Raw genomic sequence first — 57,671 nt, 5'->3', positions numbered from 1 at the left:
TGTTCTCTTATCTTAGGCTTTCCAACTATCAGAATGTGGAACTTGATGTTCCGGCAGATGTGCCTGAGGTGATTATAAATGTAAACGATGCTATAGCCTATGCGCTTACAAATTCCTCACACAGCCAGAACCAGAATCTAATACAGCTCGAGGCAAGGAAATCGCTTGCTCAGGCCAAATCCCAGAAAGGCATACAGCTACAATTGCGTAGTGAGATTGGATTCACCAAGACTGCGGATAATCTGCATGACGCATACGGCAGATTGAAGGACAATGAGAAGGTTGGGCTTACGTTGTCGCTGCCCATATTCGACTGGGGAGTGAGCAAAGGACGTGTGCGTGTGGCTGAAGCCAATCTCGAACTTGCGAGGTTGCAGGTGGAACAGCAGCGCGAGGAATATGTGCAGGACGTGAGAAAGCAGGTTGTGCAGTTTGCCTGTCAGTCAGAACAATGCCGTACCGCACAGCGTGCCCGTGACATTTCTTCCGAGAGATACGAGATGACGAAACGAAGGTTTGAGGAAGGGACGGTTAGCGTTACCGAACTTAACACTGCACTGCAAGAGGCCGAGACTGCCAAGTCGCAATATGTCAGTCAGTTGCAGAGATATTGGTTGGATTACTATACTTTGCGCCGTACAACGCTTTATGATTGGCAGTTCCAATGTAAGCTGTCGACTGACTATGATAAACTGTTAAACGAAAGAAACTATGAATAGATTCCGTTTTTTATATTTATATAAGAACAGCTGTATTTTGTATATGATAATTACAATGTTGCTTGCATCTTGCAGCAGCAATGAAACCAAGCGTGAAATGGACAAACCGGCAGTCGCAACCGCTGTTACGACAGTGGATACGATGATGCTTAGGCGCATGCCTTTCAATGTGCAGTTAGTGTGCAACGGCAGGCTGCAGGCAAAAGCTCGTAGCGAGATAACATTTCGTGGACAGGGGGTAGTTACAGAAATATATGTACACAACGGCAGCCGTGTGGGTAAAGGGCAGTTGCTCGCTGTAACCGATAAGGACGATAAACGGCTTCAGGTAATGAAATACGAGAAAGAACTGGAGCGTGCTGGCGTATCGTTGGCCGATAAGCTTATAAGTATGGGATACGACGGTATAGGAAGCAACGTTCCCGATGATGTGATGAGACGTGCCAAGATAACATCGGGATATTTCTCTGCCGAGTACCAACTTGCCGAGGCCCGCAAGGCTCTTGAATATTGTGAGTTGCGTGCACCGTTTGCAGGGCGTGTAGCCGATATCGAGTGCCAGCCCTATCAGGCGGCAGGAAAATTCGGCAAGCTTATAGATGACTTATATTTTAATGTGGAGTTTTCCGTGCTTGAGGCCGAACTGCCGTCGTTGGCCATGGGACAGAGGGTGAAGGTGATACCGTTTATTGACGACAACAAAGTGTTTGAAGGAAAGATAACCCAGATAAATCCTACGGTAGATGAAAAAGGCATGGTTAAGGTGCGTGCCGGAATACGCAATACAGATCCTCTGCTGATAGACGGATTGAATGTGAGGGTGATAGTGGAAAAAAGCGTTCCGGGAAGATTTGTCGTACCTAAGCAGGCTGTGGTGGAGCGCGACGGCTATTATGTGATATTCGAGGTGGAGGACTCGCAGGCGGTATGGACATACGTTGATATAGAGTATTCAAATCTTACGCACTATGCTATAACAGGCTGCAAGGCAAAGGAAACGAAGCTAAGCGACGGTGAGGCCGTGATAATTTCCGAGAACCAAAATCTGGCTGATGGTACGGTCGTGAGGATAAAAAACAGAAACGGCAATCGTTGATATATGGCTATAAGATATATAATAAAACGGCCGGTGGCGGTGGGAATGATTGTCGTTGCCATTGCGGTGCTCGGCATGCTGGCGGTAACGAAGATTCCTGTTTCTTTGCTCCCTGATGTGGATGTTCCTGGAATAACGGTGCAGATAAGTTGCAGAGGGGCTTCGGCAAAGCAGATAGACAGGGATGCCATGCGTCTGCTTAGGTCGAGGCTCTCGCAGGTGACGGGATTGAAAGATATCCAGACGGAAGCGCGTATGGATGCCGGTATGATAAAGCTGGCGTTCGTTCCTGGAAGCAACATTGACCTGATTCTTATCGAAGTGAATGAGAAAATAGACATGGCTATGGGGGCCTTGCCCAAGGATTTCGAACGTCCGAAGGTAATGAAGTCCAGTGTGTTAGACATTCCAGCGTTCTTTCTCGAGATAACGCTTAAGGATGGTGCGACAGATATGCGGCGCTTTATGGAACTCAGTGATTTCGCTGCCAATGTGGTGCGTAAGCGCATAGAGCAACTGCCGCAGGTTGCTATGGTGGATATAAGTGGTACAGTGGGACGTGAGATAGTAATCATTCCCGATTACGATAAGATGCATTCTATGGGTATTACCACAGACAATATAGAGAAAGTTCTCAGTGACAATAACATAACTGTGGGTGCGCTGTCTGTGATAGACGGCCGGTACAGATATAATATACATTTTGACTCGCAGTTGCTTGTACGTGATGACATTGCCGGCATTTGTATCACCCACGAGGGACGCCTGATGAAACTTTCGGATATCTGCCGCATAGAGCAGAAGGATGGGGTGAGAAATGGATGGGTTCGCCACAATGGCAATAATGCCATTACTATGGCAGTGATAAAGCATAGTGATGCCAGGATGTCGGAGTTGAAAGAGGCCGTTGATGCTACTGTTGATGATCTGAAGAAGAATTACCCCGATACCGAGTTTTCCATCACCCGCGACCAGACCCGGTTGCTTTCCTATTCCTTTTCAAATCTTGAAAGCAATCTTCTGGTTGCGTGTATTCTCACTTGCATAGTGTTGTTTGTTTTTCTGCGCAACGGCCGTCTGTCGCTCATCGTTGCGCTCACAATTCCTCTGTCTCTTATCATCACGCTGTTGATGTTTTATGTGATGGGAGTATCGCTGAATGTCATTTCTATATCAGGGCTTATACTCGGTGTGGGAATGATTGTGGACAATGCCATAATCGTGACTGATAATATCATACAGAAACTTCAGCGCGGCAACGGTCTTGAAGATGCCGTATGCCATGGGGCGGGAGAAGTATTCACACCGATGTTGTGCTCGGTGCTTACCACGTGTTCGGTGTTTGTCCCGTTGATATTCATCAGTGGAATAGCCGGAGAATTGTTCTTCGACATGTCTGTTGGCATCAGCGTGTCTCTGTTCGCTTCACTGGCTGTGGCTGTGATTGTGGTGCCTGTGACATTCTATGGATTGTTCCGTGTTCGCCACAGAAGGTGGAGGATGTCCTGTGTAGAAAGTAATCTTATGGACCGTATCATGTGGATGTGGTATGAGAAAGCCTTCTTTTTCGTGATGCGTCATACGCGTCTTTTCCTTGTGTTTTTTGCGCTTTCCATTCCCGGCAGCGTGCTGTTCTATATGCTTATAGACAAGCAGAGGATGCCCGAGCTGTCATATACAGACACCCAGGTGGTTGTGATCTGGAACGAAGGTATAAGTGAGCAGGAGAGCGACAAGAGGATAAGCGAGTTGATGGCGGCTGTGAAAGAATATAGCGAGACCTCGTCTACAATGACCGGAACACAAAGCTTCGTGCTGTCACATACGCGAAACATCACCGGCGCCGAGGCACTTGGTTATATGTATTGCGGAAGCGTAGACAAGCTTGCTGCCGCCAAGCGTAGGATTGTCAGTTATTGTGATTCTGCCTTCGGACGTGCCACAGTGGCTTTTGAGCCGGTTGGCAATCCGTTTGATATGATTCTCAACACATCCGAACACGATCTTGAGCTGCGCATGAGAAGTGATGACGGGGGGCGGCCGGAGGTTTCCTGTGCAGTGGCGTTTACCGACAGTCTTCAACAGAGATTCCCCGGGATTCATATCCCCAAGCCCGAACTCGACAACAATATTCTTTGCCGTGCAGATGTGGTGAGGATGGCTTTTTATGGAGTTTCATATCGTTCGTTGTTTTCGCATTTGCAGGAGCTGACAGGTGTCAACAGGCGTATGGAAATAAGCTATGGTGAGAAATCCATGCCGGTAATAATCGGTGTCGGCAAGGCCGACCGGAGTCGCATAATGCAGTCGGTTGTGAGAAGTGCAAAAGGTGTTGACGTGCCGGTGAGTTATCTTGTCACAGACTCTGTGGTGAAAGACTATAAGCGTCTTTATGCCTCATCATCCGGTGAGTATTATCCCGTTTGTATGAATGGAAGCCATGCCGACATTGAGCGGGTAATGAAATATACCGACAGTCTCCAGCATGCCGGCATTGCACTCAGGGCCGATTATGGCGGAGGATATTTTACGGGCCGTGAGCTTATAGGCGAGCTGTCTGTTGTGCTTGCCGTGGCTTTGGCATTATTGTTCTTTATTCTTGCCGCACAGTTTGAAAGTCTGGTACAGCCGTTGATAATTCTTTCCGAAATGGTTGTCAACTGCTTTTTCGTATTGGCTTTGTTGTGGTGTTTCGGTATTTCGCTCAATCTTATGTCGATGATAGGCATTGTGGTGATGAGCGGTATTGTGATCAATGATTCCATTCTTAAGATAGACACGGTGAACCGTCATGTGGGCGAAGGCATGGGTGTGCTTCGTGCCGTGGTTGCAGCGGGCAAGGAACGTCTGCGTCCTATAGTGATGACATCTGCCACAACCGTGTTTGGTGTTATGCCGTTTCTCTCCCGCGGAGACATGGGCTCCGACCTTCAGTATCCGCTGTCGTTTACTATCATCATTGGAATGATTGTGGGTACGATGGTCTCGCTGTTTTTCGTGCCGATGCTTTATTATGTCATTTACGGGCGACACGGAATCAAGTCTGAGAGCCGTGGCGATATGGAGTCATGGCAGTATGAAACCAAGTAATGGGAAAAATCATGAAGTCTCTCTCTAATTTCACGGTGTGTATGACCATGGTGGTAATCATGATCATTGGCATTGCGCTCATACCGCGTCTCGATGTGGGAGTGAAGCCGCCGCCTGAGCAGGGGAAGACGCTTACTGTGACATGCAGTCGTAAAGGCGCGTCGGCAAAAGTTATGGAAAACAGTGTCACATCAGTTATTGAGGGTATTCTCTCCGGTGTCAAAGGGGTGGAGAGTGTCACTTCCGAATCTTTTTTCGGCCGATGCCGGATACGGGTGCAGATGAAGAAGACGGCCGATGTGACTGCGGCACGTTTTGAGATGTCGTCGCTTTTGCGTCGGATATATTCACGTCTGCCCGAAGGAACAGACTATCCGTCGTTGTCGGGCGGTGAGGTGGTGAATGGTAGTGACGGACGCAATGAGCGTCTGACACTTCTTACATATTATGTGAATGCAGACATGCCGGAAGAAGAGATTTCCGAATGTCTTGAGAATGGTTTTATAGGGCGTGTGAGGCAGATAGGCGGTGTGGAGAATGTATCGTTGTCGGGCGGCTCACGTCACTACATGGAACTTTCTTACGATCCGTTGGTGCTTGCCGGTTATGGTATCACTTCAGCGGATATTGCGGATGCCGTTAGAAACTTCACCGGGCGTGAGGATATTGTGGGTGATGTGACTACAGGCGACGATACTCGTCATACGCTTATTGTCACTTCTGGTGGTGTGAGTATAGCCGATATACCCGTGACTACTCCAGGTGGCGATGTGATATACCTAAACAGTCTTGTGACACAGACGGAGAAAAAACGCGCCCCCGACAGATATTACCGCATAAACGGCCTTAATACTGTGAATATTAGTGTTGATGTTGCTGGTGATGCCAATGCCATAAGCCTGTCGTCATACATACAGCGTGAGGTGGACCGCATATCCACGATACTGCCTGCCGGCATGTATCTCACTTTGGCCCATGATGCGGCAGAGGAAGAACGTGTTGAGGTGGGAAAACTTGTGAACCGCTCGTTGCTGTCTCTTGCCGTATTGCTGCTATTTGTGTGGATTACACGTCGCGAATGGAAATATCTTTTCATCATAGTCTCCACACTGGCATTGAATATCCTGTTTGCAATAATAATATACTGGTTTTTAGGACTTAAGCTTCATGTGTTTTCCATGGCCGGCATGGCTGTGTCGATGAGCCTGATAATAGACTCCACGATAGTGATGACTGACCACTATTCCTACTATCGCGATAGAAAAGCCTTTCTTGCCATTCTCGCCGCGATGCTCACCACTGTGGGTTCGCTCGTTTCTGTGTGGTTTCTCCCCGAGGAATGGCAACGCGATCTTTACGACTTTGCCCGCATTATAAGTATCAATCTGGCTGTGTCGCTGATAGTCGCCCTGATATTCGTGCCTGCTCTCATTGGGGCACTGCATTATGACAGCACGTCACACTGTAGAATACATCGCGTGCGGTGCATAGCCGTGCTCAGCCGTATGTACTTTTGGTATGTAAGGATGACACAGCGACGTAAATGGATAGCGTTTGCGCTGATGGCGGTGATGTTCGGTGTGGCATTGGACTGGTTTGCAGATAATATCAATGGACGAACAAACGAGGTGGACGAACAAGAACTGAGTCTTGTCATACGCGGTGAGCTTCCGTTGGGCGGAACGGCTCTCGAGCTTAACCGCAAGGTGGTGATGGTTGAGGATTATCTGAAGAGTTGCGAGGGGATAAAATGCTTTACCACACGTATCGATGGACGCGGTGCATACATTAACGTGGATTTTACAGATAGTTGTCTTGCCACATCGCTTCCATATATTATAGAGCAGAAGGTGATAGGAAAACTTATAGGTATAGGCGGTTCGGACTGGAGTACCTATGGTGTAAGCCGCATGGGATTTAGTAATTCGCTGAATTTGCAGCACCGCAGCAACTGTATTTGGATAACGGGATACAACTATGATTGTGTGAACAGATATGCCGAAGAAATTGCCAGATATATAGGGGCGAATCCGAGGACGCGCGATGTGGTGGTGCGTGTGCCCGACAGAAATCATGAGGCTGATGAGCTGTATATGCGCTATGACCATGAACGGATGGCGCTTTACGGTATAGGTGCTACGGATTTACACTCATCGCTGGCAAATCTGATAACCACGCTCGAAGTGGGAGTGTATGACAATGGTGCCGGCAAGACAGATGTGGTGTTGAAATCCGTACAGACTGACATGTTTGACAAATGGCAGATAGACAATTCATATATAAGAACTGGCGGACATCTTTCCGTTTCGGCCGACAGAACCTCGGTCGATGACCGTGATATAAAAGTGTCCGACATTGCTGATGTGAGTCGCAGGGAAGCAAAGAACTGTATTCCGAAGCGCAACCAAGAGTATATCCTGTCAGTAGAGTTTAATGTGCTCGGTTCGTATGTCTACGTGTCTGATTTCATGAAAGATGTTGTTGACCATTTCAACGGAATGCTTCCTATGGGCTATCGTTGTGTCAATCCTGTATACAAAGGTAAGAGCGACAAGGAAGCCCCATACTGGGTGATCGGCATTGTGGTTGTGGTGGTATTCTTTATCTGTGCCATATTGTTTGAGTCACTGTGCATGCCGCTGACAATAATCTTCACCATTCCGGTGTCGTTCATCGGGCTGTTCCTTACATTCGCCATTTCCGGGGTGCCTTTCGGCACGGGAGGTCTTGCTTCAATGGTGATGCTTGCCGGAATAGTAGTAAACTCAGCCATATACATACTTAACGAATACAGCATATTCAAGACGCGTATGTCTGGCAGACGCGTTTCGGATGCGAGGATATACGTGAAGGCATATAATCACAAAATCATTCCCGTGCTGCTTACGATCTCGTCTACTGTAATTGGGCTTGTTCCGTTTTTCTTCGATGGCGGCAAGGAACCGTTTTGGTTATCGTTTGCAACCGGTGTGACAGGAGGCCTTCTTTTTTCCGTCATCGTCATACAGTTTGCTTTGCCGATATTCGTGCGCCTGAGAAAGTGATAAGAAGTCCGCAACCCCTCTGGTACACCGTAAAATGGCTGTTTCCAACTTTCAAACAGGTTGTTTATTGTAAAGTCGACTTAACAACCATAAAGACAATGCCAGATGTAGCTTGACGGTCTTCTCCAGTACCCGCCATATAGGCATCCGGTAGATGCCTGTGCTCTCCATGGCGCATTCCTCAATGCCTTCCGACTCCATCAAATCGCGGAGCGTGACCGGTTCTTCGGTCAAAACACCGAATTTGTGTTGAATTTTTCGTCCGTCAGCGCATAAAATACAGCAAAAAACACTATCTTTGTGCACGTCAAGACCGCAGACTGTTCTTTTCATGGGTTTTTTATTGGGACACAAAGCCCGTTATTAACTCTATTCGAGGCAGGGGGAAACCCACAGACCTCTTTTTACCCACAAAGATAGTCACGGTCTTGACTTTCTTATTCTCCGGGCGTATAAAATCGCGATTTTTTATATACCTTTGCAGGATAGATTGGAAAACAAAAACAATATAAATAACAGATAATGAAAAAGCTACTTACTACTATCTCGATTCTGGGAGCATCGGCAACCTTTACTTTCGGACAAGGCTTGAAACCGGTCGAAGATGTTAACAAGGTTGTGGACAACACTCCGGACAGTATAAACAAGGCCTTGATGGCAAGGCCAAAGCCCGGCTCGAGCCGTAAGGGAAACAACCCTGTGTTGTTCCTTATAGGCAACTCTACAATGAGAAACGGGACTCTCGGTAACGGCAACAACGGACAGTGGGGATGGGGATTCTTCGAGCACAAATATTTCGACAGCAACAAGATAACGGTTGAAAACCAGGCTCTTGGAGGAATGAGCAGCCGCACGTTCTATAATGTACTGTGGCCGGATATCCGTAAGGCCATCCGCAAGGGCGACTGGGTGATAGTGTCAATAGGCCACAACGATAACGGTCCGTATGACAGCGGACGTGCAAGGGCAACGATTCCCGGAGCCGGGCGCGACAGCATGAACGTGACTATAAAGGAGACCGGAGTGAAGGAGACTGTGTACACATACGGAGGATACATGCGCAAATATATAGAGGACATACGTAAGGCCGGAGGCAATCCTATACTGATGTCGCTCACTCCGCGCGACGCATACGGTGACGATGGAAAGATTGTGCGCAAGCCTCACGGCAAATGGCTCGAGCAGGTGGCTGCTGAGGAAAATGTGCCATACGTGGACCTCAACGAGATATCTGGCGCAAAGCTCGACATGTATGGCAAATGGAAGGAAAGCTACCATTTCTATAAAGACCATATACACACAAGCCGTTTCGGTGCGGAAATGAATGCCCGCTCGGCGGCTGAGGGGATAGCGGCAAGCAACGATCCGAAGCTGGCACAGCTTAAGGCGATGATGAACGACATGACGCTGCCTACGGTGGACGTGAATCGCGAGGAAGGCAAGCCGGTGGTGTTTATCACGGGCGACTCCACGGTGAAGAACGAGGATAAGGACAAAGATGGAATGTGGGGATGGGGCTCACAGGCGTATACCGTGTTTGACAAGAAAAAGATAACATGCGTGAATTGTGCGAAAGCCGGACGCTCTACACGCACATATTTTAACGAGGGACGATGGGATCAGGTGTACAACAGTCTGAAGCCGGGCGACTTCGTGTTGATACAGTTCGGACATAACGATATAGGTCCTATAGATAAAGACCGTATGCGCGGAACAATTCGGGGAACATCGGACTCCACCCATGTATACAAGATGGAAAAGGGCGGAACATACGAACTTGTATATACCTTTGGATGGTATCTGAAAAAGTTCATACAGGACGTAAGGGAAAAGGGTGCAACACCGATACTTGTGTCGCTCACTCCGCGCAACGAATGGCCTAAGGGAAAAATAGAGCGTCGCAACGACTCATACGGAAAGTGGTATCGTGAGGTGGCCGAGCAGACCGGTGTGGAATTTCTCGACCTGCATAATATTACAGCCGACTATCTCGACAAGAAGTGTGGCAGCAAGGAGAAAGCCATGAAGTATTACAATCGCGATCATACCCATACATCGCTGCTCGGTGCGAAGACGAATGCCCGGAGTATAGCAAAGGGACTGAAAGCCAACAAGTCGCCGCTGGCCGAATATCTGAAGTAGATGTTCATGACGTTTGCGGACGGGATGCCGCAAACGGACATAAGTGAAAAAACGTACTTTCTTGGATGTTTTATAATATGTAAAGAATACATACGTTATAGCATAAACCCAAATGAGCCGGTAGCGGTGGGAATATAACCGCCTCTATGCGGCTCTTTGTTTTCAGACAGTATATGATAGATAGAGCTACTGTAGACAGAATAATGGATGCCGTCAACATTGTCGATGTGGTGTCGGAATTTGTCCATCTCCGCAAGGCGGGGGTGAACTATAAGGGATTGTGTCCTTTCCACGATGACAAGACACCGTCGTTCATGGTGTCACCGGCCAAGGGTATATGTCATTGTTTCGCATGCGGCAAGGGAGGCAATGCCGTGAATTTCGTGATGGAACATGAGCAGATGACCTATCCCGAGGCTCTGAGATGGCTTGCCGCAAAATATAATATAGAGATAAAGGAAAAGGAACTTACCGACGAGGAGAAGAAAGAGGCGGGTGAGAGGGAGAGCATGTTCATTGTGAATGAGTGGGCAAAAGACTATTTCATGAACATAATGGATAACGACCCCGATGGTGTGGCCATAGGAAAACAGTATTTCAGGAGCCGTGGGTTTCGCGATGACATAATAAAGAAATTCCAGCTTGGTTTTGCTCTCTCGCAGCGCGACTCCATGTCTAAGGCTGCGCTGGCAAAAGGTTACAAGGAGGAGTTTCTTGTGAAAACAGGACTGTGCTACAGAAAAGATAACGGAGAACTTGTTGACCGATACTCAGGAAGAGTAATCTTTCCGTGGCTCAACGTGAGTGGAAAGGTGAGTGCGTTCGGAGGCCGGTTGCTCGACTCACGTACAAAAGGTGTACAGCAGAAGTATGTAAATTCACCGGAATCGGAAATATATCATAAGGACCGTGAACTTTACGGGCTTTATCAGGCAAAGAAAGCCATAGTGAAGGAAGACCGTGTGTTTATGGTGGAAGGCTATACCGATGTGGTGTCGATGCACCAGTGCGGGATAGAAAACGTGGTGGCCAATTCGGGCACGGCCCTGAGCATGCATCAGGTGAGACTGCTGCACAGGTTTACTTCCAATATCGTGTTACTCTACGACGGTGATGAGGCAGGTATCCATGCCGCCATGCGGGGTACGGATATGCTGCTTTCCGAGGGAATGAACATAAAGGTGCTTGTGCTGCCCGACGGTGATGATCCCGACAGCTTTTCAAGAAAGCACACCGCGGTGGAGTTCAGGCAATATATCGAGGATAATCAGACCGACTTCATTGAGTTTAAGACGGCCCGGCTGCTACGCGGGGTTACAGATCCCATAAAACGCTCCGAGGCAATAGGAAGTATAGTAAGGAGCGTGTCTGTAATTCCTAACCAGATAATCCGCGACACTTATCTGCGAGAATGTTCCATAAGGTTACAGATGAGTGAGCAGACGCTCGTGTCCACCATGAACAAGTTTATCCGTGGCGACAAGGAAGAGCGGGAAAAGGAACAGGAGCGCGAAGCTCGCCGGCGCGAGCGCGACAACCAGAATACTGCGCAGCCCCAACAGGTATCCTCTGCTGCTCCATCCTCTGTGTCGTCGGTATTGTCTTCGGCAGATATGGTGTTGTCTGCCGCGGATGTCCATGGACAGGAAGTGGAGCGGTTGCTCATCACTATGGTCATAAGGCATGGCGAAGAGATAATATACAAAGGGCTTGAGGCGGAAGACGGCAGCATGATAGACCTCTCTGTATCGCAATATATCGACTATGATCTGTCGCAGGACGGCATTATATTCCACAATGTTCTCTATAACAGGATTCTTGAAGAAGCAGTGGCACATAACAATGAGCCAGGGTTCAGGGCCGAGGCTTATTTCATGCATCATCCGGACATTGAGATAAGCCGTATAGCCGGACAGCTTGGCATAAACCGCTATCAGCTCAGTGCCAGTCTTAGCGTCGAGCCTACGCCTGATTCTATACGCCAGAAGGTTACCCACCTCGTGCTCGACTATCGGCTTGGTATCATGGAACGCAGACTGAAAGACATACAGATGCAGTTGCGGACTGTGGGAAGCGACATGGAGAGAATACGTGCCCTCATGGAAAAATATCGAGATACACAGGTTGTTAGAGACGCGCTTGCCAGGCAGATAGGCAGCGATATAATCGTAACAAAATAATAATAAGTACAATGTATTATATACAAAAAACATTCGAGGTGTCGGCAGCGCACAGCCTGATGCTTGACTATGAAAGCAAATGCGCGGGGCTGCACGGCCACAACTGGATAATCACTGTCTATTGTAAGGCACGTGAACTGAACAGCAATGGTATGGTATGTGATTTCACAGAGATAAAGCAGCTCATACAAGGAAAGCTCGACCATAGGAATCTTAATGAAGTGCTCGACTTCAATCCCACGGCCGAAAATATCGCACGGTGGTGTGCAGGGCAGATACCGCAGTGCTATAAGGTATCTGTTCAGGAAAGTGAGGGAAACATAGCCATATACGAGGAGGATAATCTTTGATGGTAAAGAAGATAAACGAGATATTTTATTCGCTTCAGGGAGAGGGCCGCAACACCGGGTGTGCGGCTGTGTTTATCCGTTTTGCAGGATGTAATCTGCAATGTCCTTTCTGCGATACAGACTTCACGGGATATCAGGAAATGACAGATGAGCAGATTGTCGCTCGTGCTTCCGAATTCCCCGCACGCTTTGCCGTGTTGACGGGAGGGGAGCCTGCCCTGCATATTGATGCCCGTCTCATAGGGCTTCTTCATGATGCCGGTTTCAGGATAGCGATAGAGACAAACGGAACACGTACATTGCCTGACGGCATAGACTGGGTAACGGTGTCTCCGAAGGTCGAGTTTGTTGGGGAAAAGGCAGAACTGGCACTGAAACGGTGTGATGAGCTTAAATGTGTCTACAACGGCCAGACGGATGTTAGCGATTACGGTGTGGAGGCAAGTTATTACTATCTGCAACCTTGTGATGTGGCCGATGAGCAGCGGAATATAGAGATACGCGGCAAATGTATAGAGTATATCCTCGGGCATCCGCAGTGGAGGCTGTCGTTGCAGATCCATAAGATATGCTCTTTTAAATAGGCGTTATATGACAGGCCGATGACAATAAAATAGAAAAGGAGGAAAGATATGCATGGAATATATATGACGTTTGTCATAATATACGAGATAATCGTAATCATAGCCGTTCTTCATGTGGTGATGAGCAACCGCCAGCCGGTGAAGACAATGGCGTGGGCACTCGTGATTTATTTCGTGCCCGTAGCAGGAATTGTCTTGTATCTTTTCTTCGGGCTTGACACTCGCAAGGAGCGGCTCATCGGTGAGCGCAGCCTGAACCAGCTCACCAAACGGTCGATGCTCGGATTTGTCGGACAGCAGAATCTTCGTGTGCCGGACGGTGTGAAGCCTTTGGTGGATTTGTTTGTGAACCAGAGTTTCTCTCTTCCGTTCAAGGATAATGCCGTGGAGATATTCACCGAAGGCAGTTCCTTTTTCCTTGACCTTTTAAAGTCTATAGGTGCGGCAAAGAGCAGCATCCACATCGATATGTATATTTTTGCCGACGACGCCTTGGGATATCTTGTTGCTGATGCGCTGATAGACAAGGCCCGTAGTGGTGTTGAGGTACGTGTGATATATGATGATGTGGGATGCTGGAATGTAAGTCATTCTTTTTTTGAGCGTATGCGTGAGGAAGGGATAGAGGTAAGTCCGTTTCTGCCGGTGCGTTTCCCTTCATTCACAAGCAAGGTGAACTATCGCAATCATAGGAAAATAATTGTCATAGACGGCCGTGTGGCGTATATCGGTGGTATGAACATTGCCCTGAGGTACGTAAAAGGTATTGACGGCCAGGAATGGCGTGACACAATGGTTAGAATTACCGGTGGGGTGGTCTACAGTGTTCAGAAAGCCTTTCTCGTTGACTGGTATTTTGTAGACCGTACGTTAATATCGAGCACAAAGTATTATCCTTCTATGGATGACGCTGTTAGGAATGACGGTATAGCGCAGATTGTAACGAGCGGTCCGGTGTCGGAATATCCCGATATCATGCAGGGGTATGTGCGCGTGATTCTTGGTGCAAGGAAATATGTCTATATTGAAAGTCCGTATTTTCTTCCTACAGAACCTGTGCTTTTCGCTCTTGTCACTGCCGCCCTCGGAGGTATCGATGTGCGCGTGCTTGTGCCGTGGCGCAGTGATTCGCGGTTTGTGGAGTGGGCGGGGCGTTCATATATGCGTGATGTAATGAATGCCGGTGTAAAGATTTACAGATACAATTCCGGTTTTCTGCACAGCAAGTTTATGCTTGCCGATGATAGTGTTGCCACTGTCGGTTCCACAAACGTTGATTTCCGTAGCTTTGAGAATAACTTCGAGGCCAATGTCTTCTTTTTCGATACAGATGTTGTCAGGCGTTTCAAGTCCGTGTTTATGTCCGACATTTCCGTATCGGAGCTTCTTAATGACAAGCCCCCCGTAGTTCGCGGCCGTTTCCGCTCTTTCTTCGTCCGTCTGTGGGAGAGTCTCATCCGTCTTCTCTCACCGCTGCTGTAATATAAACAGCGTTTAGGGGCCTATTTGAATATTGAGAAGTTCACGCTACCGTAGGCCCTGTGTTCGATAAAATGCGGATGTTGGCTGAAATCCTGCTCCTTGCCGTGTTCAAGTACGAAGATTCCTCCTTCTTTCAAGAGGTCTTTAGTGAATATTATGTCAGGAATGTCTGCCAGTTCTTTCAGAGCGTATGGAGGGTCGGCAAAGATGAAGTCGAACTGCATGCGGCATGACTTCAGGAATCTGAATACATCACCGCGTATAGGCGTGCATGCGTCTGTATCGAGTTTCTTAAGACACTGGCATATAAAGGCGTGATGGTCGCGGTCCTTTTCTATTCCAATCACGTTTGAGCATCCGCGTGATACGAGTTCCAGCGATATGCTGCCTGTTCCGGAAAACAAGTCAAGGGCTGTGGCATCCTCAAAACAGATATATGCGTTAAGAACGTTGAATATGTTTTCTTTTGCGAAGTCGGTTGTCGGTCTTGCTTTGAATGAACGCGGAACATCGAAATGACGTCCTTTATATATACCGGTTATTATGCGCATTTTCTTGTAGAGTATATTTCTGGTATTATGATGAACGGCTATCTGCCTTTGACGTATAGAGTCATCAGGTCGTAAGGCATATCCTTTATTTGTGTTGCGGGAGCACGGTTGAAGTCACCGGCAGGATTTATTATGTACGCACGTTGAAGATATCTTTTCAGTTCTTCCAGAATCCATTCCCGGTCGGGAATATTGCCTACAATGTGCATTTCGTCATATTCCGGTTTCAGCATCATCTGCTTCCATACGTAAAGCAGGAAATATATTGCATCCTGCGGACGTGCGGTGTTGAATGTGTTGCAGAATTTGAATCTGTTTTGTGTAAAGCAGAACACCTCAACCTTGTTGTCATGGAAATATCCGTAAAGTTTGTTCCTCGTGCCGGTGAAGCTCCTTTGGTGCAGGTATTTCCATACAGGAGACATGGCTGCCACAAATGTGGCAAATCCGAAATTGTCGTCAATGACGAGCTTCAGGTCTTTGTTTACCGAAAAGGCGGCCACGGAATTAAGATATGGCAGCACGGTATACATAATTTCATCGTTCTCGTTTTTAGGAAAGGAGTGTGTATAGAGAGATTTATAGCTCCCTTCCCTGAACAGGTCTATGGGGATAATAAGAACATTCGAGTCAATCATCACCAGTGCGCGTCTGAAATGTTCTTTAGGCAGACTTGCGGATTTCAGAGCCTCTCTGAGGTTGGCGGCCATTGATATTCCGTTTTTTATTTCGTATGGCTCATATTGTATTTTGGCCTCAGCCGTGGAAGTATCTATTGCAGAGAATGACAGCGAGTTGTTGCTTATGCGTATTGTCAGCCGCCGTCCGTTTGTCTGTGTGATATTATTGGGTGATGTCATTTCTTAATATGTATGAGAATATTTGCCTTTTTATTAGGGTGCTTGTGGAATTGGGATGATGTCCGGTGATTCTATACGATACTCATCACACAGATGTACAACATCAGTGCCGCCACCAATCCAAGACCGATGTTCATTATTATTTCCTTTTTGTCCATACGATACGTCTGTATTGTCGTAAGCAAAGGTAAAATCCTTTTCTAAATCCGCAAATTTATAAATAAATTGCGAGTTGAGCAAATTATTGATTAATTTTGTAGCGGTGTTGCCGTTTATACCGGATTTAGAAACAAACTGTTACATTCATATTATGTATATAAAAGTTTTCGAAAGAAGAAAAATGTGTCATATTTGTCCCTATGCGGGCATTTCACGAAAAAGAGACCGAAGATACCATTCTGTTATCCGCCTCATGGCTGTTGTTATGACGCTTTTGGTTGTGTACAGCGTTGCCGCAAGGCGCAAATCGTGGAGTCTCGACCCTCTGTATCCTGTTTATGTTAAGAAAGGCATCGTTGTTTGTCCTGATGGGAAATTCAGACTTGACGAGAATACTTTTTATGTTGACAGCAGGCTTGGGCCAGGGGATATGAAGTATCCATATATGTTTCGCACCATTGCCGATGCCGTGAGACATCTGAAAGACGGAACGGATGAGAAGCCAATGAGGATCCTTTTTGCTCCAGGGGTATATTGGGCGGATAATCCCGATGATACCGTTGTTGCCGTTGGAATTAACGGTCGGGAACCTTTCGGCATGGTGATAAAATGTGAGAATCTCAGGTTTACGGGGCTAACAAATGACGCTCGTAATGTTATCATTGCATCACGGAGAGGGCAGACGCAGGGAGCAATAGGCAATTTCACAATGCTTGATATTTGGGGCAACGGTCTTGTGGTTGAGAATATGACGTTGGGCAATTATTGTAATGTAGACCTTGTTTTTCCTCTTGATACGGCAGAAAACCGTTGCAAACGTTCCGACGCCATAACCCAGGCTCATGTGGGATATGTGCATGGCGACAGGATGACAGCCCGCAATGTGCGTTTTATTTCCAGGTTGAATCTTAATCCGCTCAGTGGGGCCCGCCGTTCGTTTTATGACAAATGTCATTTCGAATGCACAGATGATGCCCTTACAGGCAATGGAGTATATCTTAATTCCACTTTTGATTTTTACGGACAGAAACCGTTTTATACCACTGATTTGGCTGGTGCCGTATTTCTTGGGTGCAGTTTCCGTGCTATGGGGGCAAACAGGGAAATGGTGTTCTGTAAGTCACCGGGTCAGGTCACTCTTGTAAATTGTAAGTATGAGGCTCGTTTGGGTAGTGATGTGGGATGGGCCAACTACCCGACAGAGCAACTTAGGTGCTATCAATATGGAGTGACTCTTAACGGAGAACAGTATGTCGTCGGCAAGAGAAAGCCGCAGAACACAGTAAGGATGGATTCGCTTCCGTTACTGAGGGCTTATTTGGTGAACGACAGCATATATAACATAGCGAACCTGCTTGGCGGAAATGACGGTTGGACGCCTGACGGAAGTTTTGGTACCAGCGGAGCAAACAACATACCGACAAGTCTGCATCTTTCCAGAAAGAATGCAATATTGACGACAGGCCGTGATACGCTTGTACTGTCTGCACGTCAGTTGCGTCACGGTAATTATCCTTTATCATATCCAGATACCGCTGAGATATTCTGGCGTGTCGCTCCCGGGTATGAGAAATATGTGAGCCTGTCGACAGACAAGGGAGGAACGACAGTCGTAACTCCTTTGAATATTGGCGATGATGCCGTGCGTTTCTGTGTCGTGTCGCGGACAGAAGACGGACTTGAAGCGGCATGCGAGTTAGAGATACGGCCGGAGATATTGCCACCTCCGGATTTCTTGTCTGCTCCGAAGATTATTATAGAAGGTGATTCTGTCGCACGTCTTTACTATTCTCTTTTTCTTGACGGAAGGCGTGACAATTCGTCCGTCACATGGTTGAGGTCGGCTGACGGGAGTATGGCAAGTGCGGTTGCCGTGGCTGTGAGCAGAATGGACGTTCCTGAGAAAGAATATCCGTTGACGGAAGAAGATGCGGGTTGTTTCCTTATCGCAGATATTGTTCCACGTCATCACCGCAGTTTGCCTGGTGATACGGTGAGAGTGGTGAGCAAGAGAAAAGTAGGAAGTAACAATGTCAGTCGTGGCGGTAATTCATCTTTACGCAGTATGCGTCTTGTTTCCGATTTCCATTCTTTTCCTACTGCATGGCAGCCGCGTGTGCTTCCCGGATACTGGACAGTGGACGGCTATAAGCCTAAAGATACGGAACAATATCAATGGGCTTTCGACCAAAGCCGCGATATGTGGACATACGGCAAAGGATATAACGGTGCCAAAGGCTATGGGCTTCTTCAGGCACAGCGTGGTGCGCGTCTGATGTTCACGCCTCTTGATGCTGTTTACAAGGATATGAAACTCACTCTGAGAGTTGACCCGACAAAGACGGCCGGACAGGGCTTTGGCAGTGCTACGGGACAATACATGGATGTTGGAATAAAGATGGACACACGGACGTTGAGCGGATATGCCTTACGTATAATAAGGACAGTGAAGAGTGCCAAGTCTGTAGACTTCCTGCTGGTGAGATACGACAATGGAACTGTTGTTCCGATTACTCCTTCCGTCACTTCGGACTGCTACCGTACGGGATGCGTAATCAATGTTTCGCTCTCGGGAGACGTCTTGTCTGCAGAGGTCTCGACATCATCACAGCCATCGTCTGCTCCTGTCGCACATTCGGTTATGCTTAATGCCAATGTGGAAATGACGGATAAAGGTGGTGTGATGATACAGCATACCGGAACTTGCGGAGAGAGTACCACCATGCTTCATGGTATAGATGTGGCATGGGAATGAGAAATGGAAAATACTTTTGGGCTTTCTTGTGCTCAATGAGAATAATGCTTATCTTTACATTATGGTTTCATCAGAATTGTTATTGCGTATAAGGCAGGCTTTCGGCTTTGTTCCTACTGATGACCAGGAACGGGCTATGGAAATATTCTGCTCTTTTCTTACTGTCCGCAACAGTCATTCGGCTATGATTCTCAGAGGCTCTGCAGGAACGGGAAAGACTTCTCTTGCAGGAGCCATAGTTAAGATGATGCTGTCGCTGGGACAGAAGATGGTTCTTCTGGCTCCGACAGGTCGGGCAGCCAAGGTTTTTTCTCTGAATGCCGGACAACCGGCTTATACCATTCACCGGCGCATATATCGTCAGAAGTCAATGACGGCAGATATGAGCGGATTCAATCTCAACGACAACCTGTATGTCGATACTCTGTTCATTGTGGATGAGGCTTCGATGGTTTCCAACATGGGATATGGCGATGCCGCGTTCGGAAGCGGGCGTCTGCTTGATGACCTTGTAAGTTTTGTATATGGCGGGCGTAATTGTCGGATGATGCTTATCGGCGACCGTGCCCAGCTTCCTCCGGTAGGTGAGGATGAGAGTCCTGCGCTTATGGATGATGTGGTGGCCGGCTATGGCCTTGAGGTGTTTTCGGCAGATTTGACGGAAGTGCAGCGTCAAAGTGCGGTATCCGGCATATTATATAATGCCACGGTGATACGGCAGATGATAACACACGATGAGATTACCCGGTTGCCGATGATACGCTTGAAAGGATTTGCCGATATCGCGTATGTAGGCGGTAGCGAACTTATAGAACAGCTTTCGGCAAGCTATAGCGAGATAGGGCAGGATGAGACAATGGTGATAACACGTTCCAACAAGCGTGCGAATATTTATAACCGCGGGATACGGAACATGGTGTTATACCGCGAGGAGGAACTGACAACGGGAGATATGATAATGATAGTCAAAAACAACTATCACTGGGCTGACGGCAAGGAACTGCCTTTTATTGCCAACGGTGACCGTGCGAGGGTGTGGCGTGTGAGGAATGTACGTGAGATTTACGGATTCCGTTTTGCCGATGTCACCATGCAGTTTCCTGACTATGATGATTATGAAGTCACGGCAACGGTAATCCTTGACACCCTGTCCTCAGAGGCTCCGGCACTTACCCGTGAACAGAACGGAATGCTGTTTGATGCTGTTATGGAGGATTATGGCGACATTCCCCTGAAATCCGACAGGATAAAGAAACTGAAAGAGGACGGATATTATAATGCCATACAGATAAAGTTCGCATACGCGGTAACATGTCATAAGGCTCAGGGCGGACAATGGGCTCATGTATATCTTGATCAGGGATACATGACAGACGATATGCTCACTCCCGATTATATACATTGGCTTTATACTGCCTTTACACGTGCTTCGGAAAAACTTTATCTGGTGAACTGGCCCATGACACAGACAAAAGATTAAAATAGATTATGATAGTGGTATATATTTTTATAGGAATCTTAATAGGTGCGGCTCTTGCATATATGTACATGCTGTCGAAGACGGCCGCTCTCCGTAAAGAGATAGAAATGATTATGCGTCAGCAGGCCGATGTGGCACAGTTGCGTGAGAAACAGTTTGCGACACAGCTTGATGCGGCAAAGGAACAGATGGCAAATATGGCCCGGCAGGTGATGGAGCAAAGTGCGAGAAAGCTCAAAGAGCAGAATACGGAGAATATCGGAAGTATCACACAGCCGTTGAAAGATGCCATAAGTGACATGCGAAAGGCAATAAATGAGAATATTAAGGACTCGGCACAGCATTCGGCATCTTTTCGTGAGCAGATACGGATGATGATGGAGAGCAACCGCAATATAGCGGATAAGGCGGAGGGACTGGCAAATGTACTCAGACGCGACAATAAGGCTGCCGGCAACATGGGCGAGATAATCCTTGGAGACCTGTTGGCTTCACAGGGACTTACCGAGGGTACGCATTATGAGGTGCAGGCACGTCTTCGTGACGAGAACGGACGGGCTGTAAGGAATGATGATACAGGACGTGAGATGCAACCGGATGTAATACTCCATTATCCTCAGGGACAGGATGCCATAATAGATTCGAAGGTTTCGCTCACGGCTTATCAAAGATATGTGAATGCGGAAACACCGGAAGAAAAGGAACGCAGTTTGCAGGAGCATATAAAGAGTGTGCGCGCTCATGTGACGGAACTGGCACGGAAGGATTACAGCAAATATGTGAGGTCTCCGCGCGAGGCTGTGGATTTTGTTATAATGTTTGTCCCTTTTGAGTCTTCGCTTCAGCTGGCACTTGCCAATGATCCCACTCTTTGGCGTGATGCTTTTGAGCGTAAGGTGTTCATTACCGGTGAGCAGAATCTGCTTGGCATTCTTCACATGATACATGTAGCCTGGGTACAGAACCGGCAGGCGGAGAACCAGGAAAAGGTATTCGGTGTGGCAGAGCAGTTGCTCGACCGTCTTGGTGATTTCATAAGGCGCTACCGCGAACTTGGCGATGTTCTGGATAAGGCAAAAAAGGCATACGATTTTGCCGACAATAAGCTGATAGCCGGTAATCAGAGTGTGGTGAAGAAAGGCCGCGAGTTGGTCGATCTTGGTGCAAAGGAGAATGCAAACAGAAAGATTCCAAAGCCGGAAGACAGGTTCATCGGTTGATGGAATAACCGTTTCTTGAAATGAGTTTATATGCCGATGATTTATATTGACGACAAATTTGACTTTGATCTTGATGTGGCGTTGCGAGAAATATCAGTGCAACGCCGGCAGAGTGCGTTGCGTTTCAAAAAAGCCGAAGGCCGCATACTGTCTGTAGCCGCATACTTGTTGCTGAAACGTTCGCTGAGAGATTTGTATGGTTTTGATTGTAATCCTGATTTAGGATATGAGCAAAATGGAAAGCCTTTTATTGTCGGTCATCCTGAAGTATGTTTCAATATTAGTCACTGCCGTAAGGCAGCGGCATGTGCGGTTGACGGCTGTCCGGTGGGTGTTGATGTCGAGACGCTGCGTCCTTTCAGGGAAGAGCTTGCCTGTCATGTGTTGAGTGGCAGTGAATACGCCGCGGTGGTTGGGTCAGAGAATCCCGAAACAGAGTTTATAAGGTTATGGACAATGAAAGAAAGTTTTTTGAAACTTACCGGTGAGGGAATCCGTACAGACTTGAAGACACTGTTCGGGAATGGTAATGGCTGTGCTGATGAATATTCTGAGACATACATTGTATATAATAAAGAGAAGATAACAGTAGGAAGAACGACACGTAGGTTTTCAGATGTCATGTTCTCTACTGTTTTTTTTCCACAATATATTGTCACATGGTGCAGTCGCGTAAGATAATACATATAGACATGGACGCTTTTTTTGCGTCTGTCGAGCAACGGGATAATCCGGAGTTGCGGGGTAAGCCTGTTGCCGTGGGACATGACGGAGGGCGTGGTGTCGTGTCTACGGCAAGTTATGAGGCGCGCCGTTATGGTGTGCGTTCGGCAATGCCTATGGCACGTGCCCACAAGTTGTGTCCGGATCTGATTGTAGTGCCGGGGCGGCATGACGTTTATAAGTCCGTGTCCCGACAAGTGCATGCCATATTTCATGACTATACTGATATAATAGAGCCGCTTTCCATCGATGAGGCCTTTCTCGATGTGACGGAGAATAAAAAGGGAATGGCACTGGCAGTGGACATTGCGGGGGAAATACGTTGCCGGATACGTGAGGAATTGCATCTTACGGCATCCGCAGGTGTGTCGTATAATAAGTTCCTGGCGAAGATCGCGTCTGATTTCCGTAAACCGGACGGTATTACGGTCATACATCCTGATTGTGCGCTTGATTTTATTTCCGGTTTGAAAATCAGTGATTTCTGGGGTGTCGGTCCTAAAACGGCGGACAGGATGCATTATATGGGCATATTTACCGGACGTGATTTGCAGAAATGCTCGCTCCGTCATCTTACTGAAGTTTTTGGAAAGATGGGGCGTATGTATTATGATTTTGCCCGTGGGATAGATATGCGGCCGGTTGAAACTGAATATGTTCGTAAGTCTGTAGGCTGTGAGCATACTTTTTCCTGCGATATACATAAATCATCTGCCATTATCATTGAACTTTATCATACAGTGCTTGAACTGGTTCAAAGGATAGATAAGGCACGGTTTGAGGGGCGTACGCTGACCCTGAAAGTTAAGTTCGCTGATTTTACACAGATAACGCGCAGTATCACACTGAATAAAATGTTGCATTCCAAGGATGATATATTGCCTGCGGCGAAACGTCTGTTGCACGAGGTTGAATACTCGCCGGCACGCCCTATAAGACTCATAGGGCTGTCTGTTTCAAATCCGTCTGTCGAGGCAGAGATGCACAAGGCTGATTGGGTGGAAGGATTTTTGGAATTTGACGGATATTTATAATTCATAGTCATTATTTTATTGTATAATCATATAATTATTAAGTTAAATGAAAAGACTGTTTTTTGTGTCGGTATTTTTTTTGAGCCTGTTCTCTGCACATTCTGCAGGGAGTGATACCGATGTGACTCTACAGGGAGCCATAGGAAAACTTGCGGCCACGGTGCATAAACCGGAATTGAAGTCGGGTGAAAAATGTCCTATAGTGATAATGTGTCACGGATTCGGCGGTGATAGAAAGTCGGGATTGTTCACTTCCATAGCCGATACGTTGAAGGCTCATGGCATAGCAAGTATTCTGTTTGACTTCAATGCCCATGGCGAAAGTGAGGGGCGTTTCCGTGACATGACTGTTCCCAATGAAATTGAGGATGCAAAGTGCATATACAACTATGTTGCTTCGTTGCCGTATGTAAGTAAGGTGGCTGTTGTCGGTCATTCACAGGGTGGTGTCGTATCTGCAATGCTTGCCGGTGAATTGGGCGGCCGTAAAATAAAGGCTGTCGTACTGATGGCTCCCGCAGCCGTGCTTCGCGATGATGCCATACGCGGAAATACGTTCGGAGCGCAGTATAATCCTCTTGATCCTCCGGAAGTTGTAAGGCTTTTCGGCAACAGAGAGCTGGGGCGTGATTATATAAAGACAGCCTTTTCGTTGCCTATATATGAGACATCGGAAAAATATGACGGACCGGCATGCATAATTCATGGCACCGGTGACCGTATTGTCCCTTATACTTATGGTGAGCGTTTCCATCATATATGGAAAGACAGTGAGCTTCATCTTCTTGAGGCTTATGGTCATGGTTTTGAGCCTGATTGGCATAAGGCCTCTATGATGGCGGCTGCGTATTTAATCAAGAAGTTGAAAAGATAAAGAGTAGGATAATGATACAGCAAGTAGAGTTTCGGTTAAAAGAGCGGCATCGTGGCTGCCATATCGTGACACGTGAGATTCTTGAGCATCTACCGCATCCGCTTCCAGAGACCGGTCTTCTTAATCTTTTTGTGCGTCATACCTCATGCGCTCTAAGTATTAATGAAAATGCCGATCCGGATGTTCGTGGAGATATGGAAAAGATTCTAAACCATATAGTGAGGGAGAACGAACCGTATTATGACCATACCTTTGAAGGGGCGGACGACATGCCCGCGCATGCCAAAAGTTCGTTGTTCGGAGTGAGCCTAACCATTCCCATTACCCGCAGACAACTGAATCTTGGCACCTGGCAGGGCATATATCTCTGTGAGTTCCGTGATTATGGCGGTCCGAGAAGTATTGTGGCCACTGTTTACGGTTAGTAGTATTCCGGAATAATAAAAACAAACTTAATAATCATAAAATGAATCAGAATTTCAAAAAGAACAAATTACGGGACGTTTTTTTTAATAATCATTTTGCCGTACTTGCTATATTGTGCTTTGCGGCTGTGCGGATTCATGCACAGGATGCCCGTGAGCGTTATTACTATTACGAGGTGCTTGAGCCAAAACACGAGCATAAGCCTAAAGTCGACGGATATGCTGCCGAGAGGGTCACGGAGAGGCTCAACCGTGGCCTTACAGCCGTTCCTGCCGCTGATGGTGAAGGTGTGTATCTTAGTTGGAGGATGCTTTCTTCTGACGGAAACGATGCCGCATTCCACGTTTATCGCGAGACTGGAGGAAAGAGGAAGAGGCTTACACGTAAGCCCGTGATATCTACTTGCGACTTCATAGACAAGTCACCGGTGCCGAAAGCAGTGTATAGCGTGATGCCCGTCAGAGGAATGTCCGTCAGCGGAAGTGTTGAAGTGGAGCTTGCATCATTGAAGCCTTATACTTCGATTAAGCTGAAGGACAGCGACCGTGCAGGCAAGTTAGCCATAGCCGATCTCAACGGTGATGGCACTTACGACTATATAGTTCGTACTCCTTCCAGCAATGTTGACCCCGGAATGCCCGGAGACAATAAAGGAGTGACATATAAAATATCGGCATATCTCAGTGACGGTACATATCTTTGGACATACGACCTCGGGCCGGGGATAGAGCCAGGAGTATGGTATTCGCCTTTCGTCGCATACGATTTCGATGGCGACGGGCGTGCCGAGGTGGCACTTAAGACATCCGGTCCCGACTTTGTGAAAGATAAGAACGGACGTGTATGTGGCGGCAGCGAGTTTATGACAGTCCTCGACGGTATGACGGGAAAGGAGATTGCATCTGTGCCATGGCCTGAACGTAACGGCCGTTATGGTAATATCGTGCGCCAGAACCGTAATCAGATGGGAGTGGCATTCCTTGACGGCAAAACTCCTTATATCCTTGCTGCACGTGGCACTTACAAACTGATGGTGGTTGACGCCTGGATGCTTAATGATGGAAAACTCACCCGTGCCTGGCGTTGGGACGGTGATGAGGAGAACCCTGTGATACGTAGTATGGGTGCGCACAGCATGGTGACGGGTGATGTCGATAAAGACGGTCGCGATGAGATTCTTCTCGGTTCATGTATGCTTGACGACAATGGCACTGCACTTTGGTCATCAGGCATAGGTCATAGTGACAAGGCATATCTGTGCAAGTTGCGTCCTGATTTGGAAGGCCTGCAGGTATTTATGGTGAGCGAACCGAAGAACGATGACGGACGTGGCGTGTCGGTGGTTGATGCCGGAACAGGCAAACTAATATGGGGCATAGGCCATACTACATATCATGTAGGTAGCGGCATGGTGGCCGACTTTAATCCGGAATGGCCGGGATTGGAATGTTTCGCCAGTGAAGACCGTAAGGGCGGAAGCACAGATAAGTATCTGTTGACAGCCGATGGAAAGAAAGTGGAGACGAAGCAAGGCGGGGTTCCCGGAACATATCCTTGGCTGTGGTGGGATGCCGACCTTTTGAGAGAGACAACCACGCGTGACGGTGGGCGTGGTGTAGGCCGGTCGGTGCAAAGCGTATGGAAATGGAAGGACAAGGTATTGACAGAGGGCATAGAGGGTAGCATACTCATGACTGCCGACATTGACGGTGACTGGCGTGAGGAGATTGTTACGGCATTGCCCGGTGAGCTGAGAGTTTACCGTACTTCCATCCATGCTCGTGACAGACGTGTCACGCTGATGCAGGATCCGCTCTACCGCAGTTATATAATGAATGGCAGTATGGGGTATCCGCAGTCTCCTGTCACATCGTATTATTTAGGAGAGTGAATGGATGATAGAGAACTGGCGTGATGCCGGTTCTCTATCCAAATAGGACACATTATAAATAAATGTATTAAATGAAAATAAGCACACATTATTGTGTGCTTATTTTCGTTGTTGGGATACTCGGACTCGAACCAAGAATGACAGGACCAGAATCTGTAGTGTTACCATTACACCATATCCCAATGCCGTTTTTGTTTGCAATTCATGTTGTTCCTGATTTGCGGTTGCAAAGGTATGGCTTTTTTTATTTACCGCAAAATTTTTTGAGATGTTTTTTTTCACAAACATATTCTTTTTCTTTTTTTAAGACAGAATGGCCGGCTAATATGCTAATATTTCTCAATTTATTTTGAAGTTATACCAAATTGCACTACCTTTGCGGAGATTAACCGTGCATGGATATAATGTAATATGGAAGAGTGTCCGGTGAAATTATTTTTACTGTTGTTTTGTAGCAGTACATTTAAATATACGAGTTAAATTCAAAACATACAATTACAATTCAAAAACAAGTAATGGAGCAAATAAAACAATTGGTTGAGACTGTTATTAAGGGTATACAAGAGAAGAAAGGACATGATATCGTGATAGCAAATCTGGAGCATATTGAGGGTGCTATATGCAAATATTTCATTATGTGCCAAGGTGCGTCACCGTCACAAGTAGAGGCCATTACCGATTCTATAGAAGAAACTGTCCGTATAGAGTTGAAAGAGAAGCCGGTTAAGATAGCTGGTCTTAATAATGCACAGTGGGTGGCTATGGACTATACCGATGTTATGGTTCATATCTTTTTGCCGGAAACGCGTGAGTATTATGATTTGGAGCATTTGTGGGAAGACGCAGAGCTTACCCGGGTGCCTGATTTAGACTGATGAGGTATGGATAACGACAAGAACAATCCAAAAGTAAAGATGCCCAAGTTTAACATGGGCTGGATTTATGTGCTTGCGCTTATTACCTTGGTTACGTTTTATTTAACGACAGGAGGTAAGAATTCAAGCATACAGACGGAAACATCGTATCACCAGTTCGAGAATATGGTGATGAAGGGCTATGCGTCTAAAATAGTGGTAAACAAGGAGCAGAATCTCTTGACGATGTATATAAAGCCGGAGCATATCCGTGATGTCTTCAAGAAAGGTGTCGAACAGACGGGTAAGGAGCCTACCGTATCGGTTCAGATCGGTTCTACCGACAAGGTGGAGCAGTTTGTGGAGAAAGCCCGTCAGGAGAAGAAGTTCACTGGCGACTATAGTTATGACAACAAGAAGAAGGACGGCTTGTTCGACATGATTCTTGTGAATTTGTTTCCGCTTGTAATCATTGTCGGTATATGGATATTCTTCATGCGCCGCATGGGCGGTGGCGGAGGTAACGGCGGTGTGTTTAATGTTGGAAAGAGCAAGGCCAAGATGTATGAGAAAGGAACCGAGCTTCATATCACATTCAAGGATGTCGCAGGACAGGCCGGTGCCAAGCAGGAGGTGCAGGAGATCGTGGATTTTTTAAAGAATCCGAAGAAGTATACCGATCTTGGAGGAAAGATTCCCAAAGGTGCGTTGCTTGTCGGTCCTCCGGGAACAGGCAAGACACTGTTGGCCAAGGCTGTGGCAGGAGAGGCCGGTGTGCCGTTTTTTTCCATGAGCGGTTCCGACTTTGTCGAAATGTTTGTCGGAGTGGGAGCAAGTCGTGTCCGCGATCTGTTCCGCCAGGCAAAGGAGAAGTCGCCTTGTATCATTTTCATTGATGAGATTGATGCTGTAGGGCGTGCCCGTGGTAAAAATCCGTCGATGGGTGGAAATGATGAGCGTGAGAATACGTTGAATGCGCTTCTTACAGAGATGGACGGTTTCGGAACAAACAGCGGTGTGATTATTCTTGCAGCCACCAACCGCGCTGATATTCTTGATTCCGCATTGTTGAGGGCAGGGCGTTTTGACAGGCAGATACACGTTGATTTGCCTGACCTTAATGAGCGCAAGGAAGTGTTTAAGGTGCATTTGAAGCCGGTCAAGACAGACAAGACTGTAGATATCGACTTCCTTGCCCGTCAGACCCCCGGATTCTCCGGTGCGGATATTGCAAATGTATGTAATGAGGCGGCTCTTATTGCCGCGCGTCATAACAGCCAAAGTGTCGGCAAACAGGATTTCCTTGATGCTGTAGACCGCATAATAGGCGGTCTGGAGAAAAAGACGAAGATTATGACAGCCAGCGAGAAAAGGTCTATAGCCATTCATGAAGCCGGCCATGCCACAATATCATGGTTTACCGAGCATGCCAATCCGTTGGTGAAAGTAAGTATAGTGCCGCGTGGAAGAGCTCTCGGGGCTGCCTGGTATCTTCCTGAAGAGAGGGCGATCACAACAAAGGAGGAGATGCTTGACGAGATGTGTGCCACTCTTGGAGGGCGTGCTGCCGAGGAATTGTTCATAGGCAAGATTTCCACCGGAGCAATGAATGACCTTGAGCGTGTGACCAAGAGTGCATACGGTATGATTGCCTATGCGGGCATGAGCAAGGTGCTTCCTAATGTCTGTTTCTATAACAATAACGAGTATAACTTCCAGCGTCCTTATTCGGAAACAACTGCAAAGATAATGGATGATGAGGCCATAAAGATGATAAATGAGCAGTATGACCGTGCGAAGGCCATACTTACCGAGCATAAGGATGGCCATGAGCAACTTGCGAATCTTCTTATTGAGCGTGAGGTGATATTTGCAGAGGATGTCGAGAGGATATTCGGAAAACGTCCATGGGCAAGCCGTTCCGAGGAACTTCTTGAGGCCCAGCAGAGAGCTGAGGCTGAAGCTATGGCCGAACGCCGTGCAAAAGAGCTTGAGGCGCAGGGCAAGATTCTCGGTGAACCCGATGGCGGTGGTTCTGATGTTGCGGAAGAAAAATAAAAATTATCGGATATGAGCAATTTTATAGTACGTACGGTAACTGGAGTGCTGTTTGTGGCAGCCATCGTTGTCTGTTTTTTAGAGCCGGCAGCCATGGCAGCTTTGTTTGCGCTTGCGACAGGGCTGACGGTTTGGGAATTCGCCGGTTTGGTGAACGGTCGTGACGGTGTGTGGATAAACAGGTTTATCTGCACAGTGGCGGGAGTATACTTCTTCCTTGCCATGACAGGATATAATGCCGGTATAACGCCTTCAACGGTGTTCATACCATATCTCATAACGGTCATATATCTGTTTGTATCGGAGCTTTATGCAAAGAATCCGGATCCGGTGAACAACTGGGCTTACACCATGATGAGCCAGATGTATGTGGCATTGCCGTTCTCGATGCTGAATGTGCTTGCTTACCGTTCGCTTCCGGACGGTAGTGTTGCCTATACCTGCCTTATGCCGCTGTGCGTGTTTGTGTTTCTGTGGATTAATGACAGCGGTGCATATTGTTGCGGTTCGCTATTCGGGCGCCATAAGCTGTTTCCACGGGTAAGTCCGGGAAAGAGCTGGGAGGGCTCCATAGGCGGGGCGGTGTTTGTGATGCTTGCCGCTGTCGGCGTGTGGTATCTTGCCGATAAATACGGTATTAACGACCTTCAGCTCCGGCATTATGAATGGGTAGGTCTCGGCCTTGTAATCGTTGTCTTTGGCACTTGGGGCGACCTTGTTGAAAGTCTTTTCAAGCGTACTTTAGGAATAAAGGACAGCGGCAATATCCTGCCGGGACATGGTGGAATGCTCGACAGGTTCGACTCTTCGTTGCTTGCCATTCCGGCCGCGGTAATCTATCTGTATACTCTTACACTGTTTTGATGTGTATGTTAGGCATTGCATCTGTCGGATTCGGATATTTAGGAGTGATGCCGTAAAGCTTCGTTTACGATTCCTGTAGAATATAAACAACGGATAAGGGGCACGTTGCGATTTCCAATGCAGCGTGCCCCTTATCTGTTTGTCCACAACCGTTCATAGGGCAGATTAACCGTGCCCCATCCTATATTCATGTCTTTCTTCAATCCGAATCTACGGTGATATTGGAGATTAATGCCTGTCCTCAAACCGTAAACAGGCCGTTCTCCAATCACAAACAGGACACTCTAAAAGCTTCCGACTTAAGTCGGAAACCCGTCTGACTTAAGTCGGAAAGGTGTCTGACTTAAGTCGGAAGCCTTTCCGGCTATAGTCGGACGGTCTTCGAACGGCCTGTTCCCGGTTTGAGGACAAGCCGTTTTCTGTTTGTAAATAGTCGTTTTTCATTTTGCAAATCAAAAAACAGACAGCTCTTGTATTTACAAGTTGTTGTGCAATCCATACTGGCGTTTTATGCGGGAGGCAAGATTTTCTGTTTCTTCGACATCGACACATTCGACATTTGCACCGTTAAATGCGTTCCCGACCTGATTGACGAACTGAAAGCAGGTTACAATGCGGCGGGTGCGCCCTACAACATGAGTCCCCGTCACTGAATCAGCTTCCGATTCAACGACGATTAAAAAGTCTTCTCTTTTTTTGAAGAGAAGCAACACCAGACCCACTTTGCTACCGAACAGGATGTAGCGGAAGAACTGTTCGAGTTACTCTCCGAAGCGAGAGAACTCTATCTTCAAAATGTGATTGTGGATGGCAAGCGGTACAGCTGCTATGTGGACGATTTCATAAACAGTCACCGGTACATCAACTGCGATAGTGCCGTTTGCCGAAACTGCCACGAAATGAACATCCACATCGTCAAAGGGCTGCTGACAGAATGCGCACACTTTATCCATCCTCTTTTTACCGCATCCAATCTTTCATCCGCACTTTCCGCCGTCAGGAAGAACATGACATCGGTTGCCTACGGAATAAAAAGAGTCATCAAGGAACTGAAACTATAAAGCAGGAATCTCTCGCAAAAGGGAAAAGCACTATGTTTGGTCAATCCGTACATAGTGCTTTGGTATGCCTTCTGAAACTCGGAATTCCAGTTTCGAGATCTGACTTGCTTCTGTCTTTTTTCCAAAAGTCTTTTACGATTGTAAAGCCAATTTTGTCCGTTGAGTTTCTACCTTTTCTTTTGTATAATTCAAAAATAAGGTAATAACTCAATGTTTGTTTATTGCTTTAGGCTACTACTTTATCTGCGTAATTTGACGAGTAAAAGTAGTGAGATAGTTCACGACAAATAAATGCTACCTGATGATTCTAAAAAAGGAACAAAATTGTATAATGGAGAATATTATATTCCTATTTCGATATAAGAACTTTGCCATTCACGGAAAATAAATAGGTATGTCTGTTGTCCACGAAATTCTTTTCGGGGGAGCCTAATTTCCGATATATAGATACAAATGAAAAGAAGAGCTAAACAAGTGCAAATATATTTCTTGTTTTTAGGTAGTTATGATTTTTGGCTAATTCCTTTCAATTCTTGGAAAATCTCATTTCAGACGTATTTTTGTTACCCGTTTTTGTTTCTTGTTTCGGGAAAACAAACTATATTTGCGGTGTGATAACAACTCGAAGTTTCAGCATGGCAGACAACGGAAGCAAAGATACGCAAAAATCGCCTATCAAGATCAGGTTCAAGGCGATGAAGAACGGGTATCAATCCATTTATCTGGATTGTTATCACGACGGTCGCCGCAGTTACGAGTACCTGAAACTCTATCTTGTGCCGGAAACGGACGACAAGACCGCGCGTCTGAATGCAACCGCCATGCGCAAAGCCGAAGCCGCCCTTAAAGTCCGACTGCGCGAGTTGAAGAAACTGCCGCCCTCCAACAAACGGCTTACGCAGGATAATATATCGCAAAACGACTTTACCCTGTCGGAATGGCTCGTACGGTTCAAGGAAATACAGCGGAGCCGGGGCGTGAAAGACCTTTATGCGATAGACCGGCTTCTTAACATCTTCGCTGCTATGGGTAACGGTGGTATACAACTCAAGGCGGTGGACAAAGATTTCTGCCTGTCGTTCATGGAATACCTGAAAACAGGCTATAAGACAGCAGACGGTCGGCAACTCAAATCCAAAACCGTATTCAACCGCCAATGCACTTTGGTTACGGCACTCAATGCCGCCGTCCGCGAGGGGCTTATACCGTTCAACCCGATGGACAGACTGTCGCGTCACGAGCGGGCAAAGACGAGCAAAGGGAAAAGAGAATACCTGACTATCGACGAAGTAAAAGCCCTTGTAGCGACACCCTGCAAACGGGAGGACATCAAACAGGCTTATCTTTTCGCCTGCAACTGCGGCCTGCGTCTGGGCGATGTGAGAAAACTGAAATGGAGAGACATTGCGAAGGACGGGGACAAATGGATGCTGTCGGTCTTGATGAACAAGAGCGAAAAACCCGTGCATATCCCGTTGGGCGTGCAAGCTCGCCGATGGCTACCGAAGCGGAATAGCGCAGATGCAGATAGTCTTGTCTTTGGAGAGCTGCCGAGAGATAGCCATATCAACGCCCACCTGAAAATGTGGACGGCAAAGGCAGGGATAACCAAAGCGGTAACCTACCACACCAGCAGGCACACGTTCGCAACGATGTTGCTGACGCTGGGGGCAGACCTTTATACCGTCTCCAAGTTGTTGGGACATTCGCAAATCAAGAACACGCAGATTTACGCCGAAATCATCAACCGGCGGAAAGACGAGGCGGTAAACCTCGCCGACAAGGCATTCGATTGATGACAACACTTTTATATACGTACCCGATTATGGCAAGAATAATAAAGATACCCAAACAGCCCAAAGTCAAGGAGCCCGTGCGCATCCGTTACAAGACGCTCAGCGACGGCAGCCAGTCCGTCTATCTCGACATTTACAGGGACGGCAAGCGCCAGTACGAATTTTTGAAACTTTACCTTATCCCCGAAACGAATGCGGCGGCCAAAACGCAGAATAAGGCGACGATGGCGGCTGTAAACACTATCAAGTCGCAGCGCATCATCGAACTGACCAACAGCGTGGCGGGATTGAAAAACACCTCCCAGCGTTCCAAGATGCTGCTGCTTGACTGGATGCAGACCTACAGGGAGAGCCAGGAGAAGAAAGGCGTGCGGGGCAGCGGCAAGCTCATCGGCAATACGACAAACATCCTTCGTGCGTTCGACGAAAAGGCCGTCATGCGGGATATAAACCGTGATTTCTGCCTCGCTTTCATAGACTTTCTGCGTAATACCTATGTCGGTGCAAGCGGAAAGAAACTATCTCAATTTACCTGCGTTTCCTATTTCGGCTGTTTCCGTGGTGCGCTGAATGCAGCGGTGCGCGAAGACATTATCGGCGAGAACCCCATAAACAAACTGAATACGGACGAGAAAATCAAGATGCCGGAGAGCAAACGTGAGTTTCTGACTATCGACGAGGTAAAGACGCTTATCGCCACCCCGTGCAGACGGGAAGACATCAAAAGCGCATTTCTGTTCTCCTGCTATTGCGGACTGCGTATCAGCGATGTATTGGCATTGAAATGGAAGAACGTGGACTGCACGGGCGAACAATGGCATATCAGTATCGTCATGCAGAAGACACGGCAACCGTTATACCTGCCCCTTTCGATGCAGGCGAGGAAATGGATGCCGGAACGGGACGGAGCAGCCGAGGAGGATCCGGTATTCGCCACCCTGCCGTGCGAGGATACCTGCAACGTGCAGATAAAACCGTGGGTAAAGGAGGCGGGCATTACCAAGCACGTAACCTATCACGTGAGTCGCCACACGTTCGCCACGATGATGCTGACACTCGGCGCAGACCTTTATACAGTTTGCAAACTGCTCGGTCACACGGACGTGAAGACCACGCAGATATACGCGAAAATCATCAATAAGAAAAAAGACGACGCTATCGGACTGATCGACGCCGAATTTGCAAATACCTGATCCCATGAAAAAATTGCCCGAAGATTTCAAGATGAATATCCTGCTACCGGGTACGGTATGGCTGCTTGTATCGGTGCTGGCCGGATGTATCGTCGTTTCCCGAGTGGAAACGAATGCGATTACCGTCATCCTCTTTGTCGTGGTTACGCTTGTTGTGTTTGTCGTGCCGATAGCCGTCTATATGGAATATCGGCAGCAGATTGAGAAATGGTTTTCAAGACACAACCGAAACAACACGCCTGCGGTCGGAATACGTAGGGCAACAACCATAGATACAAGCACTATAGGGCAACCGAACGTTTTGCCGCCGGACTTTCCCGACGCATTGAAAGGCTGGAAAACCCTCGCTTTGCTGGATGCCTTACGCCGGGAAGGGTTTCTGGACGGGGAATACCGCCCATGCAAGGGATGCAATGCCACGCAGATGGCCTTCATTGCAGACAGCATCGCGGCAATCTGCAACATATCCTACCAATGGAGAACATTCGGCAACTACTGGCATCTGCCCAATCTCCGGCAGTTGTTGGGTGCAAAAGACCGCCGTGGCTCCAAGATGGAGAAAGAGGACATCATCATAGACCTGTTCAGGAGAACCGCTGAAGCCGACGGGGAAATCTGCGGTACAGACGCTTACCGCCGCTGGCTGAAAAGCGTACAGGGGTAGCCCCTTTCCGCACTATGGCTTCAGACAGCCGATAGGTACAACCAACACTCCATCCTTGCGCGTGTAGGAGAACTGACCGACTGCGGTAAGAACCATAAGGAACGAAGGACTTTTCATCTTGTCGGTATCAATCTTCTCTGCCAACGCTTTCAGCGTCATAGCTCCCTCTTCGATGCCCGTGCTGCCTCCCAGTTTTACCTCTATCAATCCATAGCGACCGCCACGCAAGTGCATTACAGCATCGCACTCCAGACCGCTTTTGTCCCGGTAATGATACATGGTTCCGGCGAGGGCATCGGCATAACAGCGCAAGTCGCGCACGGCCATCGTCTCGAAAAGCAGCCCCATGGTATTCAAGTCGCCGATCAAATCGTCGGGTCCCATTTCCAATGCTGCCACGGCTATCGACGGATCGACGAAATAACGGGTGTCGCTGCTGCGGATAGCCGTTTTCGAGCGCAGATTGGGATTCCACGCCACGGCATCCTCCACCACGAATATCTTCTTCAACGCCATGAGATACTCCGAGATTGTATTTTCCGATAACCGCTCCACCTCGTTTGTGGAAATATCACCGGCAATAGTCGTAAGCGAAGCCTGCGAACCCTGATGACGGGCATAGGAGCGCATAAGACGCTTCACTCGTTCGGGGTTTTTCGCGACCCCGTCCACTTTCGATATATCCGTATGCGTTACGGCCTGATAGTATTCCGTCGCTACAAGCTGCGCTGCTGCCGCGGATTTTCGCCGAAGCGCTCCCGGCCAACCGCCGCGACACATCATAAAGGCAATGTCGCCCAATTGATGATCGGGGGCTTTCAAGGCAAAATCTGTATTCCCTGCAAACAACTCGGCAAAACTGACCGTACCTTCGGATTCTCCGGACTCAAACAGGCTCATCGGGCGCATCTTCAGCCACGAGAACCGCCCCGTTCCGGTATGATGGATCTCTTCGAGTTTTTCTTTGCTCGGAGCTGCCGAACCCGTCAGGATGAATTGACCCTCTTTGCCCCTGTGATCCACTTCGAAGCGAACAGCATCCCACAGTTTCGGAGCCTCCTGCCATTCGTCGATAAGCATAGGAGCCTCTCTGGCGAGCAACATCCGCGGATGCAGGTCAATCATCTCCATATTCTGACGGAACGTATCCGTGTCTGCCAGATAAAGCACGCTGTTTGCCGCCTGTTCCGCCGTCGTGGTTTTGCCGCACCATTTGGCTCCTTCTATAAGTACCGCGCCCATAGTGTCCAGTTTCTCTGCGAGTAACTTGTCGGCAATCCTTGCCCTGTAAGTATTATTATTCATCTTCTCCATTTTATCACATCAATAATCATGCGCAAAGTTAGCCATAAATCGCTAATAATCCAATGATTTTATGGAATACTTTGTCATTTGGCGGTATTTTGATTTGGCATTTGGCTTTATATTGATTGGTCATTCGGCGTCATTCTACTTGGTCATTTAGCGGTGATTTATTCGGTAAAATGGCATTTTAACATCATCGTCAGAGGGCATTATTGCGGTTATCCGCACTTTTACCCTCTATTGGGGCAAAATAATCGCCTGTCGTCCGACTGTCAGGCATGTCAATTTCACCGCGTTTTCGCACCTTTTGTTTCCCATCGCTGTTTTCGGCGGCCTTCGACTGTATTACAGCATCTTCCCGTTCTGTTTGCCACCTTATTTTCCCTCTGTTTTACACCGGATTAAAAGCCTTATCAGTGTCACTTCCCATGTCTTACTTTGCAACGTCTTCCACATCGGAACGACGAAGTATTCACCTAAAAATGACAGCAACATGGAAGAAAAGAAACAACTGATTCCGACCGCCGAGGCAGCAGCATTCCTCGGCATCAAGGTAAGCTACCTGCACAAACTGATGATGCGCCGCGTCATCCCGTACTACAAACCTAATGGCAAACTGTGCTTTTTCGACAAGGCCGAACTGGAGGCATGGATGAAGAACGTCCGCATCGCCTCGCAGACGGAACTCGACCGGCAGGCGCAGGCGTATATCGTGAACCGTGAGAAAGGAGGCAAACGATGACCGGCAACCGTACCGCCCGCATAGTGGCATTCGTACCCGTTATAGACTTCTTGCCTTGTCAGACGCATACCGAGGAATGTATGTGTTCGGGGAGCAAGTATAGGTTTTGTGTCCCACAAAACCGCCGGGCATGCCGGAGAGCTGCCGGACATCGCAGCGGGGAGGAGGTGGCACGATGACCCGAACACAACTCCAAACGAATGACCGTGAACGGAAGAAAGGCGGACGCCCAAGGCTGCCTGACGGCGAGAAGCGCGACTGCCCCGTGAAGGTCTATTTCGACCGAGCGAACTACGCTAAACTGGCACGCCGCAGCAAGCGGACGGGGCGGCCGCTTTCCGAAATCGTCTATGAACTGGCGGTAAACGGTTATGTCAAGGAACCCGTGCCGCAAGGTGTGGCGCATTGCCTTCGTGCATTGGCTGGAATGGCGAATAACCTGAACCAGTTGGCACACCTCGGCCATATCCACGGGCCGCAGCACATCGCCGACGAGAACAAACGTCTATCCCAAGAGATAAGCGGCCTGATTGTAAAACTTAACGAGCAGTTATAACCCATGATGGCAAAGATAAGCAGCGGACAGGGTTTCGCCGGGCTGGTGGACTACGCCAATAACCTCAAAGAGAAGAATACGAAAATCATCGCTTCCGATGGTGTGGACTTGACGTCTAACAAGTCTATCGTGGCGAGTTTCAGCCTGCAGGCCAAGAGCCGCCCATCGTTAAAGCACTTCGTCGGGCATATCTCTTTGAGTTTCGCACCGGAGGACACACCCAAGCTGTCGGACAAGCTGATGGCCGTCATCGCCAAGGAATATATGCGACGCATGGGTATCGTGAACACGCAGTATGCGGCATTCCGGCATCACGACAAGCCGCACGCCCACGTGCATATCGTTTACAATTGGGTGGATAACGACGGCAATGCCATCACCGGCGATCAGGCGTTCCGCAAGTCGGCGCGCATCACCCAAGCTCTCACGAGGGAATACGGGCTTGCTTTCGGCAAGGGCAAGAAAAGAGTGAACCGCGACCGTCTGAAAGGCAAGGCTGCCGCCAAATACCGCATTTACGATGCGATCAATGAAGCGTTGAAAGGATGCCGCAGCATGGAGGCATTGAAAGCCGCCTTGTCTGCACGGGCTATCGGGATGAACACCGTTCGCAATGCAGAAGGCAAAGCCAAAGGCGTGGTCTTCACCTGCGATAATATATCCTTTGCCGGTTATCAGATAGACCGTTCCATGACCTATGCCAAACTCTGCCAAAGGATGGGTATAGTACCGGATGTTGCGGACAACATTAGTAATATATCCGCATCGGACGAACGGACGGAACAATCCGGTTTCTCTTTTGGCAGGCAATACGTCGATACACCCAAGGAGGCGAATGCCTATCAGGAAACAACGGCTACCGAATCCTTAAGCGGTACGGATACCGCAGGCGGCAACGCTTCAATAGGTAACGGTATCGGTGCGGCAATCGTCGAACTCATCGCACAACCTCACATCGCCCCGACAAGCGGAGGAGGTGCTGGCGACAGCAACGACCGAGGTTGGAACGACGAGGACAAGGAGAAGAAAAAGAACCCATACAAACGGAGGAGATGACCATGACAAGCAAAAGACCTATCCCATTGAAAGACGAGCCAGTCGCATCGCTTGACGAACTGCAAGACCTGCTGATGAAAAGTATAGCGGCGACAAATGCGCTGAACAAGACTATATGCAATTATACCGACGCACAGCCCGTCAGCCCGTCAGCGGTCGCAACAGCGACGGGAAACGCCGTAAAAGAACTGTTGGAGCAGAGGCAACGCAAGTTTGAGCAGGAGGAACAGGAGGCCAAGGCGCGGGGCGTACTCACTCCGCAGGAATGCTACGCGAAACTTTCGGCGGACTATGCCGATGTGCTGCAAAAGTGTATCATCGTATGCGACACGTACAAGTATATCGGGGAAGCCGCCAAACGGCAGGAAGCCCGCAGCCGCAAGCTCGAAGCCAGACTGGATATCCTTATCGCCAAACAGGACATTCAGGCGGCAGGGGTGACAAAAACAACGTTTCCGCCCCGTCCCAAACGGTTCAGGGATGTATTTGCATACCTGTTCAAAGATATACCGTTATACTGCCTGCGGTGGATATGTCATTCCCGTGGCGTCCGGCAGTTCTTGTGGATATGCCTGCTCTTTGTTTGGCTGATTTCCGTTGCGATTGCCTGTTGCATCATACACGACAATGCCCGGTTACGGCAAGAGATACACCGGTATTCGCTACAACGAGAGTATATAGAATCGACTCCCACCCATATAAAGTAGTTTTGCTCATAGTAAAAGCAACAACATCCAGCAAAACCGGATGCTGTTGCTTTCGCCTATTGCAAAATGGTTCGTTTATCTTTCCAGTTGACCGATAGACTTCCTTATGGAATAAGAGATTGAATCCACGTTACTCCTTGCAACGGAAAGAGCCGATGAAAGGCTCGATGCGGAAATGAACCGCGTACCGTCCTTCGATTGCAAGAATCGTCCTTTGTCGAGAACGGACTGCCAGCGGGATTGGATGAGCGAGTTTTCGAGAAGCGCATCGAATAGGATAACCACATGGCGGAGATTGTTCACCCGGATATGAAAGCCCTCTTTGCAGGAAAAGAGAGCTTCCATATCCTCGACGCGGAGCATAGAAACGCAAAACAGATGATAAGTATTGGCACAAGACACAATACCTGTCATCTGTTCTTGAGTGAAGTTGCAGCCGAAAGAAAGCGGTGGAGCATCTGTCACCTTATCGGTACGATGCACGGCTGGTGTCGGCAACGGATCCGACCTGTCATACTGCCTTCGCAACTCCATGCACTCCTCAAAGGAGAAATGTGATGTTGTAAAGAGCGGTTGGATAAGGTGAGCGCATTCTGTCAGCAGTCCCTTGACGATGTGGATGTTCATTTCGTGGCAGTTCCGGCAAACGGCACTATCGCAGTTAATGTATCGGTGACTGTTGATGAAGTCATCCACATAACGGCTGTATCGTTTGCCATCCGCAATCACATTTTGGAGATAGAGTTCTCTCGCTTCGGAGAGTAACTCGAATAATTCTTCAGCTACATCTTGTTCAGTATCGAAGTGGGTCAGGTGTTGCTTCCCTTCAAAAAAAGAGAAGACTTTTTGATTTGTTCTTTCATACAAATTTGAGTTTATTAGTTATTGATTATAATGTATTTTTCGATTTAGACGGATACACAGACAGTTTAATATTAATTACTTATAAACTTATGAGGAGGTCTTAATGCTCGATACTTGCTTATTTCTTTTTATTTGATACCATATCGTGGGATTTGCGCGTCCAGCGTTTAATTTCCTCGTCAGGCATATCGTCGTTGAACCGGATACTGATCCAGTGGCGGGGACTCATGTTGTAGGGCGCACCCACCGCATTGTAACAGGCTTTCAATTCGTCAATCATGTCGGGGGCGCATTTAATGGTGCAGGTATCGAATTTATCAATATCGAAGAAACAGAAAATTTTGCCTCCGACATAAAACGCCAATATGGATTGTGCGGCACGAAATGCCTGAAACGGCATCTTCTCGCCGCTGCCGGGCAGTGAGAGGCAAAATTCCCTGAATTCTTCTATATTCATATTGTACAATTGCTTGACGGTTTTCTATGCTTTCCGAAAATATGCAGAGTAGTTAATGCCGTTCGAGTCGCACCAGTTGCAAATCCTGCGGTTGAACTCCAGCAATCCGGATTTGTTGCAGCGATAGTAGATGTTGAGATAATCGTCGTAAAATTGAGGATATACGGTACGGATGTAACTCATTATATCGTTGGCATAGCTGCCCCGGAGATTGAGACCGTCGAGCCAGTAACAGTCCACGAAATCGCGTGTCCGGCAGATTATTTCTTTCCAGTCGGTTATGAACGGGAATATCGGAGCCATGAACAAAACGGCGTGTATTCCCGAATCGTGCAGGATGCGCAGGGTTTCCATCCGGTCGGCTATCGGATCGGCCCGATCCATGTCACGGCGGAATTGTTCGTCAGCGGTGTTGATCGATACGGCCACGCTTATATGACGTATCTTTTGCAATAAGTCTATATCTCTTAGTACCAGCTTGCTTTTCGTTATTATTTGCAAATGGCAATCGGAATATACAAGTTGTTCGAGGATGCGCCGTGTCACCCCGTATTTTGCTTCCAAAGGATTGTAGGGGTCGGTAACGGAACTCATCACCACGCTCTTTCCGCTGATTCTTTTCAGACTGATCGACTTCTCTGCAATCTTGACATCGGTAAATTCTCCCCACGGTTCCCGGTGAGCCGTATGACGCATCATAAACGACGCGTAGCAATAACGGCAGGCATGCGGGCATCCGACATAGGGATTTATGGCAAATGCACCGAGTTTCGACGGAGTGACATAATCTTTGGCAAATATTTCATTTACTATCATCTGAATATCTGTTTATAACCGGATTTCGATTCTTTTCCCAAAGGGCGGGTCACTTTATTCCGTATCCCATGTCGTATGCCGTTTTGAGGGAGGGATGCCCTTCGATTTCGTTTGGTTCATTAACCCCTCCGGCGAACACCGTTCCGGACAAACGGGCATTCTCATAGCAATCAATCCACCCGGAAAGCCCTGCTATGGCACGTTGCGGAGTTGTCTCCTTATTTTCGGCTGCGCTTGTCAATATATAAATGTCCCGGAACCGATAGTCGGAAGGATAAAGCGGATAGCTTCGGTCAAGAAGAGTCTTAAGCTGACCTGCAAGTTCATAAAAATAGATGGGCGAGGAAAATGCTATCGCATCGGCATCATACATTTTCCCCACAATTTCCGGAACATCGTCCCGGAGTACGCATTTTTGAGTTTTTTGGCAACTGAAACAGCCCATGCAAAACTTTATCTCTTTCCCGCGAAGCGTAATGTATTCCACTTCGTTACCGGCATCTTTCGCACCACGGGCAAATTCTTTCGCCAATGTTTCCGAGTTGCTTCCATGTCGGAGGCTTGACGATATTACAAGAACTTTTTTCATATACACATTTGAATTTTATTTATATCTTTCAATGATATGGCGCGGAATTTCCTTGCCACCCTCGTATCGTTCGTCATCTTCCGTGATTTTGCGGAGTACACGTGCAGGATTTCCCACGACAATCGTATCGGGGGCTACATCTTTTGTAACCACGCTGCCTGCGCCTACGATAGAGTTGTCCCCGATGGTTATTCCGGGCAAGATTGTGGCTCCGGCTCCTATCCATACATTGTTTCCGAGCCGGACGGGTTTGTTGTACTGAAGTACGTGACGGCGAAGACGGGGTGATACCGGATGGACGGAGGTCGCAATGGATACTCCCGGACCGATAAGACTGTTGTCACCGATGTATATGTCGCCGTCATCCACAAAGTTGCAGTTGAAGTTTATAACCACATTTTTACCCACGTGGACATTGGCAAGTCCGCAGTTGGCATGAATAGGCGGTATGATATAAAGTCCCTCACCATAGGTTCCGAGTGCCTGACGAAGGATCGATTCCCGCTTTTGCAACCCTTCGGGCGTTTCGGGCGTGTGGTTGAACTCATAAATACGTTGTACCAACTCGTGCTGGTATTCAATCCAGTCGGCATCTACACTGTCGTATATTTCGCCTGATTTTACTATTTCTTTGAAAGTCTCCGCTTTCTGTTTGTCGTATGCCATAGCTTTATCTTAATTTTCTGATTACTTTACACGGATTGCCCACTGCAAGGCAATCTTCGGGAATGTCTTTGACAACTACGCTTCCGGCTCCTATTACGGAACGTGCTCCGATGGACACTTTGCCGATGACAGTCACGTTACCACCCAGCCAGCAGTCATCACCGATTACGATGGATTTCGCTGTTTCTTTGGGTTGGCGGCGTTCAAGGTAATCCAACGGATGTTGTGATGTGTAGAACGAACAGTTGGGACCGATCAGCGTGTGGCTGCCGATGGTTATATCGGCTGTGTCCATCATCGAGCAGTTCAAATTGACAATGACATTCTCACCGATATGAATCCCGTTCCCGTGGTCACAATGGAATGGCGGAGCGATGATAGTGGATTTCGGGATTCCGGGTATCATGTTTTCAAGAGCCTCCCTGTAATCCGGATGATATTGATTTATGCGGTTAAATCGCTCGCAGGCTTCGTTCGCATGTCTCAAACTTGCTTCGATTTCTGGATCTAACCAACTGTATGGCTCTTCGGAACGCATCTTTTGAAATTCTGTTTTCATGTTATCTTTTTTATTCTTCCAAATATTTACCTGTTATACTGTTTTTATCTGTTGCAATCTCTTGGGGCGTACCTGTCGCAACGATTGTCCCTCCGGACAGACCGCCGCCGGGCCCCATATCGACTACATAGTCCGAATTGGCTATTATGTCGAGGTCGTGTTCTATGACGATGACGGTCGCCCCGTTGTCCACAAGATGGCGGAATACTTCGAGCAGTACACGTACATCGTCCGGGTGCAGCCCGATGGAAGGCTCGTCGAAGACGAAAACAGCGTCGTCCTGCACTTTTTTCATCTCGGAAGCGAGTTTCAACCTCTGAGCCTCGCCGCCGGAAAGGGACGGTGTCGCTTCGCCGAGCGTGAGATAGCCCAGCCCCAAGTTACGGAGAATTTCAAGACGTTCACGGACTCTCTTTATGTCCATCCATTTCAGGGTTTGCGCAACGGTCATACCCATCATATCCGGGAGCGACACCCCGTCCGAATATATTTTATCATTTTCCGGCATATCCCCGCCTTTGCACCGTTTCGGAACGTATCTTATCTTTTGTGCAGCCTCGGCATAACGCAGTCCCCGACAGTCCGGACATATTATATCGACATCGGGAAGGAATTGCACATCGAGCGAAATCTGTCCTGTGCCGTCACAAGTCGGACAACGCAGAACTCCCGTGTTATACGAGAAATCCGCCGTTTTGTATCCGGCTTCCTTTGCAGGGGAAAGGGCGGAGAAACTTTTTCGCAGTTCGTCGAGTACATTGCTGTACGTGGCGACCGTCGAACGGACATTTATTCCGATGGGGGTGGAATCGATGAGATTTACGCGGTGAATGCCTTCCGCCTCTATTGAAACGATATGTTCCGGTAGTTTCATGCCTTGAACGGATGCGTCCAATGCCGGTATGAGACTTTCCAGAATCAATGTGGTTTTTCCGGAACCGGAAACACCGGTTACTGCTACCAGCCGTCCTTTCGGTATCTTCAATTCAAGGGGACGGACGGTGTGGATAGCATCGGTTTTGAGCGTAATCGTTCCGTTTGCGAACATATCCTTTGCAGCCGCGTTGCGGTTGAGGGCTATGACTTTCCGTCCCGAAAGATAACCGCCGATTATCGAGGCTCCATTGTTTTCCAGTTCCTCGACCGAACCTTCCGCTATGACCTCTCCGCCCATTCGTCCTGCACCGGGTCCCATTTCGATAAGGTGTTCGGCGTGACGCAATGCCCTTATGTCGTGATCGACCATGACAACGGAATTGCCCTCGTCGAGAAGACCCTCAATGACGTGCATAAGCCCGTCTACATTGGCTGGATGCAGTCCGATGGAAGGTTCATCAAGTATAAACAATGCGCCCGTAGTACGGCTTCCTACCGCCTTGGCTAACTGAACACGCTGACGTTCTCCGTTGGACAATGTGGAAGCCGCCCTATCAAGAGAAAGATAGTCAAGTCCGAGGCGCATAAGGTTTTCGGCATTGCTCATGAACGACTGAGCGATACTTTTTGCCATATCACGGAGTTCGGGTGGCATTTGATCACGTATAGTCGGAATCCATTTGTAAAGTTCACCCAATGTCATGGCGGTAGCTTCGTCAAGGTGTTTGCCGCACAGGATTGTTGAGCGCGCCCGCTGGTTGAGCCGTGTGCCGTGACAAGCATGGCACACGGAGGTACGCATAAATTTACCGATACGTTCAAGATTAGTTTCCGTATTGGTCTGTTTCAACGAATATTCAAGAATTTTCCGGGCATTGTAGTATGTGAGATTAAGGTCAAAAGCCTTGCCGTTTTTGGCTATCCACAGCACCGGGACCTTCTTCTCCGGGCCGTTGAAGACAATATCACGTTCTTTTGACGTAAGTTCCGAGAACGGCACATCGGTACGCACCCCCAACTCCTTAACGGCTTTGGGCATACCGCCTGAAAACATACTGTTCCAAGGAAGCACCGCTCCCTCGTCTATCGTTTTGGATTCGTCGGGTACAATAAGCGAATCGTCAATCTCCATCACCGTTCCCGTACCATGACAAACATCACAGGACCCATTGGAATTGAACGAAAAGGATTCCGCACTGTATGGACCGAACACGTTTCCACAATTTGGACAAGTATATGGATTATCCAACGCTGTGTCCGTTGATGGCGGCAAATAGTATCCACAGTTCGGGCATTGATGAGATCCCAGTCGGGAAAACATAAGACGGATGCTGTTGAGCAGTTCGGATGTCGTGCCGAATGTGCTTCTCATGCCCGGAATACCCGGACGCTGGCGCAAGGCAAGAGCGGGAGGTATGTATTCGATTTCATCCACAAGGGCTTTTTCGCTTTGAGCGATTCGCCTTCGGGTATATGTCGAGAGGGCTTCGAGATACCTACCGGAGCCTTCGGCGTACAATACGCCCAATGCCAAGGAAGATTTTCCGGAGCCGGAGACACCTGCTATGGCAACCAGTTTGTCAAGAGGAATGTCCACATTTATATCTTTGAGATTGTGGACTTTTGCGCCTCTTATTTTGATTTTTGCCGGTTTTTCCCTTTCCTTTTTTATTTCGGTTTTGCAGCTCATAATTTTCATGTCTATTTTTGAGGGACAAAAATAGTGAAACGTATGAACTGTACCGTTGCACGAACAAAGCCGAAAATTTCACTTTTGCGGACTGTTGATGCTTTGCCGATATTGTAAAGGGGGCATGTCGGCATGTTTGCGGAAGAAGCGGACGAAATGAGAGGCGGAATCGAAATGCAGCCATTCCGCAATTTCGGTTACACTCAGTATCGTATAAGACAACAGCCGTTTGGCTTCCGCGAACAGTTTTTGGTGGATGTACGCTTTGGCGGTCGTGCCGAGCGATTGTCTGACTATTTTATTCAGGTAATTGGGCGTGATGCACAGTTTGTCCGCGTAATATTCCACCTCGTGCCGCATCATGTATTCCGCCTCTACTGAGTGTATGAATCCATTGATGTAACGGCTGGTGGAAATGTCGTTCATCGGTTGCCCGCTGTCTTCCACTTTTTCAGCACGGTTGAGCAGCACAAGTGCTTCATACAGCATCGCGCGAAGAATATGCTGGTCTTTGTCCGTGTAGTCATCTATTTCGGTCTTCATTTGCATCAACAAGGAGCGGAAGCGTTCGTTCAGCGATTCGCCGAAATGCAAAAACGGCGAAGTGCGGTTGGCTTGCAAATAAGCGAAACGGTCGAGGAAATGCGGGTCATTGAAGAACGAAAGCAGAAACGGTTCCTCGAAGATCAGCACCAACCCTTCGAGTTTCGGATCGGGTTGCCAGTGCCATATCTCTCCGGGACGCGAACAGATGACATCCTTCGCTTGAACGAACCGGGTATGTTCGTTTACCGTTACCTCTTCCCGACCGTCAGTAATGAGTATGATGCAGTAAAACGTTTCACGATGTACGGGATTGCGGCGAATTCCTGTCTTGATATAGTCAAGGTCGAGAACATCGATCAGAAGTTCGGTTCCGTACTTCCGTTTATGAAATTTATATAGCGGTATCTGTTTCATTATAAATCGGTTTCGGATGCAAAGATACCGAAAATGCAGTATATCCCGATTCAAGAAACTGGAAATATGCTGCATGATAGAAAAAATAATGGGGGATGAACCTTGGTAATGGCGAATAGGAAAGTTATACGACGTTTTGTTCCTAACTGCCGTAGCGGGTGTTCATGCGCTGGCGGATTTTGGCTGTCGGGTAAATGATAGTTATCTTTGGCGAGATGGGGCAAAGATGATTTGTTTTGTGTCTTTGGGATTGGGTTGTCAAAGTACACTTGGTGATTTGACGATTTTATTGAGTACCGAGCTGTTTTGTCCAAGAACATTAGATATCAGGGGCTTGTATGATTCTGCAGCTTAGTCCTTTGTAGTTATTGTTTCCATTATTATATGGTGCTATTTTGTTACTTTAACAGGGTATTTTATAATATAAATCAATGATTATATTATATATAAAAATTTATCATCGTATAAGAGCCTAATACCCCGACAGACATTCGTCTGTCGGCAGATATACAATGTTAGCAAGCGTATTTATAGTATTATTTGTACAATATTGAATGACTAAAATCAGTGATTACCGATAAACTCTAATCATGATAATAATACCCATTAGTTTTTATCTTTTTATTGCATAAAATTTTATATCTTTGCATCGGAAATATCGAAAACATTAAAGATGGACAAGCCCAAGAATCGAATAAAAGAGGTGTTGGAAGAGAAAGGCATCAAGCAAACTTGGTTGGCGGAAAAACTCGGAAAAAGTTTTTGTATCGTCAATTCTTATGTCTGTAACAGACGTCAGCCGAGTTTAGATGTATTGTTCGAAATAGCAAACATCTTACAAGTTAATCCGAAAGATTTAATCAGCAGTAAATAAGCCCAAACATATGAAATGATACGAAATTCTCAAAAACTCCGAATATGATCTTCTATTAGTTCACCCAAATAATATTCCTGATGAATATATTATTAGACACGAATATCATTATCCCATTGGAAGATACGAGTAGGATTCTTGACACTTCCTTTGCCGAACTGCGGAAATTATCTGTAGAACAGCAACATTGTCTATATATTCATCCGATACAGTTTGAAGATATCAATCGAGACAAGAATCAAGAAAGACAGAAAATCGTATTATCTCGATTAAGACAATATTCGCAAATAGAGAATCCTCCCATTCTTTCCGCTCAGGAGTGTTACGAGCTCGGTTTGTCACAATCTAATGACAACGACAAGGTAGACAATAATGTATTGTTCGCTTTATATCGTGGTGCCGTACACCTTCTTGTTACAAATGATGAAGGCATACACAAAAAAGCCTTACGTATTGGCTTGCAGGATAAAGTATATCGGTTAGAACAATTCTTGTTATTACTTCGGCGATATACGACTGTCCCGTTTTCTTTCGATTACACTGGTGTAAAAGAACGTTTTTTATATGAAATAAATAAGAATCAACCTTTTTTCGAGTCCTTGCGTCAATCATACGCTGGATTCGATCAATGGTTTCAGAAATGTGCCGCAGACAAGCGAAAATGCTGGTGTATCGAAAACGGAGATGGTAATGTTGCCGCAATCTGTATTTATAAACACGAACAGGATACTCAGCTAACCGATAACGGGGAGATTATTTCCGGACGGATCTTGAAACTTTGTACTTTCAAGGTTGACACAATGGCTCGTGGGAAAAAATTGGGCGAGCGACTGTTGTATATCGCATTCGATTATTGTGTAAAAAACAAGTTTGATTGGGTATATCTACATACGTTTGGAAAAGAACAGAAAACACTTGTAGGACTTTGTTTAGATTATGGCTTTTATTGTCTCGGTAAATATAAACAAGATGATGTTTATATCAAGCCAATGAAATTAATGGATGATAATTGCGGTAGTTTGGATTCTTTGATAAGGTATTATCCCTACTTCAGGGATAATGAATCCGTTCAAAAATTCATTATTCCTATTCAGCCGCAATATCATGAAGATTTGTTCCCGGACTTCAGTAGCATGAAAGGCTCTTTATTCGAGAAGGATCAATCGTTATATTCTTGTCAAGGTAATACCATAAAAAAAGCTTATTTATGTCATTCTCGAATCAAATCCATTCTGAAAGGTGATATTGTCCTATTCTATAGAAGCAAAGATCGCAAATCCATACAATGTATGGGTATAGTCGAAGACGTTTTGTCTTCAGAAAATATCGACGAAGTATTTCCTGCCATTGCCAAGAGAACCGTCTACAATTATTCGAATCTACAGCAGATTCTGAAGAAAAAGACGTTGGTAATACTTTTCCGGTATATAGCTCTTGACAAAGAAATATCCTATCAACAGATAGCTAAAGCTAAAGTTGAGGGATATATTCAAAGTATTAGAAAAATTGATAATCAACAATATTCAGCATTGATACATGAAAACTGAAACGATTATATTATCCATTCATCCAAGTCATATTGAAAAAATATTATCTGGGGAAAAGCAATACGAGTATCGCAAGCGTATTCCTGCGGATATACGACATATTGTTGTATATGCAACTGCGCCTATTAAAAAGATTGTCGCCTTGATTGAGATTGATTCTATTTTAAAGGGGACACCAGAAAGCGTGTGGGAAAAAACTAAAAAACATGCTGGTGTTTCCAAGGATTTTTTCATGTTCTATTTTGCCGACCATCAAGATTCTTATGCAATTAAATTTAAAACGGTTTTCAAATTAGAGACTCCGAAATCTTTAATGTGTTTGGATAATAATATTGCTGCTCCACAATCTTATACATACCTCACAGAGACAACAGAGGAATTGTGTAATAAATTAGGAATAAAGTGATTGAACTATGATAAACTTCGACGAATACATCCGCCAAGACGAACCGCAAAAACGGGAGAAAGGCTATGCGTGGCAGACTGCAATCGGCTTGCAGGCCGTCGATGGACTTAAACCATCCCACTATCTGATTGAAACCGCCCGAAAAGATATTGAGGGCGAAATTACGATTGACGAAGCAGAACAGCTCATAAAAAGCTACTACCAGTCGAAAGAAGCGCGTACACCTGAAGATGTGGAAATGCACGAGGCGGATACGGCATCGACCAACATTCGCCGACTTCTTACCGAAAAAACATTTGCGTTTACGCTTGTCGGACTGACATCGATTCATCGTCGGATATTCGATGGTGTATTCAAATTTGCCGGTCAAATACGAGATTACAACATCACGAAAAAGGAATGGGTACTTCGTGGAGATACAGTGCTCTATGTTTCTGCGCCCGATCTTCGCAAAGCGATTGAATACGACTTGGAACAGGAACGCCAGTTCGACTATTCAAAAGTGGACAGGAATGAATTAGTGAGCCACATAGTCAAGTTTGTGTCGGGACTATGGCAAATCCATCCGTTCGGCGAGGGAAATACCAGAACGACTGCCGTATTTACGATTCTTTATCTCCGCTCAATGGGCTTCGATGTAACGAACGACCTGTTCGCCAAACACTCGTGGTATTTTCGTAACGCATTGGTACGCGCCAATTACCAGAACGTACAAAAAGGCATTATGCGCAATTCCGAATACTTGGAACGATTTTTCCGCAATCTGTTATTGGGCGAAAATAACGAGTTGCGGAATCGGTATATGGTCGTAAATGCACCGAAAGAACTGGTTACAGAGCAAGCACAACATGATAACCGTACAAGTACCGAACAACCTACCGAACAAGTAACCGAACAAGTTCTCGCTTTGTTGTTCGCCTTGTCAAATGAACAATTATCGCTGAAAGGATTGATGGAGAAAGTCGGTTTGAAGCATCGCCCGACTTTTATAGAAAATTACATAAATCCTGCTGTCGAGACAGGTATCCTCAAGATTCTATATCCCGATAAACCCAATCACCCAAGGCAGAAATATTTGCTGACAGCAAAAGGGCTGGCCTTATATAATGATTTAAAGAAAAAACATTATATCTAATAGTTAGCCAATCGCAATTATATTACATTTACTAAAAGACATGAACTTATTTGATAAAGAGATATATACCATTAAAGACATTCAATATTTAATCGATAATGGGGTTGAAGAATCAATACACCTCGATTTCAAGGCCGCAGGTGCTCTTGCAAAAGATGATAAAAAGAAAAACGAGATAGCCAAAGATGTGTCGGCATTTGCCAATTCAGATGGTGGAATAATAATCTACGGAATAAGTGAGAGCGGACATAAGGCAGATTCATATTCGTTTGTGGATGGCGATGTTTTTACCAAAGAATGGTTAGAGCAAATTATAAACTCCAACATTCAGAAACGAATCAACAATATCAGAATCATTCCTCTTCGTCAAGATGGAGACATAAAACGGACTGTGTATATAGTTAAAATACCGAGAAGTAACAATGCTCCGCACATGAGTGGTGATAAACGCTATTATAAGCGTTACAATTTCCAATCGGTCATGATGGAAGAATATGAAGTCCGAGACTTATTCCACCGACATAATACCTCAACTTTATCTATTGTCGATTGGTCTTTATTCGATAATGGAGAAACATCGGACGGTAGATTTAGAAAATATAGTTTTGTCGTTCAGGTTCATAATGAAAGTCAAGTTACGGAATCATTATACAAACTTAACTGTTATATAAATAATCTCTATGTTTCCCGATATAATGTCAAATGGCGCTTAAATCAAGGACGTATTGATACGACTGAACTTTACGAGGATAGATTAAAAATATCCGATATGGGAACTTTACCATTATTTCCTAACGAGGCGATTGATATGATGAGAATTTATATTGAAGTTCCTGTTTCGAAGGCACGTTCATTTGTCGAAGAGACCAAGATTGAATTAGCACTTTTTTATGATAATGCTGTAGATACACGACATTTCTATGTCAGAAACTATATCTAAACCATAGTAATCTTCAAAAACCATCAGAAAACGCATTTTTTATTGACTGCTACATTCGGATACTATAATGCTGTCGAGCTATTGCCACCATACTTGATACAAGTTATTGAATGTAGCAATAGGATTACAAGTATGTTTATGCAGTAAAATGATAGAAATGGAGAATGCAGCGAAAAGAGAAAATATGCAATGGACTTTCATTCTTTCTTTCTTGGCTGTATATTTTTCGAGTAGTCAGATCGTGGAAATGCGTTGAAAATTCAGTTTAGTTTGTGCATTAGCCTTATATATGCTAAATCAAAGTAAACTATATTTAGGTAGGCATATTTGCCTTTCCATATGCCTATGGTTTTATAGAAACAACCACCATTGCGGAAAATGCAAATTTCAATGAAGATGTAAGACAGAGACCACTGCCCGTCCTTTTTCTTTTGGCTGCAACAATTCATGGATGAGCCATTGAACGATATTCTTCGGATGAGAAGTAGATATTCGGAAAACTACTTTAAGAGGCACTTTGAATGCAACCAAGTGCAAGGGATGAAACTAAGTGAAATGTGAAAAGCGGAGAATCGCTTAAATTATTGATTTTGTTTCTATGTTGTTCCTTTGATAAAATATAAAAAATGCTATTTTGCTGATATACAGTACATAGTGTATATATCTTATAACATTGTCCAGATTCTCTTTCATCGTTGTCAGTCCTTTGATAGCCTTCTCCGGTTTTCAGTTGTTCGCGATAGAATTCATGCTTGTCCAAATGGCGCACGTTGCGACCTTCAATGCTGTCGCCACGTTCAAGTCCGTATTTCTTGCCTATGGTCTCATACAGCGAGGTGTGTATGGCATGGAGGATGGCTTTGTGCTCACCACCGTTCTTTCCAAACTTTGCAGACCACATCACCCGATACTTTTTATTCTTGCCTTTCCTACCTATGGGAATGACAAGTGCATGGCAATGTGGCTATTTTTCGTCCAAGTGTACCTGAAAGCCAATGACGTTTTCCTTACCAAACTGGTCGCAGCACCACTTATATGAATCCAGCACCCAATACTCCACTTCACGGCAACGGCGCAGGTGGCTGTTGTCCGCTTCTTTGTTCAGGTTCACGATCTGGTTCCCGAACGCCATTTCAAGTGTCCGCTCATGGTTTCCTCTGATGATGAGCTTGGCACAGATGTTCGGCTGTATCTTACTGTCGGCCTTGAACGGATGATATTTCAGTTCGTCCAGCCGTTCCTGTATCCTCTCATCCAGCCGCTTGACCATATTAGCCTAACGGATGAATCTTTCCGTCACTGCCAATCTCAATTTTCAGGGCATCCGTGTCCTGTCGTAATTGTTGACAGGGGCTCTGTTGAGCTGGTATATCTTCCAGTCGTCCTAACGTCTTTCATTCTCGTTGGCCCCACTCAGGCTGAATTATTTTCCGTTTTCTATATGCAGGGCCTGTTTCTGTTCTTGTATCATATTTTTTCCTATCTTTGTCGCAGCAGCTTTATCATAATCTTTGCCGCATTCTGCGGTGCGTTCTTTTTCCCGAGTCTTGTGTCCACTTCTTTGTATCCGTCGAGCATTGGCCGGTGCATTTTTCCTTCCGGCAGAATCTGTTCAAGATGTTTCCGGATGTTGTCTGTAGTGAATGTATCGGCCACAAGCTCCGGCACAACCTCACGGTCGGCTATGAGGTTGACGAGTGAGATGTATTTCACTTTCAATAAATGCCGGCGCAGGAACGCAATGAGCTTCGGGACCGGAGTCTTGTAGCAGACAACCTGCGGTACTCCGAACAGGGCCGTCTCAAGTGTGGCTGTTCCGCTTGTCACCAATGCTGCTGTTGCTTGGCACAGCAGCTCGTATGTCCTGCCGTGGATTATTCTCACACCTGTTCCCTTGATGAATCCATTGTAATAATCTTCGGGTATGCCCGGCGCTCCTGCCACTATTGGCTGATAGCCTTCCGTGAATTTTTCTGTGGCTTTTATCATGTGCGGCAGGTTGTCTTTTATCTCCTGCTTCCTTGAACCGGCGAGAATAGCGATTACAGGTTTGTCGGACAATTCGTGTGTGGAGTTCTTTCCCGTAATGTTGTCAGCATTGCTTCTTTTGAGATACGTGTCTTTAAACTCCTCTACTTCGTCTGCTGTCGGATTGCCCACGTAATGGATGGGATAATGATGTTTTTGTTCGAAAAACTCCACTTCGAACGGCAGGATGGAGAACAACTCGTCCACATCGCGCCTGATGTTTTTTATGCGGTACTCTTTCCATGCCCATATCTTGGGTGATATGTAATAATATATGGGTATGCCGGTGTGTGCTTTTATGTATTTTGCTATTTTGAGGTTGAATCCTGGATAGTCTATGAGTATCAGGGCATCAGGTTGCCATTGAATTATATCCTTTCTGCACAGGCTCATGTTCTCCAGTATAGTGTTAAGATGGAGTAGCACCGGTATGAATCCCATATATGCCAGTTCACGGTAATGCTTTACGCAATGTCCTCCCACTGACGACATCATGTCGCCTCCGAAGAAACGGAACTCTGCTTCTGAATCTTCATCCTTTAGTGATTTCATGAGTCTTGAGGCATGAAGGTCACCGCTTGCCTCACCTGCTATCAGGTAGTATTTCATGGTTGTTCCCAGCTCTTTAAATGTTCAATCATTTGATAGTCTGTAATGTCTATCCTCGTAGGGGTGACAGCCACGTAACCGTGGCTTATAGTCCAACTGTCGGTGTCTTCTGCCGAAGGCTCGTCGTTGGTGTATTCTCCTGTCATCCAATAATAGTCGTATCCATGCGGATGGCGGCATTTCACAACCTCGTTGCCCCATGTCCCCTTAGCCATGCGGCATGCCTTTATGCCCTTGTAATGTTTGGTCACAGGAAAGTTCACATTCAGGCATATACCTTTTGGAAGTTTTTCTCCGAGTACTCGTTTTGTAATGTATTTTACGAATGGTGCCATTTTGGAGAAATCCGCATCCGGACTGTGGTCGCACAGCGAGAAGGCTACTGATGGTATATATTTCATGCATCCTTCCCTTACCACTCCCATTGTTCCGGAATAGTGGGTGTTTACGGATGCGTTGTCTCCGTGGTTGATGCCGCCGATTACCATGTCGGGTTTCTCTCCTTTGCAAATCTGGTCAAGCGCAATCTTTACGCAGTCGACAGGCGTGCCGTTGCACGCCCATATTTCAACGTTGTTTTGCCGGCTTTTGAGCTCGATGCGTAGAGGAGATGTGGCGGAGAAAGCACATGAAAAGCCGCTGCGTGCCGAATCGGGGGCACATACGATTATACGGCCGAACTCCCTTATCATCTCTACCAGGCACGAAAGCCCTTTGGATTGGTATCCGTCATCGTTGGAGATAAGTATCAATGGTCTCTTGTTTTCCATTCTTTTTTAAATTGTTTGAAGTGCAAAAGTACGAAAAAAGGTTTATAAATGGTATTTTCTCGCATAAAATCATTATCTTTGCCGTCAAAACAAAGGGATTAAACTGTTTGTCAAAATCAAAATGGGAAAAATCATTGCTTTAGCAAATCAGAAAGGAGGCGTGGGCAAAACCACCACCACCATCAATTTAGCGGCCTCGTTGGCTACATTGGAAAAGAGTGTATTGGTAGTCGATGCGGATCCACAGGCAAATGCGTCAAGCGGATTGGGGGTTGATATCAAGCAGGTAGACTGTTCTCTTTATGAATGTATAATAGACCGTGCCGATGTGCGCAATGCGGTTTATACGACGGATATAGACGGGTTGGATATCATACCAAGCCATATCGATCTCGTCGGTGCCGAAATAGAGATGCTTAATTTGCCAAACAGGGAGAAGGTGATAAAGAACCTCCTGGACCCCATACGTAATGATTATGACTATATCCTTATAGACTGCAGTCCGTCGTTAGGACTTATTACGGTAAATTCGCTGACTGCCGCCGATTCCGTAGTTATTCCCGTGCAGTGTGAGTATTTTGCTCTTGAGGGAATAAGCAAATTGCTTAATACGATAAAAATAATCAAGAGCAAGCTTAACACTCGTCTTGAGATAGAAGGCTTTCTGCTTACCATGTACGACTCCCGTCTCAGACTTGCCAATCAGATTTATGATGAGGTGAAGCGTCATTTTCAGGAGCTTGTGTTCAAGACGGTCATTCAGCGCAATGTAAAGCTCAGCGAGAGTCCGAGCCACGGCTTGCCTGTAATTCTTTATGATGCGGACTCGACAGGAAGCAAGAATCACCTCGCGCTTGCGAAAGAGATAATAAACAAGAACAAATAGTCTCCGTTTGTGCGAAACGCGATGTTATGACGGGCAGCACACAGCATGAAGATGTAAGAAATAACCAGATAAGAAATGGCAGTACATAAAAAATATGACAGGAATGTGCTCGGACGCGGGCTTGATGATATAGGCAACGGACGCGGGCTTGACGCCCTGATAGATACAGGGGAGGTGCGTACACAGGGCTCTTCCAACCTGAATGAAATACCTTTGTCACAGATAGAGCCTAATCCGAACCAGCCGCGCCGTGAATTTGACGAAGACGCTTTACGTGAGTTGGCGGTAAGTATAGCGGAGATAGGAATAATCCAGCCGGTGACATTGCGTCAGACGGCTGACGACAAGTATCAGATAATAGCGGGAGAACGCCGTTGGCGGGCATCGCAGATTGCCGGACTCACATCGATACCGGCTTATGTGCGTACGGTGGAGGATGAGAACGTCATGGAGATGGCTCTCGTTGAAAACATACAAAGAGAAGATCTTAATGCCATAGAAATAGCCCTTGCCTATGAGCACCTTTCCGAGACCACGGGAATGACTCAGGAGCGTATTTCGGAACGGGTGGGCAAAAGCCGTACCGCAGTGACGAATTACATGCGTCTTCTGAAACTTCCCGCGCAGGTGCAGATGGCTCTTAAAAATAAGGAAATAGACATGGGGCATGCAAGGGCGTTGTTGGCGCTCGACAGCCCCAGCCAGCAGATAAAGCTCTTTCACGAGATACAGAAGAACGGATATTCCGTACGCAGGGTGGAAGAGATTGTACAGATGTTGAAAAGCGGGGAGTCTGTGCTTGTCGGAAAGAAGACCATAAAGTCAAATACACGGTTGCCGGAAGAGTTTGATATATTGAAGAACCGTCTTTCTGACTTTTTTCATGCTAAGGTGCAAATGACATGTTCTCCGAAAGGCAAGGGAAAGATAAGCATATCATTTGCCAATGAAGAGGAACTCGAGAGAATAATGAATGCGCTTGACAAGGCAGGCAAATAATTCATGTAAAGCGGTGAGACAGGACTTGAATACTTTTTTTTATAGAAACAGTCTCGGAGTGGTGGTCATTGGTTGTATATTGATGGCTGCCACGCTTAATTGTCGGGCACAGGGCCATAATGATACGGTAACGCCTGTTTTTCTGACTTCAACAGACAGCATAGGGAAGGCTGTCGGCAAAGCTGATTCTATAGAGGTCGTGTCGACAGTCGGCAAGGAGGCGCTTTCCACAGCCTATGCCGATTCCGTAAGGCTTGTGGACAACATACACCGAAATATGGCGGCATGGCATCCTGACCCGCAGAGGGCGCTGTGGATGGCCTTGGTGTTGCCGGGGGCAGGACAGATATATAACAGAAAATACTGGAAGCTTCCTATCATATACGGCGGATTCATGGGATGTCTGTATGCCATGAACTGGAACAACATGATGTATAAGGATTATTCACAGGCCTATCTGGATATCATGGACGATGACCCCAAT

General features: G+C 46.8%; 49 protein-coding genes, 1 tRNA gene and 4 pseudogenes (2 of these 54 cut by a window edge). 37 read left to right on the top strand and 17 right to left on the bottom strand.

From position 1 onward, the window contains the following. The 4 genes in view from HPS56_RS04515 to HPS56_RS04500 are tightly spaced (at most 43 nt apart) and all read left to right on the top strand, a layout consistent with a single transcriptional unit that may run on beyond the window. Window positions 1-719, top strand: the 3' end of a protein-coding gene (locus tag HPS56_RS04515) for a TolC family protein (RefSeq protein WP_172274544.1). The gene continues 775 nt to the left of window position 1, outside the view; only the last 719 of its 1,494 coding nucleotides appear in the window; its start codon lies off the left edge, out of view; its stop codon occupies window positions 717-719. Window positions 720-762: 43 nt separating this feature from the next. Then, a complete protein-coding gene (locus HPS56_RS04510) occupies window positions 763-1,815 on the top strand; it encodes an efflux RND transporter periplasmic adaptor subunit (RefSeq protein WP_172274540.1) in 1,053 nt (350 codons plus the stop codon). Between the two features lie 3 nt (window positions 1,816-1,818). Beyond that, window positions 1,819-4,905 carry an efflux RND transporter permease subunit gene (locus HPS56_RS04505; RefSeq protein ID WP_172274536.1) on the top strand — a complete coding sequence of 1,029 codons (3,087 nt, stop codon included), beginning with the start codon at window positions 1,819-1,821 and terminating at the stop codon, window positions 4,903-4,905. Between the two features lie 11 nt (window positions 4,906-4,916). Then, the gene (locus tag HPS56_RS04500) at window positions 4,917-7,949 is read left to right on the top strand and encodes an efflux RND transporter permease subunit (RefSeq protein ID WP_172274533.1); all 3,033 of its coding nucleotides are present in this window, start codon (window positions 4,917-4,919) and stop codon (window positions 7,947-7,949) included. Between the two features lie 51 nt (window positions 7,950-8,000). Here the strand turns inward: HPS56_RS04500 and HPS56_RS04495 are convergent, their stop codons facing one another. After that, window positions 8,001-8,282 carry an IS110 family transposase gene (locus tag HPS56_RS04495; RefSeq protein WP_216655755.1) on the bottom strand — a complete coding sequence of 94 codons (282 nt, stop codon included), beginning with the start codon at window positions 8,280-8,282 and terminating at the stop codon, window positions 8,001-8,003. A 189-nt stretch (window positions 8,283-8,471) separates the two neighbouring features. Here HPS56_RS04495 and HPS56_RS04490 point away from each other — a divergent pair, with 189 nt between their 5' ends. The 5 genes from HPS56_RS04490 (at window position 8,472) to cls (ending at window position 14,687) form a co-directional block, all read left to right on the top strand. Continuing rightward, window positions 8,472-10,091, top strand: coding sequence for a rhamnogalacturonan acetylesterase (locus HPS56_RS04490; protein ID WP_172274530.1), 1,620 nt, complete (start codon window positions 8,472-8,474; stop codon window positions 10,089-10,091). A gap of 173 nt (window positions 10,092-10,264) precedes the next feature. After that, complete coding sequence (dnaG, locus tag HPS56_RS04485) at window positions 10,265-12,271, top strand: DNA primase (protein ID WP_172274527.1); 2,007 nt, start codon at window positions 10,265-10,267, stop codon at window positions 12,269-12,271. Window positions 12,272-12,282: 11 nt separating this feature from the next. Continuing rightward, the gene (locus HPS56_RS04480) at window positions 12,283-12,621 is read left to right on the top strand and encodes a 6-pyruvoyl trahydropterin synthase family protein (protein ID WP_172274524.1); all 339 of its coding nucleotides are present in this window, start codon (window positions 12,283-12,285) and stop codon (window positions 12,619-12,621) included. Then, window positions 12,621-13,205, top strand: coding sequence for a 7-carboxy-7-deazaguanine synthase QueE (locus HPS56_RS04475; protein WP_172274521.1), 585 nt, complete (start codon window positions 12,621-12,623; stop codon window positions 13,203-13,205). The genes HPS56_RS04480 and HPS56_RS04475 overlap by 1 nt, the downstream gene beginning before the upstream one ends. A 48-nt stretch (window positions 13,206-13,253) precedes the next feature. Then, window positions 13,254-14,687: a cardiolipin synthase gene (cls, locus tag HPS56_RS04470; protein ID WP_172274517.1), complete on the top strand. Its 1,434-nt coding sequence runs from the start codon at window positions 13,254-13,256 to the stop codon at window positions 14,685-14,687. Between the two features lie 20 nt (window positions 14,688-14,707). Here cls and HPS56_RS04465 read toward each other — a convergent pair whose 3' ends face one another. Then, window positions 14,708-15,238 carry an RsmD family RNA methyltransferase gene (locus HPS56_RS04465; RefSeq protein ID WP_172274514.1) on the bottom strand — a complete coding sequence of 177 codons (531 nt, stop codon included), beginning with the start codon at window positions 15,236-15,238 and terminating at the stop codon, window positions 14,708-14,710. A 38-nt stretch (window positions 15,239-15,276) separates the two neighbouring features. After that, the gene (locus tag HPS56_RS04460) at window positions 15,277-16,098 is read right to left on the bottom strand and encodes a DUF3822 family protein (RefSeq protein ID WP_172274511.1); all 822 of its coding nucleotides are present in this window, start codon (window positions 16,096-16,098) and stop codon (window positions 15,277-15,279) included. Window positions 16,099-16,522: 424 nt separating this feature from the next. Between HPS56_RS04460 and HPS56_RS04455 the strand changes: the two genes are divergently transcribed. The 8 genes from HPS56_RS04455 to HPS56_RS04420 all read left to right on the top strand — a co-directional run bounded on the left by HPS56_RS04455 (window position 16,523) and on the right by HPS56_RS04420 (window position 26,660). Further along, window positions 16,523-19,012 (top strand): pectinesterase, encoded by a 2,490-nt coding sequence (locus HPS56_RS04455; protein WP_172274508.1) that lies wholly within the window; start codon window positions 16,523-16,525, stop codon window positions 19,010-19,012. A gap of 61 nt (window positions 19,013-19,073) precedes the next feature. Beyond that, window positions 19,074-20,492 (top strand): ATP-dependent DNA helicase, encoded by a 1,419-nt coding sequence (locus tag HPS56_RS04450; RefSeq protein ID WP_172275120.1) that lies wholly within the window; start codon window positions 19,074-19,076, stop codon window positions 20,490-20,492. Between the two features lie 8 nt (window positions 20,493-20,500). Further along, window positions 20,501-21,712, top strand: a complete 1,212-nt coding sequence (locus HPS56_RS04445) for a DNA recombination protein RmuC (RefSeq protein ID WP_172274505.1) — start codon at window positions 20,501-20,503, stop codon at window positions 21,710-21,712. A 36-nt stretch (window positions 21,713-21,748) separates the two neighbouring features. Next, window positions 21,749-22,393 carry a 4'-phosphopantetheinyl transferase family protein gene (locus HPS56_RS04440; RefSeq protein ID WP_172274502.1) on the top strand — a complete coding sequence of 215 codons (645 nt, stop codon included), beginning with the start codon at window positions 21,749-21,751 and terminating at the stop codon, window positions 22,391-22,393. Continuing rightward, complete coding sequence (dinB, locus tag HPS56_RS04435) at window positions 22,375-23,469, top strand: DNA polymerase IV (protein ID WP_440130283.1); 1,095 nt, start codon at window positions 22,375-22,377, stop codon at window positions 23,467-23,469. Before HPS56_RS04440 ends, dinB begins: the two co-directional genes overlap by 19 nt. A 64-nt stretch (window positions 23,470-23,533) precedes the next feature. After that, window positions 23,534-24,343, top strand: a complete 810-nt coding sequence (locus HPS56_RS04430; protein WP_288317278.1) for an alpha/beta hydrolase — start codon at window positions 23,534-23,536, stop codon at window positions 24,341-24,343. Between the two features lie 11 nt (window positions 24,344-24,354). Then, window positions 24,355-24,768: a secondary thiamine-phosphate synthase enzyme YjbQ gene (locus HPS56_RS04425; protein WP_172274476.1), complete on the top strand. Its 414-nt coding sequence runs from the start codon at window positions 24,355-24,357 to the stop codon at window positions 24,766-24,768. Between the two features lie 41 nt (window positions 24,769-24,809). After that, on the top strand, window positions 24,810-26,660 hold the full coding sequence (locus tag HPS56_RS04420; protein WP_172274473.1) for a rhamnogalacturonan lyase family protein: 1,851 nt from the start codon (window positions 24,810-24,812) through the stop codon (window positions 26,658-26,660). Window positions 26,661-26,771: 111 nt separating this feature from the next. On the opposite strand, the gene HPS56_RS04415 is transcribed toward HPS56_RS04420, so the two are convergent. Further along, window positions 26,772-26,842, bottom strand: a tRNA-Gln gene (locus HPS56_RS04415). Window positions 26,843-27,175: 333 nt separating this feature from the next. Here HPS56_RS04415 and rsfS point away from each other — a divergent pair. The 8 genes and pseudogenes from rsfS (at window position 27,176) to HPS56_RS04375 (ending at window position 35,150) form a co-directional block, all read left to right on the top strand. Continuing rightward, window positions 27,176-27,535, top strand: coding sequence for a ribosome silencing factor (gene rsfS / locus HPS56_RS04410; protein WP_172274470.1), 360 nt, complete (start codon window positions 27,176-27,178; stop codon window positions 27,533-27,535). Window positions 27,536-27,541: 6 nt separating this feature from the next. After that, window positions 27,542-29,572 carry an ATP-dependent zinc metalloprotease FtsH gene (ftsH, locus tag HPS56_RS04405; RefSeq protein ID WP_172274467.1) on the top strand — a complete coding sequence of 677 codons (2,031 nt, stop codon included), beginning with the start codon at window positions 27,542-27,544 and terminating at the stop codon, window positions 29,570-29,572. Window positions 29,573-29,584: 12 nt separating this feature from the next. Beyond that, the gene (locus HPS56_RS04400; RefSeq protein WP_172274464.1) at window positions 29,585-30,436 is read left to right on the top strand and encodes a phosphatidate cytidylyltransferase; all 852 of its coding nucleotides are present in this window, start codon (window positions 29,585-29,587) and stop codon (window positions 30,434-30,436) included. 470 nt (window positions 30,437-30,906) lie between these two features. Beyond that, window positions 30,907-31,089 (top strand): MmcQ/YjbR family DNA-binding protein, encoded by a 183-nt coding sequence (locus HPS56_RS04395; protein WP_216655754.1) that lies wholly within the window; start codon window positions 30,907-30,909, stop codon window positions 31,087-31,089. A gap of 99 nt (window positions 31,090-31,188) precedes the next feature. After that, window positions 31,189-31,416: pseudogene (locus HPS56_RS13280) on the top strand (glucosamine-fructose-6-phosphate aminotransferase); the annotation flags it as partial. Window positions 31,417-32,108: 692 nt separating this feature from the next. Next, window positions 32,109-33,293, top strand: a complete 1,185-nt coding sequence (locus tag HPS56_RS04385) for a site-specific integrase (RefSeq protein WP_172274458.1) — start codon at window positions 32,109-32,111, stop codon at window positions 33,291-33,293. 29 nt (window positions 33,294-33,322) lie between these two features. Further along, window positions 33,323-34,486, top strand: coding sequence for a site-specific integrase (locus HPS56_RS04380; protein WP_172274455.1), 1,164 nt, complete (start codon window positions 33,323-33,325; stop codon window positions 34,484-34,486). A 4-nt stretch (window positions 34,487-34,490) separates the two neighbouring features. Beyond that, window positions 34,491-35,150, top strand: coding sequence for a hypothetical protein (locus tag HPS56_RS04375; RefSeq protein WP_172274452.1), 660 nt, complete (start codon window positions 34,491-34,493; stop codon window positions 35,148-35,150). Window positions 35,151-35,162: 12 nt separating this feature from the next. Here the strand turns inward: HPS56_RS04375 and HPS56_RS04370 are convergent, their stop codons facing one another. Continuing rightward, the gene (locus HPS56_RS04370; protein WP_216655753.1) at window positions 35,163-36,455 is read right to left on the bottom strand and encodes an ATP-binding protein; all 1,293 of its coding nucleotides are present in this window, start codon (window positions 36,453-36,455) and stop codon (window positions 35,163-35,165) included. Window positions 36,456-36,948: 493 nt separating this feature from the next. Here HPS56_RS04370 and HPS56_RS04365 point away from each other — a divergent pair, with 493 nt between their 5' ends. From HPS56_RS04365 to HPS56_RS04350, 4 genes are all read left to right on the top strand, one after another. Continuing rightward, a complete protein-coding gene (locus HPS56_RS04365) occupies window positions 36,949-37,197 on the top strand; it encodes a helix-turn-helix transcriptional regulator (protein ID WP_172274446.1) in 249 nt (82 codons plus the stop codon). A gap of 175 nt (window positions 37,198-37,372) precedes the next feature. Beyond that, window positions 37,373-37,753 carry a plasmid mobilization protein gene (locus HPS56_RS04360; protein WP_172274443.1) on the top strand — a complete coding sequence of 127 codons (381 nt, stop codon included), beginning with the start codon at window positions 37,373-37,375 and terminating at the stop codon, window positions 37,751-37,753. 3 nt (window positions 37,754-37,756) lie between these two features. After that, on the top strand, window positions 37,757-38,809 hold the full coding sequence (locus HPS56_RS04355) for a relaxase/mobilization nuclease domain-containing protein (RefSeq protein WP_172274440.1): 1,053 nt from the start codon (window positions 37,757-37,759) through the stop codon (window positions 38,807-38,809). Window positions 38,810-38,811: 2 nt separating this feature from the next. Beyond that, on the top strand, window positions 38,812-39,516 hold the full coding sequence (locus tag HPS56_RS04350; protein WP_172274437.1) for a hypothetical protein: 705 nt from the start codon (window positions 38,812-38,814) through the stop codon (window positions 39,514-39,516). 75 nt (window positions 39,517-39,591) lie between these two features. Here HPS56_RS04350 and HPS56_RS04345 read toward each other — a convergent pair whose 3' ends face one another. The 9 genes and pseudogenes from HPS56_RS04345 to HPS56_RS04310 form a co-directional block, all read right to left on the bottom strand. Further along, entirely contained in the window at window positions 39,592-40,329 is a 738-nt protein-coding gene (locus tag HPS56_RS04345; RefSeq protein WP_172275118.1) for a hypothetical protein, read from the bottom strand. A gap of 169 nt (window positions 40,330-40,498) precedes the next feature. Continuing rightward, window positions 40,499-40,837, bottom strand: a complete 339-nt coding sequence (locus HPS56_RS04340; RefSeq protein ID WP_172274434.1) for an MmcQ/YjbR family DNA-binding protein — start codon at window positions 40,835-40,837, stop codon at window positions 40,499-40,501. 24 nt (window positions 40,838-40,861) lie between these two features. Next, window positions 40,862-41,653: a radical SAM protein gene (locus HPS56_RS04335; RefSeq protein WP_216655752.1), complete on the bottom strand. Its 792-nt coding sequence runs from the start codon at window positions 41,651-41,653 to the stop codon at window positions 40,862-40,864. 49 nt (window positions 41,654-41,702) lie between these two features. Beyond that, a complete protein-coding gene (locus HPS56_RS04330; protein WP_172274431.1) occupies window positions 41,703-42,242 on the bottom strand; it encodes a flavodoxin family protein in 540 nt (179 codons plus the stop codon). Between the two features lie 93 nt (window positions 42,243-42,335). Then, window positions 42,336-42,482, bottom strand: a pseudogene (locus HPS56_RS13510) (DapH/DapD/GlmU-related protein); the annotation flags it as partial. A gap of 237 nt (window positions 42,483-42,719) precedes the next feature. Next, a pseudogene (locus tag HPS56_RS13505) lies at window positions 42,720-42,908 on the bottom strand (maltose acetyltransferase domain-containing protein); the annotation flags it as partial. Between the two features lie 4 nt (window positions 42,909-42,912). Beyond that, window positions 42,913-43,467 (bottom strand): sugar O-acetyltransferase, encoded by a 555-nt coding sequence (locus HPS56_RS04320; RefSeq protein ID WP_172274425.1) that lies wholly within the window; start codon window positions 43,465-43,467, stop codon window positions 42,913-42,915. A 10-nt stretch (window positions 43,468-43,477) separates the two neighbouring features. Next, window positions 43,478-46,033: an excinuclease ABC subunit UvrA gene (locus HPS56_RS04315; RefSeq protein WP_172274422.1), complete on the bottom strand. Its 2,556-nt coding sequence runs from the start codon at window positions 46,031-46,033 to the stop codon at window positions 43,478-43,480. Between the two features lie 78 nt (window positions 46,034-46,111). Next, entirely contained in the window at window positions 46,112-47,047 is a 936-nt protein-coding gene (locus HPS56_RS04310) for a helix-turn-helix domain-containing protein (RefSeq protein ID WP_172274419.1), read from the bottom strand. Window positions 47,048-47,666: 619 nt separating this feature from the next. Here HPS56_RS04310 and HPS56_RS04305 point away from each other — a divergent pair. The 5 genes from HPS56_RS04305 (at window position 47,667) to HPS56_RS04285 (ending at window position 51,895) form a co-directional block, all read left to right on the top strand. Continuing rightward, the gene (locus HPS56_RS04305) at window positions 47,667-47,867 is read left to right on the top strand and encodes a helix-turn-helix domain-containing protein (protein WP_102406608.1); all 201 of its coding nucleotides are present in this window, start codon (window positions 47,667-47,669) and stop codon (window positions 47,865-47,867) included. Between the two features lie 80 nt (window positions 47,868-47,947). Then, the gene (locus HPS56_RS04300; RefSeq protein WP_172274416.1) at window positions 47,948-49,414 is read left to right on the top strand and encodes a GNAT family N-acetyltransferase; all 1,467 of its coding nucleotides are present in this window, start codon (window positions 47,948-47,950) and stop codon (window positions 49,412-49,414) included. After that, window positions 49,404-49,820, top strand: a complete 417-nt coding sequence (locus tag HPS56_RS04295; protein WP_172274413.1) for an ASCH domain-containing protein — start codon at window positions 49,404-49,406, stop codon at window positions 49,818-49,820. The genes HPS56_RS04300 and HPS56_RS04295 overlap by 11 nt, the downstream gene beginning before the upstream one ends. Window positions 49,821-49,827: 7 nt before the next feature. Then, entirely contained in the window at window positions 49,828-50,955 is a 1,128-nt protein-coding gene (locus tag HPS56_RS04290) for a Fic family protein (protein ID WP_172274410.1), read from the top strand. A gap of 40 nt (window positions 50,956-50,995) precedes the next feature. Beyond that, window positions 50,996-51,895 (top strand): AlbA family DNA-binding domain-containing protein, encoded by a 900-nt coding sequence (locus tag HPS56_RS04285; RefSeq protein ID WP_172274407.1) that lies wholly within the window; start codon window positions 50,996-50,998, stop codon window positions 51,893-51,895. Between the two features lie 666 nt (window positions 51,896-52,561). On the opposite strand, the pseudogene mobV reads toward HPS56_RS04285, so the two are convergent. The 3 genes and pseudogenes from mobV to surE form a co-directional block, all read right to left on the bottom strand. Continuing rightward, window positions 52,562-53,312 (bottom strand): annotated as a pseudogene (gene mobV, locus HPS56_RS13275) (MobV family relaxase); the annotation flags it as partial. A 62-nt stretch (window positions 53,313-53,374) separates the two neighbouring features. Then, window positions 53,375-54,532 carry a lipid-A-disaccharide synthase gene (lpxB, locus tag HPS56_RS04275; RefSeq protein ID WP_172274404.1) on the bottom strand — a complete coding sequence of 386 codons (1,158 nt, stop codon included), beginning with the start codon at window positions 54,530-54,532 and terminating at the stop codon, window positions 53,375-53,377. Further along, window positions 54,529-55,302 (bottom strand): 5'/3'-nucleotidase SurE, encoded by a 774-nt coding sequence (surE, locus tag HPS56_RS04270; protein WP_172274401.1) that lies wholly within the window; start codon window positions 55,300-55,302, stop codon window positions 54,529-54,531. Before surE ends, lpxB begins: the two co-directional genes overlap by 4 nt. A gap of 121 nt (window positions 55,303-55,423) precedes the next feature. Here surE and HPS56_RS04265 point away from each other — a divergent pair, with 121 nt between their 5' ends. The 3 genes from HPS56_RS04265 to HPS56_RS04255 all read left to right on the top strand — a co-directional run. Next, window positions 55,424-56,188, top strand: a complete 765-nt coding sequence (locus HPS56_RS04265) for a ParA family protein (protein WP_172274398.1) — start codon at window positions 55,424-55,426, stop codon at window positions 56,186-56,188. A 75-nt stretch (window positions 56,189-56,263) separates the two neighbouring features. Continuing rightward, window positions 56,264-57,187 (top strand): ParB/RepB/Spo0J family partition protein, encoded by a 924-nt coding sequence (locus HPS56_RS04260; protein ID WP_172274395.1) that lies wholly within the window; start codon window positions 56,264-56,266, stop codon window positions 57,185-57,187. Between the two features lie 82 nt (window positions 57,188-57,269). After that, window positions 57,270-57,671: the 5' portion of a DUF5683 domain-containing protein gene (locus tag HPS56_RS04255; RefSeq protein ID WP_369800272.1), read on the top strand. Its footprint extends 312 nt past the window's final position; 402 of the gene's 714 nt are visible here — the first part of the coding sequence; it begins with the start codon at window positions 57,270-57,272; its stop codon lies off the right edge, out of view.

This window comes from Xylanibacter muris (assembly GCF_013166605.1).
Lineage (GTDB): Bacteria > Bacteroidota > Bacteroidia > Bacteroidales > Bacteroidaceae > Prevotella > Prevotella muris.
Note: the sequence above shows the minus strand (reverse complement) of the source record. Positions and strands in the feature narration are given on the sequence as shown.

What these genes read in the sequence shown, in the direction of transcription:
- HPS56_RS04350 (WP_172274437.1), top strand. Translation starts at nt 38,812, where the DNA reads ATGACAAGCAAAAGACCTATCCCATTGAAAGACGAGCCAGTCGCATCG.
- HPS56_RS04500 (WP_172274533.1), top strand. Translation starts at nt 4,917, where the DNA reads ATGAAGTCTCTCTCTAATTTCACGGTGTGTATGACCATGGTGGTAATC.
- HPS56_RS04440 (WP_172274502.1), top strand. Translation starts at nt 21,749, where the DNA reads ATGATTTATATTGACGACAAATTTGACTTTGATCTTGATGTGGCGTTG.
- HPS56_RS04320 (WP_172274425.1), bottom strand. Translation starts at nt 43,467, where the DNA reads ATGAAAACAGAATTTCAAAAGATGCGTTCCGAAGAGCCATACAGTTGG.
- HPS56_RS04330 (WP_172274431.1), bottom strand. Translation starts at nt 42,242, where the DNA reads ATGAAAAAAGTTCTTGTAATATCGTCAAGCCTCCGACATGGAAGCAAC.
- dnaG (WP_172274527.1), top strand. Translation starts at nt 10,265, where the DNA reads ATGATAGATAGAGCTACTGTAGACAGAATAATGGATGCCGTCAACATT.
- HPS56_RS04260 (WP_172274395.1), top strand. Translation starts at nt 56,264, where the DNA reads ATGGCAGTACATAAAAAATATGACAGGAATGTGCTCGGACGCGGGCTT.
- HPS56_RS04450 (WP_172275120.1), top strand. Translation starts at nt 19,074, where the DNA reads ATGGTTTCATCAGAATTGTTATTGCGTATAAGGCAGGCTTTCGGCTTT.
- HPS56_RS04315 (WP_172274422.1), bottom strand. Translation starts at nt 46,033, where the DNA reads ATGAGCTGCAAAACCGAAATAAAAAAGGAAAGGGAAAAACCGGCAAAA.
- rsfS (WP_172274470.1), top strand. Translation starts at nt 27,176, where the DNA reads ATGGAGCAAATAAAACAATTGGTTGAGACTGTTATTAAGGGTATACAA.
- HPS56_RS04400 (WP_172274464.1), top strand. Translation starts at nt 29,585, where the DNA reads ATGAGCAATTTTATAGTACGTACGGTAACTGGAGTGCTGTTTGTGGCA.
- cls (WP_172274517.1), top strand. Translation starts at nt 13,254, where the DNA reads ATGCATGGAATATATATGACGTTTGTCATAATATACGAGATAATCGTA.
- HPS56_RS04265 (WP_172274398.1), top strand. Translation starts at nt 55,424, where the DNA reads ATGGGAAAAATCATTGCTTTAGCAAATCAGAAAGGAGGCGTGGGCAAA.
- HPS56_RS04365 (WP_172274446.1), top strand. Translation starts at nt 36,949, where the DNA reads ATGGAAGAAAAGAAACAACTGATTCCGACCGCCGAGGCAGCAGCATTC.
- lpxB (WP_172274404.1), bottom strand. Translation starts at nt 54,532, where the DNA reads ATGAAATACTACCTGATAGCAGGTGAGGCAAGCGGTGACCTTCATGCC.
- HPS56_RS04340 (WP_172274434.1), bottom strand. Translation starts at nt 40,837, where the DNA reads ATGAATATAGAAGAATTCAGGGAATTTTGCCTCTCACTGCCCGGCAGC.
- HPS56_RS04290 (WP_172274410.1), top strand. Translation starts at nt 49,828, where the DNA reads ATGATAAACTTCGACGAATACATCCGCCAAGACGAACCGCAAAAACGG.
- HPS56_RS04505 (WP_172274536.1), top strand. Translation starts at nt 1,819, where the DNA reads ATGGCTATAAGATATATAATAAAACGGCCGGTGGCGGTGGGAATGATT.
- HPS56_RS04480 (WP_172274524.1), top strand. Translation starts at nt 12,283, where the DNA reads ATGTATTATATACAAAAAACATTCGAGGTGTCGGCAGCGCACAGCCTG.
- HPS56_RS04460 (WP_172274511.1), bottom strand. Translation starts at nt 16,098, where the DNA reads ATGACATCACCCAATAATATCACACAGACAAACGGACGGCGGCTGACA.
- HPS56_RS04335 (WP_216655752.1), bottom strand. Translation starts at nt 41,653, where the DNA reads ATGATAGTAAATGAAATATTTGCCAAAGATTATGTCACTCCGTCGAAA.
- HPS56_RS04445 (WP_172274505.1), top strand. Translation starts at nt 20,501, where the DNA reads ATGATAGTGGTATATATTTTTATAGGAATCTTAATAGGTGCGGCTCTT.
- HPS56_RS04455 (WP_172274508.1), top strand. Translation starts at nt 16,523, where the DNA reads ATGACGCTTTTGGTTGTGTACAGCGTTGCCGCAAGGCGCAAATCGTGG.
- HPS56_RS04475 (WP_172274521.1), top strand. Translation starts at nt 12,621, where the DNA reads ATGGTAAAGAAGATAAACGAGATATTTTATTCGCTTCAGGGAGAGGGC.
- HPS56_RS04360 (WP_172274443.1), top strand. Translation starts at nt 37,373, where the DNA reads ATGACCCGAACACAACTCCAAACGAATGACCGTGAACGGAAGAAAGGC.
- HPS56_RS04420 (WP_172274473.1), top strand. Translation starts at nt 24,810, where the DNA reads ATGAATCAGAATTTCAAAAAGAACAAATTACGGGACGTTTTTTTTAAT.
- HPS56_RS04375 (WP_172274452.1), top strand. Translation starts at nt 34,491, where the DNA reads ATGAAAAAATTGCCCGAAGATTTCAAGATGAATATCCTGCTACCGGGT.
- HPS56_RS04285 (WP_172274407.1), top strand. Translation starts at nt 50,996, where the DNA reads ATGAACTTATTTGATAAAGAGATATATACCATTAAAGACATTCAATAT.
- HPS56_RS04300 (WP_172274416.1), top strand. Translation starts at nt 47,948, where the DNA reads ATGAATATATTATTAGACACGAATATCATTATCCCATTGGAAGATACG.
- HPS56_RS04380 (WP_172274455.1), top strand. Translation starts at nt 33,323, where the DNA reads ATGGCAAGAATAATAAAGATACCCAAACAGCCCAAAGTCAAGGAGCCC.
- HPS56_RS04510 (WP_172274540.1), top strand. Translation starts at nt 763, where the DNA reads ATGATAATTACAATGTTGCTTGCATCTTGCAGCAGCAATGAAACCAAG.
- HPS56_RS04495 (WP_216655755.1), bottom strand. Translation starts at nt 8,282, where the DNA reads ATGAAAAGAACAGTCTGCGGTCTTGACGTGCACAAAGATAGTGTTTTT.
- HPS56_RS04370 (WP_216655753.1), bottom strand. Translation starts at nt 36,455, where the DNA reads ATGAATAATAATACTTACAGGGCAAGGATTGCCGACAAGTTACTCGCA.
- surE (WP_172274401.1), bottom strand. Translation starts at nt 55,302, where the DNA reads ATGGAAAACAAGAGACCATTGATACTTATCTCCAACGATGACGGATAC.
- HPS56_RS04355 (WP_172274440.1), top strand. Translation starts at nt 37,757, where the DNA reads ATGATGGCAAAGATAAGCAGCGGACAGGGTTTCGCCGGGCTGGTGGAC.
- HPS56_RS04295 (WP_172274413.1), top strand. Translation starts at nt 49,404, where the DNA reads ATGAAAACTGAAACGATTATATTATCCATTCATCCAAGTCATATTGAA.
- HPS56_RS04465 (WP_172274514.1), bottom strand. Translation starts at nt 15,238, where the DNA reads ATGCGCATAATAACCGGTATATATAAAGGACGTCATTTCGATGTTCCG.
- HPS56_RS04490 (WP_172274530.1), top strand. Translation starts at nt 8,472, where the DNA reads ATGAAAAAGCTACTTACTACTATCTCGATTCTGGGAGCATCGGCAACC.
- ftsH (WP_172274467.1), top strand. Translation starts at nt 27,542, where the DNA reads ATGGATAACGACAAGAACAATCCAAAAGTAAAGATGCCCAAGTTTAAC.
- HPS56_RS04305 (WP_102406608.1), top strand. Translation starts at nt 47,667, where the DNA reads ATGGACAAGCCCAAGAATCGAATAAAAGAGGTGTTGGAAGAGAAAGGC.
- HPS56_RS04425 (WP_172274476.1), top strand. Translation starts at nt 24,355, where the DNA reads ATGATACAGCAAGTAGAGTTTCGGTTAAAAGAGCGGCATCGTGGCTGC.